The organism is Streptomyces sp. NPDC015532 (genome assembly GCF_043078065.1).
Classification (GTDB): Bacteria; Actinomycetota; Actinomycetes; order Streptomycetales; family Streptomycetaceae; genus Streptomyces.
Genome location: NZ_JBIBSY010000007.1, coordinates 1 through 57,671, shown reverse-complemented (window position 1 = coordinate 57,671; position 57,671 = coordinate 1). Strand labels below are relative to the sequence as shown.

Annotated in this window: 43 protein-coding genes and 2 pseudogenes (1 of these 45 running past the window's edge); 19 read left to right on the top strand and 26 right to left on the bottom strand. The window is 71.6% G+C overall.

All coding sequences use genetic code 11. The features are described from left to right. From ACF07B_RS22210 to ACF07B_RS22190, 5 genes are all read right to left on the bottom strand, one after another. Positions 1-636 carry the 5' portion of an aspartate-semialdehyde dehydrogenase gene (locus tag ACF07B_RS22210; protein WP_392180233.1) on the bottom strand. Its footprint begins 414 nt before the window's first position, so the window shows 636 of its 1,050 coding nt (coding positions 1-636); the start codon lies at positions 634-636; its stop codon lies beyond the left edge, outside the window. A 29-nt stretch (positions 637-665) separates the two neighbouring features. After that, positions 666-1,640 carry a helix-turn-helix domain-containing protein gene (locus ACF07B_RS22205; RefSeq protein ID WP_362391786.1) on the bottom strand — a complete coding sequence of 325 codons (975 nt, stop codon included), beginning with the start codon at positions 1,638-1,640 and terminating at the stop codon, positions 666-668. 120 nt (positions 1,641-1,760) lie between these two features. Next, on the bottom strand, positions 1,761-2,240 hold the full coding sequence (locus ACF07B_RS22200; protein WP_369486154.1) for a response regulator transcription factor: 480 nt from the start codon (positions 2,238-2,240) through the stop codon (positions 1,761-1,763). An 85-nt stretch (positions 2,241-2,325) separates the two neighbouring features. Continuing rightward, positions 2,326-3,783, bottom strand: a complete 1,458-nt coding sequence (locus tag ACF07B_RS22195; protein WP_392180232.1) for an aldehyde dehydrogenase family protein — start codon at positions 3,781-3,783, stop codon at positions 2,326-2,328. Between the two features lie 45 nt (positions 3,784-3,828). Continuing rightward, on the bottom strand, positions 3,829-5,109 hold the full coding sequence (locus ACF07B_RS22190; RefSeq protein WP_392180231.1) for a hydroxyacid-oxoacid transhydrogenase: 1,281 nt from the start codon (positions 5,107-5,109) through the stop codon (positions 3,829-3,831). 397 nt (positions 5,110-5,506) lie between these two features. Here ACF07B_RS22190 and ACF07B_RS22185 point away from each other — a divergent pair, with 397 nt between their 5' ends. The 5 genes from ACF07B_RS22185 (at position 5,507) to ACF07B_RS22165 (ending at position 11,846) form a co-directional block, all read left to right on the top strand. Beyond that, positions 5,507-6,802, top strand: coding sequence for an ATP-grasp domain-containing protein (locus ACF07B_RS22185; protein ID WP_392180230.1), 1,296 nt, complete (start codon positions 5,507-5,509; stop codon positions 6,800-6,802). Position 6,803: 1 nt separating this feature from the next. Further along, the gene (locus ACF07B_RS22180; RefSeq protein ID WP_392180229.1) at positions 6,804-8,066 is read left to right on the top strand and encodes an ATP-grasp domain-containing protein; all 1,263 of its coding nucleotides are present in this window, start codon (positions 6,804-6,806) and stop codon (positions 8,064-8,066) included. Continuing rightward, positions 8,063-9,385 carry an MFS transporter gene (locus ACF07B_RS22175; RefSeq protein WP_392180228.1) on the top strand — a complete coding sequence of 441 codons (1,323 nt, stop codon included), beginning with the start codon at positions 8,063-8,065 and terminating at the stop codon, positions 9,383-9,385. The genes ACF07B_RS22180 and ACF07B_RS22175 overlap by 4 nt, the downstream gene beginning before the upstream one ends. A gap of 89 nt (positions 9,386-9,474) precedes the next feature. After that, complete coding sequence (locus ACF07B_RS22170; protein ID WP_392180227.1) at positions 9,475-10,833, top strand: dipeptidase; 1,359 nt, start codon at positions 9,475-9,477, stop codon at positions 10,831-10,833. Further along, complete coding sequence (locus tag ACF07B_RS22165; protein ID WP_392180226.1) at positions 10,830-11,846, top strand: methyltransferase domain-containing protein; 1,017 nt, start codon at positions 10,830-10,832, stop codon at positions 11,844-11,846. The genes ACF07B_RS22170 and ACF07B_RS22165 overlap by 4 nt, the downstream gene beginning before the upstream one ends. Before the next feature lie 267 nt (positions 11,847-12,113). Here ACF07B_RS22165 and ACF07B_RS22160 read toward each other — a convergent pair whose 3' ends face one another. The 5 genes from ACF07B_RS22160 to ACF07B_RS22140 form a co-directional block, all read right to left on the bottom strand. Beyond that, a complete protein-coding gene (locus ACF07B_RS22160) occupies positions 12,114-13,223 on the bottom strand; it encodes a M14 family metallopeptidase (RefSeq protein WP_392180225.1) in 1,110 nt (369 codons plus the stop codon). 103 nt (positions 13,224-13,326) lie between these two features. Then, positions 13,327-14,094 carry a hypothetical protein gene (locus ACF07B_RS22155; RefSeq protein ID WP_392180224.1) on the bottom strand — a complete coding sequence of 256 codons (768 nt, stop codon included), beginning with the start codon at positions 14,092-14,094 and terminating at the stop codon, positions 13,327-13,329. Positions 14,095-14,106: 12 nt separating this feature from the next. Beyond that, complete coding sequence (locus ACF07B_RS22150) at positions 14,107-14,835, bottom strand: hypothetical protein (RefSeq protein ID WP_384233358.1); 729 nt, start codon at positions 14,833-14,835, stop codon at positions 14,107-14,109. 21 nt (positions 14,836-14,856) lie between these two features. Then, entirely contained in the window at positions 14,857-15,945 is a 1,089-nt protein-coding gene (locus tag ACF07B_RS22145) for a hypothetical protein (protein ID WP_392180223.1), read from the bottom strand. 193 nt (positions 15,946-16,138) lie between these two features. After that, the gene (locus ACF07B_RS22140; protein WP_369486280.1) at positions 16,139-17,224 is read right to left on the bottom strand and encodes a hypothetical protein; all 1,086 of its coding nucleotides are present in this window, start codon (positions 17,222-17,224) and stop codon (positions 16,139-16,141) included. Positions 17,225-17,654: 430 nt separating this feature from the next. Between ACF07B_RS22140 and ACF07B_RS22135 the strand changes: the two genes are divergently transcribed. Together ACF07B_RS22135 and ACF07B_RS22130 are read left to right on the top strand one after the other, a co-directional pair. Further along, positions 17,655-18,212: a glycoside hydrolase family 25 protein gene (locus ACF07B_RS22135; RefSeq protein ID WP_392180222.1), complete on the top strand. Its 558-nt coding sequence runs from the start codon at positions 17,655-17,657 to the stop codon at positions 18,210-18,212. A 191-nt stretch (positions 18,213-18,403) separates the two neighbouring features. Beyond that, on the top strand, positions 18,404-19,576 hold the full coding sequence (locus ACF07B_RS22130) for a N(5)-(carboxyethyl)ornithine synthase (protein WP_392180221.1): 1,173 nt from the start codon (positions 18,404-18,406) through the stop codon (positions 19,574-19,576). Positions 19,577-19,601: 25 nt separating this feature from the next. Here ACF07B_RS22130 and ACF07B_RS22125 read toward each other — a convergent pair whose 3' ends face one another. The 3 genes from ACF07B_RS22125 to ACF07B_RS22115 form a co-directional block, all read right to left on the bottom strand. Next, entirely contained in the window at positions 19,602-20,264 is a 663-nt protein-coding gene (locus ACF07B_RS22125) for an NADPH-dependent F420 reductase (protein ID WP_392180220.1), read from the bottom strand. A gap of 201 nt (positions 20,265-20,465) precedes the next feature. After that, entirely contained in the window at positions 20,466-20,678 is a 213-nt protein-coding gene (locus ACF07B_RS22120) for an EF-hand domain-containing protein (protein ID WP_362391819.1), read from the bottom strand. 60 nt (positions 20,679-20,738) lie between these two features. Further along, positions 20,739-21,653 carry a MerR family transcriptional regulator gene (locus ACF07B_RS22115; RefSeq protein WP_392180219.1) on the bottom strand — a complete coding sequence of 305 codons (915 nt, stop codon included), beginning with the start codon at positions 21,651-21,653 and terminating at the stop codon, positions 20,739-20,741. Between the two features lie 54 nt (positions 21,654-21,707). Between ACF07B_RS22115 and ACF07B_RS22110 the strand changes: the two are divergent. Next, positions 21,708-22,344, top strand: a pseudogene (locus ACF07B_RS22110) (GNAT family N-acetyltransferase). Between the two features lie 4 nt (positions 22,345-22,348). Here the strand turns inward: ACF07B_RS22110 and ACF07B_RS22105 are convergent. The 6 genes from ACF07B_RS22105 to ACF07B_RS22080 form a co-directional block, all read right to left on the bottom strand. Then, positions 22,349-23,548, bottom strand: a complete 1,200-nt coding sequence (locus ACF07B_RS22105) for a YncE family protein (RefSeq protein ID WP_392180218.1) — start codon at positions 23,546-23,548, stop codon at positions 22,349-22,351. Further along, entirely contained in the window at positions 23,548-24,387 is an 840-nt protein-coding gene (locus ACF07B_RS22100; RefSeq protein ID WP_392180217.1) for a polysaccharide deacetylase family protein, read from the bottom strand. The genes ACF07B_RS22105 and ACF07B_RS22100 overlap by 1 nt, the downstream gene beginning before the upstream one ends. 293 nt (positions 24,388-24,680) lie before the next feature. Then, complete coding sequence (locus ACF07B_RS22095; protein ID WP_392180361.1) at positions 24,681-25,289, bottom strand: ATP-binding protein; 609 nt, start codon at positions 25,287-25,289, stop codon at positions 24,681-24,683. Between the two features lie 238 nt (positions 25,290-25,527). Beyond that, the gene (locus ACF07B_RS22090; protein ID WP_369485102.1) at positions 25,528-26,295 is read right to left on the bottom strand and encodes an enoyl-CoA hydratase/isomerase family protein; all 768 of its coding nucleotides are present in this window, start codon (positions 26,293-26,295) and stop codon (positions 25,528-25,530) included. An 89-nt stretch (positions 26,296-26,384) separates the two neighbouring features. After that, positions 26,385-27,635, bottom strand: a complete 1,251-nt coding sequence (locus tag ACF07B_RS22085) for an Ig-like domain-containing protein (RefSeq protein ID WP_392180216.1) — start codon at positions 27,633-27,635, stop codon at positions 26,385-26,387. A 182-nt stretch (positions 27,636-27,817) separates the two neighbouring features. Then, positions 27,818-29,047 (bottom strand): Ig-like domain-containing protein, encoded by a 1,230-nt coding sequence (locus tag ACF07B_RS22080; RefSeq protein ID WP_392180215.1) that lies wholly within the window; start codon positions 29,045-29,047, stop codon positions 27,818-27,820. 151 nt (positions 29,048-29,198) lie between these two features. On the opposite strand from ACF07B_RS22080, the gene glgX reads away from it, so the two are divergent. Continuing rightward, complete coding sequence (gene glgX / locus ACF07B_RS22075; protein ID WP_392180214.1) at positions 29,199-31,538, top strand: glycogen debranching protein GlgX; 2,340 nt, start codon at positions 29,199-29,201, stop codon at positions 31,536-31,538. Positions 31,539-31,601: 63 nt separating this feature from the next. Here glgX and ACF07B_RS22070 read toward each other — a convergent pair. The 4 genes and pseudogenes from ACF07B_RS22070 to ACF07B_RS22055 all read right to left on the bottom strand — a co-directional run bounded on the left by ACF07B_RS22070 (position 31,602) and on the right by ACF07B_RS22055 (position 35,154). After that, positions 31,602-32,240 (bottom strand): annotated as a pseudogene (locus ACF07B_RS22070) (response regulator). Next, positions 32,230-33,495, bottom strand: coding sequence for an ATP-binding protein (locus ACF07B_RS22065; protein ID WP_392180213.1), 1,266 nt, complete (start codon positions 33,493-33,495; stop codon positions 32,230-32,232). Before ACF07B_RS22065 ends, ACF07B_RS22070 begins: the two are co-directional and overlap by 11 nt. 25 nt (positions 33,496-33,520) lie before the next feature. After that, a complete protein-coding gene (locus ACF07B_RS22060) occupies positions 33,521-34,255 on the bottom strand; it encodes an ABC transporter permease (protein ID WP_392180212.1) in 735 nt (244 codons plus the stop codon). Continuing rightward, positions 34,252-35,154, bottom strand: a complete 903-nt coding sequence (locus tag ACF07B_RS22055) for an ATP-binding cassette domain-containing protein (RefSeq protein WP_384233346.1) — start codon at positions 35,152-35,154, stop codon at positions 34,252-34,254. The genes ACF07B_RS22060 and ACF07B_RS22055 overlap by 4 nt, the downstream gene beginning before the upstream one ends. Positions 35,155-35,358: 204 nt before the next feature. On the opposite strand from ACF07B_RS22055, the gene ACF07B_RS22050 reads away from it, so the two are divergent. The 4 genes from ACF07B_RS22050 (at position 35,359) to ACF07B_RS22035 (ending at position 42,923) form a co-directional block, all read left to right on the top strand. Continuing rightward, a complete protein-coding gene (locus ACF07B_RS22050; protein WP_392180211.1) occupies positions 35,359-37,170 on the top strand; it encodes an ABC transporter ATP-binding protein in 1,812 nt (603 codons plus the stop codon). Continuing rightward, on the top strand, positions 37,167-39,335 hold the full coding sequence (locus ACF07B_RS22045) for an ATP-binding cassette domain-containing protein (protein ID WP_392180210.1): 2,169 nt from the start codon (positions 37,167-37,169) through the stop codon (positions 39,333-39,335). The genes ACF07B_RS22050 and ACF07B_RS22045 overlap by 4 nt, the downstream gene beginning before the upstream one ends. Before the next feature lie 61 nt (positions 39,336-39,396). Continuing rightward, positions 39,397-41,169: an ABC transporter transmembrane domain-containing protein gene (locus tag ACF07B_RS22040; RefSeq protein WP_392180209.1), complete on the top strand. Its 1,773-nt coding sequence runs from the start codon at positions 39,397-39,399 to the stop codon at positions 41,167-41,169. Then, the gene (locus ACF07B_RS22035; RefSeq protein WP_392180208.1) at positions 41,166-42,923 is read left to right on the top strand and encodes an ABC transporter ATP-binding protein; all 1,758 of its coding nucleotides are present in this window, start codon (positions 41,166-41,168) and stop codon (positions 42,921-42,923) included. Before ACF07B_RS22040 ends, ACF07B_RS22035 begins: the two co-directional genes overlap by 4 nt. A gap of 178 nt (positions 42,924-43,101) precedes the next feature. On the opposite strand, the gene ACF07B_RS22030 is transcribed toward ACF07B_RS22035, so the two are convergent. Beyond that, entirely contained in the window at positions 43,102-43,515 is a 414-nt protein-coding gene (locus tag ACF07B_RS22030) for a hypothetical protein (protein ID WP_392180207.1), read from the bottom strand. Between the two features lie 89 nt (positions 43,516-43,604). Next, positions 43,605-44,408 carry a TNT domain-containing protein gene (locus ACF07B_RS22025; RefSeq protein WP_392180206.1) on the bottom strand — a complete coding sequence of 268 codons (804 nt, stop codon included), beginning with the start codon at positions 44,406-44,408 and terminating at the stop codon, positions 43,605-43,607. A gap of 555 nt (positions 44,409-44,963) precedes the next feature. Here ACF07B_RS22025 and ACF07B_RS22020 point away from each other — a divergent pair. From ACF07B_RS22020 to ACF07B_RS22010, 3 genes are all read left to right on the top strand, one after another. Continuing rightward, complete coding sequence (locus ACF07B_RS22020; RefSeq protein ID WP_392180205.1) at positions 44,964-47,009, top strand: M4 family metallopeptidase; 2,046 nt, start codon at positions 44,964-44,966, stop codon at positions 47,007-47,009. 307 nt (positions 47,010-47,316) lie between these two features. After that, a complete protein-coding gene (locus ACF07B_RS22015; RefSeq protein WP_392180204.1) occupies positions 47,317-48,978 on the top strand; it encodes a M4 family metallopeptidase in 1,662 nt (553 codons plus the stop codon). A gap of 70 nt (positions 48,979-49,048) precedes the next feature. Continuing rightward, positions 49,049-49,549 (top strand): DUF1990 family protein, encoded by a 501-nt coding sequence (locus ACF07B_RS22010; protein ID WP_392180203.1) that lies wholly within the window; start codon positions 49,049-49,051, stop codon positions 49,547-49,549. 121 nt (positions 49,550-49,670) lie between these two features. Here the strand turns inward: ACF07B_RS22010 and ACF07B_RS22005 are convergent, their stop codons facing one another. Further along, positions 49,671-52,289, bottom strand: coding sequence for a glycosyltransferase family 1 protein (locus ACF07B_RS22005; protein ID WP_369485131.1), 2,619 nt, complete (start codon positions 52,287-52,289; stop codon positions 49,671-49,673). A gap of 327 nt (positions 52,290-52,616) precedes the next feature. Between ACF07B_RS22005 and ACF07B_RS22000 the strand changes: the two genes are divergently transcribed. From ACF07B_RS22000 to ACF07B_RS21990, 3 genes are all read left to right on the top strand, one after another. Further along, a complete protein-coding gene (locus ACF07B_RS22000; RefSeq protein WP_392180202.1) occupies positions 52,617-53,843 on the top strand; it encodes a S8 family peptidase in 1,227 nt (408 codons plus the stop codon). A gap of 221 nt (positions 53,844-54,064) precedes the next feature. Next, complete coding sequence (locus ACF07B_RS21995; RefSeq protein WP_392180201.1) at positions 54,065-56,626, top strand: maltotransferase domain-containing protein; 2,562 nt, start codon at positions 54,065-54,067, stop codon at positions 56,624-56,626. Further along, positions 56,623-57,671, top strand: a 1,049-nt coding sequence (locus ACF07B_RS21990) for an alpha-amylase family glycosyl hydrolase (protein WP_392180200.1), incomplete at its 3' end; no start/stop codon positions are given. The genes ACF07B_RS21995 and ACF07B_RS21990, both read left to right, overlap by 4 nt.

Below are 57,671 nucleotides of genomic sequence, written 5' to 3'. Positions count from 1 at the left end.
GTCCTCGTCCTGGAGCCCGATCTCGGGCACGAGATTGAAGGGCAGCGGCTGCCCGAACCGCCCGCCGGGGGCGCCCTGCGCACGGGGGTCGTCGAGAACGGCCCTGGACCCCTCCGCCAGTTCCGCGAGGCCGCGCACACCACCGCCGGACGCCGCCTGGTAGGTCGCCACCACGACGCTCTCCAGACCGGCCAGCTCGTGCACCGGGTGCAGCGCGCGCACCAGTTGGATGGTCGAGCAGTTGGGGTTGGCCACGAGGTTGGACGCCGGACGGTCGTCGAGCGCGCCTGGGTTGACCTGGGGCACCACGAGCGGGACGTCCGCCCGCATCCGGAACGCCGAGCTGTTGTCGACGACCAGTACGCCGGCCGACGCCAGCCGCTCCGCCTCCCGGGCGCTCACCTCCGCGCCCGCGGAGAAGACGGCGACGTCCAGGCCCCGGGGGTCGAGCTCGTCGAGGGTGACCATGTCCGCCAGGGGCAGGGACAGTCCCAGTTCACCGCCCAGGTCCCGGCCGACGCTGCGCGCCGATCCCACGGGGACCACCCGTTCCACGGGCACGATCCCGCCGTCGAGCAGGGCCAGGCACTCACGGCCCACCGCTCCGGTGGCACCCACTACCGCGATGCGCAGCATTCCCGTCCTCCTGTCGCCCCGCCCGGGGCTCAGTACGTGGTCGTGTCCGGTAATCGGCCCCGGAAGGTCCGCCGGTACGCGTTGGGAGTGGTGCTGAGGAAGTGCACGAACTGGTAGCGCAGGGCGGCCGCGTTGGCGAATCCCGTACGGGTCGCCACGGCCTCCATCGTCTCGTCGGTGTTCTCCAGCAGCCGCTGGGCGCTCAGCACCCGCTGGGCCAGCAGCCACCGGTAGGGCGTGGTCCCGGTCTCCGCCCGGAAGCGGCGGGCGAACGTGCGCGGCGACATGCAGGCCCGCGCGGAGAGCTGCTCGACGCTGATCTCCTGGTCCAGGTTCCGCTCGGCCCAGGTCAGCACCTCGCGCACCCCGTCCTCCCCGTACTGCGCCACCGGCCGTTCGATGTACTGGGCCTGGCCGCCCTCGCGGTGCGGGGGCACCACCATGCGCCGGGCGATGGCGTTGGCGACATCGCTGCCCTGGAGCTTGCGCACGAGGTGGAGGCAGGCGTCGATCCCCGCGGAGGTGCCGGCCGAGGTGAGGATCGGGTCCTCGTCGACGTACAGCACTCCCGGTTCGACCCGGGCCTTGGGACAGCGCTCGGCGAGCGCCTCGGCGTACCGCCAGTGCGTGGTGCAGCGGCGTCCGTCGAGCAGCCCCGCGGCACCCAGGACGAAGGCGCCGACGCAGACGCTGACCACCCGGGCCCCCCGGGCCACCGCCTGGCGCAGGGCCTCCAGCAGGGCGGGCGGGAACTCCCGGGTGTGGAAGTCGTCGCCCACCGGGATGGCGATGAGGTCGGCCTCCTCCAGCCGGTCGAGGCCGTAGGGCGTGCTGATGGTGAATCCGGGCACCGCCCGGACCGACGGGGATTCCGCGGCGACGAGCGCGAAGTCGTAGGCGGGCAGCCCCTCTTCACGGCGGTCGATCCCGAATACCTCACAGACGACACCCAGTTCGAAGGGATGGACGTTCTCGAGCAGGACCGCGGCTACGTTCTTCAGCATGTTTTCCAATGTGGCAGTAATACATGGTGTTCTGACAGTCCCTCCGCTGTCGCGTGGCCGGATCAGCCCTCATACTCACGGCAGGGACCCGGAAGGCGGTGGGGATTCACACACCCGCACTCATGGGTGAGACACATCGTCGACGGGCTGGCCGATGGACACGATCCCGCTGCGGATACCCATGACGACGGCTTGCGTCCGATCGGACGCGCCGACCTTCAGGAAGACCGCGGACAGATGGTTCTTCACCGTCTTCTCGGATATGCCGAGCGCCTTGGCCACACGCCGATTCGAATTCCCCTGGGAGATGAGCACCAGAATCTGACGCTCGCGGGCCGTCAGCACGGCGAGGGCCTGCCGTGCCGCGAGCGCCTCCCCGGAGGGCGGCGGGGCGGGCAGGGCCGTACGACGGCCGTCGGCCCGCAGGTCCTCGATCAGCTGTTCCTGGGCCACAAGGGCGTCCTGGGCCTCGCCCAGGGCCTTGTGCACCTTGGCGACGCCTTCCGCCAAGGCCGTCACGGGCTGGGCCGGTGCCCCGCAGACCGCGCAGCACTGCCGAGTCCTCAGTTCCTCGACCGACCCGCGCACAACAGGCGACATCAGATGAACTCCCTCCACCGAGGTGAATTGACCGAACCGCTCTTCTCCGTAGGGCCGAGGACGTGCGGAAAACCGGGGCACCGAGTCAGGAAGGAAGCCGCGCGTGGATCGCCACCGTCTTGCACCGCGTGTATTCACGCAGCGCCTCCAGTCCCTTCTCCACTCCGATTCCCGAGCGCCGATAGCCGCCGAACGGCAGCTCGACTCCCCCGGCCGCGCTGTAGTTGTTCACGAACACCTGCCCCACCCGGAGCCGCTGGGCGAGCCAGTGGGCACGGGTCACGTCGGACGTCCACACCCCGGCGGCCAGCCCGTACGTGGTGTGTTCCGCGAGGGCGACCGCCTCCTCCGGCGAGTCGAAGACCGATACGCACAGCACCGGTCCGAATATCTCCTCGTTGAACACCCGGTGTTCCGGGGTGACGTGATCGAGGATGGTGGGCTCCACGTAGAAGCCCCCGGCGTACGTCTCCCCTGCGGGGACACCACCGCCCGTGCGCAGAACGGCGTCACGCCGGCCCTCGGCCAGATGACCGAGCACCCGGGCGCGCTGTTTCGCGGAGATGAGCGGTCCCATGTCGGGATCGGCCGCTCCCGGCCCGATGGTCAGGGCGCGGAACCGTTCGACGAGCGCGTCCACCAGGTCGTCGTGAACGGACCGGTGGACGAGCAGCCGGCTGCCGGCCGAGCAGTTCTGCCCCGCGTGCTCGGTGATCGACTCCACGATCTGCGGCACCGCGCGGGCGGCGTCGAAGTCGGGAAACACGAGGTGCGGGGACTTCCCGCCGAGCTCCAGGGTGACCGGCACGATGGTGCGCGCCGCCGCGGCCATCACGGCCTCGCCGACCTCCCGCGAGCCGGTGAAGGCCAGGCGGTCCAGGCCGGGATGGGCGGCGAGCGCGGCGCCCGCCTCGGGACCGAGGCCCGGCACGACGTTCAGGGCACCGGCGGGGAGTCCCGCCTCCTCGACGATGGCGGCCAGCCGCAGAGAGGTCAGCGGCGCGTCCTCGGCAGGTTTGAGGACACAGCAGTTTCCGGTCACGAGGGCGGGCGCCAGGGTCCTGGCCGCGATCTGGAGCGGGTAGTTCCAGGGGATGATGTGCCCGCACACTCCGTAGGGCTCGCGCAGGGTGAAGGCCGGCCGGTCCGGCTGGTGCTGGATGGTCTCGCCGCCGAGTCCCTCCACGGCGTTGGCGTAGAAGTCGAAGTAGCGGGCGGCGATGTCGGCGTCGGCCAGCGACTGGCGCAGCGGCTTGCCGGTGTCGAGCGTCTCCAGCGCGGCGAGTTCCTCGCGCCTCGCGCGCAGGACCTCGGCGATGCGGTGGCAGACCCGGGAGCGCTCCACCGGCGTGGTGAACCGCCACACCGTCTCGTGGGTGTGCCGGGCCGCCTCCACGGCCGCTTCGACCTCGGCCGGGCCGCAGCGGGCGACGCGCGCGACGATGCCGGCGTCCGAGGGATCGAGGACGTCGATCCACCGGTCCGTGGGAACCTGCTTCCCCGCGATGACGGCCGGGTGTTCCGGTATCGATGCATCACTCACGGGTGCATCCAGCTCCTTGGCGTGGGGGCGCGCTTCTGCGGTGGGTCAGAGGGTCATCGAACCGGCGATGACCCTCTCCAGATCACGTGCGGCGACGTCACGCGGGCAGCACACCAGCAGCCGCTGCTGCTTGAGCGCGCCCTCGACGAGTGCGGGGAGGTCCTTCGCGGAGTAGCCGAACTCCCGCAGCCCGGTGGGTCCTCCGGTGTCCGCCACGATGCTCAGCAGCGTGGCCGGAAGCACGTCCGAACCGTTCGCCTCCGTCACCCCGTTGAGGTTGGCGCCGAGCAACTCGGCCGCGCGCAGATGACGTTCGGGTGAGGTCGGGTAGGTGAACTCGAAGGCCGCGGCCGCGGTGGAGACGACGGCCGCCCCGTGCGGCACCATGGCGTGGTCGACCTCGTAGCCGTCCGGCCGGTAGTCGCGCACCAGCCCCGCCACGGGGTAGGCGCAGGCGTGCGGGATGTGGGTTCCCGCGTTGCCGAATCCCATTCCCGCGAAGCTCGCCGCCCGGCTCATGCCCGTACGGGCCTCCAGGTCGTCGGAGTTGAGCACGGCACGCCGCAGACAGCGGCCGACCAGTTCCAGTGCCTGTTCCGCCCACACGTCGCTGATCGGGTTGGCGCCGATGTACAGCGGCCGGTCCGCGGGCGTGGGGTACGGGGGCCGCCGGTCGTAGGCCCGGGCGGTGTACGACTCGCAGGCGTGCGTCAGGACGTCGTAGCCGGAGGAGGCGGTGACGGCCGGGGGCAGCGTCAGGGTGTTCGACGGGTCGACGAGCGCCAGGGTCGGCATCAGCCGCAGGTCGCTGATACCCGTCTTCACGTTCAGGTCCGTGACGCCGAGGGCGACCATGGCGGTGCACTCGCTGCCGCTGCCGGCCGTGGTGGGCACGGCCACCAGGGGTTTCAGCGGACCGGGAACCGGGGCTCCGGCGCCGATCGGGGCGTTCAGGTAGTCGCGTACCGGGCGTCCGGGGTGGCTGAGCAGCAGGTTCAGCATCTTGGCGGTGTCGATGGAGCTGCCGCCGCCGAGACCGACGTAGCCGTCCACCCGGAGGGATTCCAGCTCACGGGCCGCCTCGGTGACGCTCTCGTCGGTGGGTTCCACCCGGGCCCGGTCGAACAGCGTGACCGCGATCCCCTCCTGCTCGATCTGCTTGGCCACACGGGCGGGCAGGCCCAGGCCCGCCAGGACGGGATCGGTGACCAGCAGTACCGACGCGACGCCGGCCCTGCGCAGTTCGTGTCCGAGCTCCCCGGTGGCGCCGACACCGAATTTCAGTGGTGGAGCCTGCCAGGTGACTAATCGTTCATGCTCCGGCATCCGGCCGCCCCACCCGAGCGATTCCACAGTCCGTCCCCGCCTTCATCGACTTGCCTCGGAATTCGACCGAGAAAATGACATGACGAACGGCGACGCCCACCCGGACGTCTCGGCCGACTCGGCGAATCGACGTCACCTTCACGCTGAATTTCGACCAGGCGTGGGCCACAGTAGCCAGTCGGCCTGGGTCCCGCCATAGGTCCCTTGCCCTATGACAGAAACGGCTCAATCACTACCACTGGCGCATTTCGGAAGCCACCGGATCAACACCCCAGCTCCGTCCCCGGTACCCGTCGGGACCCCTGTTCACCCCAGGGCCGCCCGCTGGCAGGAAATCGTGGTTGCGTGTCAGTTCCGCCACTGTCGCCGGAAGCGTCCCGGCCAGCAGAGTTGGGGCATGAAGTCCACTGGGCGGCGGTACGTGATCGTCGTAGACGGCTACCACATCAGGGACGGGGACGACCGGGGCTTCGCCAGCGCCTTCCGGGCCCGGGGCGTGACGCCGGTCACCGTCATGAGCACCCCACAGCCACTGGCGAAATTCGTCAAGAAGAACATCTGGTACCCCGACGACTTCGAAGCCGTGCATTATTACGACGGCGACTTCGAGGCCATCGTAAAGCTTGTCGAATCCTACGACCCGGTGGCCGTCGTCACCGGCAACGAGAGCGGTGTCGAATTCGCCGCCCGGCTCGTCGAACGCGTCATGCCGCGGTTCCAGAACGTTCCCGGCAGCGCCAAATGCCAGCGCCACAAAGGGGACATGGCACGCGCCCTGGAAGACGCCGGAGTGCCCGGGCCGCGCACCCTGTCGACCGCCGACCCCGCCGAGGCCGCCGCCTGGATCGAGGCCAACGGGCTGACCGGCCGGCCCATCGTCCTGAAGCCGCCGCACAGCGCCGGCACCGACAACGTGCACCTCGTGCCCGCCGGCGGCGAGTGGCTCGGCCACTTCCACCACATCCTCGGCCAGGTCAACGGGTTCGAACTGCGCAACGACACCGTCGTCGTGCAGGAGTTCCTGGAGGGACCCGAGTACATCGTCGACCTGTACTCGGTGGACGGGCGGCACGGCCTGGTCGACACCTGTGTCTACGCCAAGCACGACCGGGGCCCCCGCATCGGCATCTACGACGTCGCCGACTTCCTGGCCCCCGACCACCCCGACGTGGCGGTCCTCGCCCCCTACGTGATGCGCGCCGCCGACGCCGTCGGCATCCGCAACGGCTCCACCCACGCGGAAGCGATCATGACGCCGGACGGTCCCCGTCTGGTGGAGCTGGCCGCCCGCTACTCCGGCAGCTGCATGATGATCTCCGGCTCCCTGGCCACCGGCGACAACCAGATCGAGCGCACCGTACGGCACGTCCTCGACGGAGAGTTCGTACCGTCGTTCGAACTCGTCAAAGAGGTCCGCACCCTCTGGCTCTGCTCGGACCTGGCCGGCCCGGTGCGGAACATGGAGATCCTTCAAGCGATCGCCGACCTGCCCACCACACACTCCCTGTCGATCCCGCCCGAGGGCCGGGACATGCCGCTCACCAACGACGTGACCACCAGCCTGGGCTGGGTCATCCAGGGTGCCGACGACTGGGACGCCATCGAGAAGGACTCGGCCCGCATCCGTGAGCTGGAACGGGCGTGGAACGCGGCCCGTGCCCGGGACGCGGCCGGCGAAGGAGGGACCGCCTGACATGCCGGGCCAGCCGTTCGGTGCCCACGTACCGCATCTCCTGCTCATCTGCCCCCGCCACGACATCCTCGGCAAGTTCGTCGGCCTGCCGGTCGCCCTCACCGTGGTCCACCGCCCCGGCGGGGACCGGGAACTGGAGGCCGCACTCGCCCTCGCGGTGGTCGACGCCGACTTCACCGACCCGCAGGCTCTGCTCGCCGTCGCCCGCGAGGTGCACACCCGGCGTCCCGTGGACGCGGTGCTCGGGCTCACCGAGCTCTCGCTGCGCCCGGCGAGCGCGGTGGCCGAGGCGCTGGGCGCGCGCGGCAACTCGCCCGCCACGCTCGCCCTGACCCAGGACAAGGCCGCCATGCGCGCGCATCTGCGGGACTCCGGGCTGGGCACGGTGGCCCACCGGGTGTGCTCCACCGTCGAGGAGGCCCGCGCCCTGCTCCGCGCGTGTCCGGCCGGGGTGATCCTCAAACCGGTCGAGGGCAACGGCGGAACGGGCGTCCATCTCGTGCGCACGGAAGCGGAACTGGCCGGGGCCTGGGCCTGGACCAGCGGCGCCCGGACCGGTTTCGCCTGGCCGCAGGGCGCGTCCGCGTCCACCGTGCTGGCCGAGGAGTTCCTCACCGGCGAGGAGTTCAGCGTCGAGTCGCTGTCGGCCGCCGGGCGTCACCAGGTCCTCGCGGTCACCCGGAAGCACACCTCGGGCGCTCCGTACTTCGTGGAGACCGGCCACGACCTGCCCGCACAGCTGCCGCCCGACCGGCACCGGACGATCGTCGACGCGGTTCTGAACGCCCTGGACGCCGTCGGCTACGCCTGGGGCCCCTGCCACACCGAGGTGATGCTCGCCGAGGACGGCGAGCGCGCCACCGTCATCGAGATCAACGCCCGGCAGGGCGGCGACCAGATCTGGGAGCTGGTCCACCACGTCACCGGCATCGACATGCTTCAGGGCGCCGTCCTCGCCCTCGCCCACGGCGTCCTGCCGGGGCCGGCCACGGGCCACGCGGGCGGCGCCTCGATCCGGTATCTCACCCCCCGGCCCGGCCGGGTCACCGAGGTGACGGGTGTGGCCGGGGCCCTGGCCATGGACGGCGTCATCCGCGTCGGCGAACTCCCCTCGGTGGGCACGGACCTGGCACCGCTCGGCGACTCCTGGAACCGGTCCGGGCATGTCGTCGCCGCGGGCCCCGACCCCAAGGCCGCCGCCGACGCGGCCGACGCGGCGGCCGCCCGGATCGTCGTCCGCACCGACGAGGCGGAGGCGCGGTGACCCCCGAGAAGGGAGACGGGGTGACGCTCGCCGGGAACGCCGCGCCGCGGGCCGAGCACACTCCGGGCACCCGGCCCGGCCGGTTCCTCGCGGGGCGGGGTCCGGCGTACATCGTCATCCTCGGCCGTTTCACCACCAACATCGGCTTCTTCATGGTCGTGCCGTTCCTCGCGGTGCACCTGACCAGGGACGAGGGACTGAGCAGCTTCCAGACCGGTCTGCTCTTCGCCGTCATGGAATTCACCCGGCGCGGGCTCGGCATCCCGTCCGGCTGGGTCAGCGACCGCTTCGGCGCCGCCCGGATCCTGACCCTGGGGCTCGCCGTCGAGGCGGGCGCGTACGTCGTGTTCACCCTGGCGGGCGGCAGCTTCGCCGTCTGGGCAGCGGCCGTCGCCCTGCTCGGCATCGGCGGCTCCCTGAACAACAACGGCGCCCGCAGCGTCCTGGCCTCCAGCAAGTCCGGCGGGGTCGCGGCCAACCTCAGCCGCTACTACGTGTCCATCAACGGGGCCGCCCTGATCGGCCCGCTGATCGGCACCGCGCTGATGGCGGCCGGCGCGATGAAGGCCGGGTTCCTCATCGCGGCCGCGCTGCACCTGGGGTTCGCCGTGACCTCCGCGGTGCTGCTGCGCGGGCTGCACGCCACGAACGCGGCGCCCATCAGGCCCGCCGCCATGGCCGAGGCGTTGCGCGACCGCTCGTTGATGATCTTCTGCTCGCTCGCGGTCGGCGGCTGGTTCCTCATCACCCAGTACCGGGTCGCCCTGCCGTTGACCGTCGTCCACCAGAAGCTCTCCTCCGACCTGGTCGGCCCGCTCACCGCGGGCAACGCCGTCGTGGTGATGCTGACCGTGTGGCTGCTCGGCTCACGTATCGAGAAGCGCTCCACGATCGGCCGCCTCGACCTGTTCGCGGCGTCCGGAGTCCTGCTCGGCGGCGGCTGGCTGCTGTGCTCGGTCGACGGGATCAGCCCGGTCGTCGCCGCCGTCATCGTCACCTCGATCGGCGAGTCGCTGTTCTGCGGCGTAGTCGACGCGGTCGTCGCGGGCCTCGCGACCGAGGGCAGGACCGGCCTGTATCTGGGCTACTCCACGATGGCCTGGGGCGTCGGCGGCATGCTGGGCGGCTTCGTCGGCGGCGGCTTCGACCTGGCCGCCGGCCACGGCGCGCTGTCGCTGTTCTGGCTGGTGCTGGCCCTCGTGGGGATCGGCTACGGGGCGGGCACCCGCGTGGTGCGCCGCTCGCTCGCCGACGCCGTGGACCGGCGCCGGACCGCGGACGAACCCGCGCCGGACGGCACGCCGTCCCCGTCCGGCTGAGCGGCCCCGCCCGCCCGGGTCAGCGCGCCCGGGGCGGTCGTGCACGACGACCCGGAACACACCCGAACACCGACCGAGAAGGAGACCGCATGCCGCCCGAAACGTTGCGCGCACAGGTGCGCGAACTGATGGACCGGGCTCAGGAGGACCTGCGGGACCTGGTCGCGCACCGGTCCGTCGCCGACCCCCGGCAGTATCCGGTGGAGGAGTGCGAGAGTGCCGCCGGCCTGGTCGCGCGGCTGTTCACCGGGGCGGGCGTCCCCGACATGCGGCTGCTGGACACTCCGGACGGCAGCAAGGCGGTGTTCGGCCATCTGCCGGCCGCCCCCGGCTTCCCCACCGTCCTCCTCTACAGCCACTACGACGTCCAGCCGCCGCTCGACGAGCCCGCCTGGACCACTCCGGTCTGGACCCTGACCGAGCGCGCCGACGGCCGCTGGTACGGGCGCGGGGCAGCCGACTGCAAGGGCAACATCGTCATGCAGCTCACCGCGCTGCGGGCGCTCGGCGACCTGACCCGCCTCGGCGTCGGCATCAAGGTCATCTCGGAGGGCGCCGAGGAGCAGAGCACCGGCGGACTCTCCACCCTGATCCGCGAGAATCCCAAGCTCCTGTACGCCGACACCGTGCTGGTGTGCGACACCGGCAACTCCGAGGCGGGGGTGCCCACCGCCACCACCGACCTGCGGGGCGTCGTGCACGCCACCGTCAGCGTCCGCTCACTGGCCGGGCCGGTGCACTCGGGCTCCTTCGGCGGCCCCGCCCCCGACCCGCTCAACGCGCTGATCGCGATGCTCGCCACCCTGCACGACGCCGACGGCAACACCACCGTGAACGGCCTCGACAACAGCGGGCGCTGGCAGGGCGCGGAGTATCCCGCCGAGCGCTACCGCCAGGACATCGGGGTGCGCGACGGCGTCCGTCTGGTGGGCGACGGCAGCGTGGCGGACATGCTGTGGGCCAGGCCCGCCCTGACCGTCGTCGGCATCGACTGCCCGCCGGTGGTCGGTTCGGCGCCCGCCGTGCTCGGCGAGGTCACCGCCAAGCTCAACCTGCGCATCCCTTACGGAACCGAACCGGACGCCGCCTGGGAGGCGCTCAGGGCGCACCTGGCGCAGGCGGCCCCCTGGGACGTCGAGGTGGAGACCGTCCGGCTGTCCTCCAGCCGCCCCTTCCGGGCCGGCACCGACGGCCCGGCCTACGCGGCGCTGGCCGAGGCGATGCGGGAGGCGTTCGGACGGGAACTGACGACGGCGGGGCAGGGCGGCTCGATCCCCACCTGCGACGCGCTGCGGGAGACGTTCCCGGACGCGGAGATCGCGCTGATCGGCGTCGAGGAGCCCCAGTGCCTCATCCACGCGCCCGACGAGAGCGTGGACCCCGGGGAGATCGAACGCATGGCGCTCGCCCTCGCGCTCTTCCTGGAGTCCGCGGGAGTCCGGCCGTGACCGAACTGACGGGATGCCAGGTCACGTTCGGCGAGGCGGACATGGCGGATCACCTGAACCGGCTCGGTGCGGCCGCGCCCGATCTGCACGCGTGCGTCGACCCGGCACGGGCCCTGGCCTGGGCCCGCCTGGCCGGGACCGGCGACTTCAGGGACGACTTCGGCGAGGACGGGGCCGGCGGCAGAGGCTCCTCCTACATCCGCGCGCAGGCCCGCAACCTCACCGCGCGCGCCCAGGGCATCCAGCACCTGCTCTCCCTGGTGCCGGCCCGGACCGACGGCCGGCCCGCCGTCGTCGTGGACGTGCTCGGCGGCGACGGCCTGGTCCGCAGGGTCGCGCACGCCCGGGGCCTGACCGGCCTGTCCGTGCTGACGTGCGACGCCTCGCCCTACATGGTGCGCGCCGCCTGGACGGAGGACTGTCCGGCGCTGGTGCAGCGCGCCGACCGGCTGCTCATGCGCGACGGCAGTGTCGACGCGGTCCTCGTCGCCTACGGGTCGCACCACATCGCCGCCGACGACCGCGCCGAACTCGTCCACGAGGCGTACCGGGTGCTGCGGCCCGGGGGCGTCCTGCTGCTCCACGACTTCCTCGTCGGGTCCCCGATGGACACCTGGTTCCGGGACGTGGTCGACCCGTACTCGCGGACCGGCCACGCCTTCGATCACTTCACCCGGGAGGAGATGTGGGGCTACCTGACGAAGGCGGGCTTCGCGTCGGGTGAGGTGACCGCGATGGCCGATCCCTATGTGGCGACCGCGGTCACGGCCCGGGAGGCCGAACTGGAGCTGGGACGCTATCTGCTGGACATGTACGGCCTCGCCGGGATCGAGCGGAGACACCCGGCGGACGCAGCTCGCCACACCGTCGAGCGGGCCAAGACGGTCTTCCGCGACCGGCGCGAGGACGGGTCCCTGGAGACGTTCTCGGTCACGTACGACACCTCCGCCCGCTCCTGGACGTGCACCGTGCCGAGAACGGCCGTGCTCGCGATCGGCCGCAAGGCCATCTGAAGCGGACGCCGCAATCCGGGCCGGCCCGGGTACACACCCAGCCCCGGGCGCCCGGCGCGGGTACGCACCCGGCCGCAGGGCACGGGTGCACGCCCGGCCCGCCGGCGCGGGCGCGTGCCCCCGTTCCCGGCGCGGTTCGGCGGGGGCGGGGGCTTCCGGGACGACGGATGCCGTGGGCGACCGCCTCGGGGCGGTTGTCCACGGCATCGGCGGGCACGGTTCCGGCCGGGTCGGAACCGGCCGGACCGGCCTTCGACGGGTGCCGGGTCAGCCGGGCTCGCCCGGCTTGGCGTCGGCGAGGCCGGTGAGGGCCTGGTCGAAGACCTCGCGCGCCCGCTGGAGGACCTGCTCGCGCCAACGGGCGTCCTCCGCCGGGCAGAAGGCGTCCCGGATCAGTCCCTTGAGGTCGGAGCGGACCGCGTCGGCCGGCGGACGGTGCCGGTGGAGCCAGGCGTCGGCGCACAGCGCCAGCAGCACCTCGGGGCCCGGCCGGGTGCCGAACTCCAGGGTGATCGCGGTCAGCCGGCCGGCGGCACCGAGGCCGTCGGCCACCGCGGTCGCCGTGTTGCCCACGATCGGCGTGGAGGAGGACGTGCCCTCCTCGGAGGCGGTGAGGGCGTCGCCGTACCACCGGCGGGCCCGCTGGTGCGCGTCCGCGTCACGGCCGCCGCGGAAGATGGGCTCGCCGACCCCGCGCTCGCCCAGTCCGGTGTGCAGGTCGATGTAGCCGACGTGGCCGGCGCCGGCGATCTGCTCGGCCACCACCGTCTCGAACACCCGCCGGGACCAGGCCGGGGTCCGTCCGCCGTAGAACAGCCCGTCGGGGTGGCGGTACTGGCCGTGGGTCACGGCCTCCTGGAGACGCCGCGGACCGAGCCGGTCGCGGAGCGCGGTGAGGTCCGCGACCAGTTCGCCGGGCACGAAGGCGGTGGCGTCCGCCGGCACCAGCGTGCCGTGCACGGCGTCGTAGGCGTCGTTGTGCGGCGGGGCGCCGTGGTCGACGAAGTTCCGGTTGAGGTCGACGTTGTCCTCGTTGACGCGCCTCAGGTAGGCGAAGCCGTAGGGGTTGAGGGAATGGACGAGCAGGACGCCGGTGCCGGGTCCCGCGGCGGCCTTCGCGACGCCTTCGCCCAGCAGGATGCCGGTCTGGCAGGCCGAGCCGCAGAACCCCTCGATGCCATGGGTCCCGGACACCGTCACCAGGAGCTTCGCCGGATCCGGCGGCCCCAGATAGGCGGTGTCCACACAGAGTTCGCCGCCGTCGGGCCCGAGATGCCCCGGCAGGGTGAAGGTCCTCAGCCGCGCGCCCGCCTCCTCGGCGGCTCCCAGGAAGCCCGCGCGGGCCCGGGAGTAGTCGAGGGGAAATGTGTCCGCCATGCCTGCCTCGCGTTCCTGGAGTGCCTGACCTGCCTGGACTTCCCGAAGCGGTGCCCCGGCCCGGGCCGCGCCCGGGGGCACGGGCCCGGCCCGCCGGCGGGGCTCAGCTCCGCCCGGAGGGCAACCGCACCCCCAGGGCCGTGAGGATCGCGTGCGCCCCCGCCCGCGTGGGCACGTGCAGCAGGCACAGCACCCGGTCCCCCGGCTCGGTGTGCTCGGCGAAGTACCGGTTGGCCTCGGGCACATGGCTCAGCGGCCGTTCCCGGTAGAGGTCGAGCGGACGGCCGATGCCCCGGACGACCCCGCGCGCCGGGTCGAACGCGGCCCGGGGGGCGAGCGCCGCGGCCACCTCGGCCGCCAGGGCCTCCTGGCTGTCGTCCTTGCCCGCGAGGTCCGGGTACATGCTGATGTCCGGATGGCCGCTGAACGCCGCCATCGCGCAGTGCACCACCGGGTTGTACGTCTTGAGCGCGATCACCTCGGGGAACGGACCGCCCTCGGCGAGCAGCCGGGCGAAGTGCAGCGCCCAGCTCTCCTTGAAGACCGTGCCGCCCCGGTACGCGTCCCCCACGAACTGGATCATGATGTGCAGACAGGGCCGCCCCGACGGGATCTCGGCCCAGCGGGAGGTGAGCAGCGAGACGACCCGGTCGCGTTCGCGGTCCACCCCCACGACGACGTGGTCGGCGTCGGTCAGCATCTCGCGGCGGAGGGTGAAGAGCTGCCGGGTGTGGAGTCCCGGCATCGCGAGGACCAGACCGTCCACGATCCATTTCTCGGTCTCGGTCGGCAGCTCCCGGCCGGGCGCCAGGGCCAGTACCTCGACCCCGGGTCGCCCGCCGGGCCGCGTGGCCCGTTCGTCGTCGCCCACCGCCGCCCCCGCTCAGACCTCGGACGCGGTGGGCAGCGGGATCTGGGCGTCGCTCTTGCCGAGCACGGTGAGCTGGTGCAGTTCCACGAAGTAGAGCTTCCACAGCCAGTAGACGTTGTGGAGGTGCTCGACGACCTTGCGCTCGTCGGCCTCCGAGTGGACCAGCGTGGACAGCACACGCCACACGAAGTCGTCGTGGTCGTCGTCGAGATCCGTGTTGACGTGGGCGCGGGCGCCCTTGACGTTCTCCTCGCCGAGGACGTCGCCCAGGTTGTCCAGCCAGTCGGGCTGGGTGCGCGTGGTGACGTACTCCACGAAGTACACGCTGGTGATCAGCGCCATGGGGCTGTCCTCGAACTCCATGCCGAACTGGAGGTATCCGGTGAGCAGTTTGGTGGAGAGCAGGGGTTCCGTGGAGTAGATCTGGTCCTTGGTGACGCCGACCTTGGCGAGGTCGGCGGCGAACAGCCGGTCGTGCAGCATCTCGTCGTCGGTGTAGTGCGCCCACGCCTTGGCCTGGACCGGGTCGACCTTGGTGAAGTACTTGATGGCCAGCGCGTCGACGGTGCGCTTGCGGCGCAGCCGCAGGATCGTCTCGATGTTGTGCCGCTTGTAGTAGTCGAGGTTCAGGTCGGAGGCGCTCTTCTGGTGCTGGGCGTAGGGGACCGTCTCGTAGAAGTCCTTGATGAAGGTGTCGAGGACCGCGTCGACCTTCTTGCGGAGTTCGGTGTTGATCGTCATGGCGTGCTTCCCTCCTTGGGGTCAGTGGCAGCCGCAACTCGCGCTGGAGACGCGCTGCATCCGGCCGCGGCGTACCGCTTTGCGGGCGCCGAGGACGGCGGTGCCGTCCGATGTCACCAGTGAGCTGCGGGGGCAGAGGAAGGCCAGGGCGAAGCGCGTGGCCGGCGTGATCCCCAGTCCGAGGTTCACGACACCGCCGGTGGCGCCGTACACCTCGTTCGGGCCGCAGTTCGCCGGGATGATCTGCGTGCTGGTGTTGATCCCGAAGCCGAGTTCCCAGATGACGCGGTAGCGCGGATCGTCGGTGAGCAGCTTCTCCAGCGCCACGGCGGCCGAGGTCGCCCCCGGCGTCTGCGGGGTGACGCTCTCGATGCTTCCGGCGGCGACCCGCAGCGTGACGGGGCTGGAGACGAGCGGCGAGAGCGCTTCGAACAGCCGCTGCTGGTCGGCGCCGTCGGCCGGGTCCCGGTGGCGGTGGACGATCGGCCAGCCGCGCAGGGTCAGGTCTCCGTGGAGACCGAGCAGCCGCGCTTCCGGTTCGAAGGTGGTGATCTCGGCGGCGGTGACGCTCAGCTTGCCCGAAGGGAAGATCTGCTGGTCGCCCTCCTCCAGGACACCCGCCTGCTGGTTCCAGACGCAGTCGCCGACGGTGTGGTCGAACTCGGCCTCGGTGCCGGAGACGTCGTCGACGATCGTCAGCCGGTCGCTGTCGCCCACCCGGTCGAAGAACTCCTCGGCCGCCCGGGCGTGCTGGGTGACGTCGGTACGGGCGGCGGTGCGCAGGAGGGAGCCGATCTGTTCGCCGGTCAGCGGCGTGGACCCGGCCGGCAGCACGGCCAGTCTCCGCCCGCCCAGTTCCCGCGGGGTCGGCGAGTCGAGGAACTGCCCGGGGCAGACCGCCAGCACCCGCGCGTCCTCGGGGACGCTCCGCTCGATCAGCTCGCCCAGGCGTGTGCCGGAAGGAAGCGTCAGCCGGAGCACGCGGGAATATCCGCCCCCGGAATCCAGGGAGAAGAGCTCGCCGTACTGTTCGCTCGTGATCAGACAGAATGTCCCGGCCGGCCGGCCGAACTGGTCGAAGTCGCTCGTCGTGAGTTCAAGCGGTGGCACGGGGAACTCCCTGGTAAGGAAAAAGGGGAACCCCGCGACGGGGCATCATGGATACCCCGCCGCGGGTCGGTACTCAGCCCAGCAGCGTGCCCAGGTAGTTGCGGTTCTTCTGCACCTTGATCTTCTTCATGGGGAGTCACCTCCTGTTGGGTTGATTTCCTTGCATTCACCCCGTCCGGGCGGTCACGACCCTCTAGGCGAGGGGCGCGACCCTCTCCACGGTGGGGTGGTCCGGGTGGCCGATCACCGCGACTCCATTGCTGGTCAGCACGCGGGTGTCGGGAGAGATGATGTCCAGGTGGTACTGGGTGTACGGAGTGAGTCCCAGACCGAAGTGCAGACAGCCTTCCGTACCGCCGTACACCTCGTTCATGGCGTGGTTTCCGGGCAGGATGTCGTGCGAGGTGTTGAGCGCGTGGCCGATCTCCCAGACGATCCGGTACCGGGAGTCCACCGCGAACATCTGCTCCAGCATCGCCACGGCCGGCGCCGCTCCCGCGTCCAGTGCCCGAAGGCGGGTGATCCTGCCGTCCTCGACGGTGGCCTTGATCGCGTTGTCGTGCATCGCCCAGAGCTGGGAGTGGATGCGGGCCTGGTCGGTCCGGGAGAAGGAGGGGGTGCCGTTGTGCAGGATCGGGTAGCCGCGCAGCGTGATCTCGCCCTCCAGCGGCAGCTTCAGCGCCTCGTCGAACTCCCTGATCTCGACGGGCAGCACACTGATCTCGCCGGACGGGACGATCTGCTGGTCGCCCCAGTCCAGCGGGCCGGCCTGCTGGTTCCACACGAGGCCCTCGCGCAGATGGTCGAGGGTGGCGCGGGTGCCGTGCACGGGGTCGACGTACACGAGCTGCTCGGAGTCCTCGGCGAGTTCGAAGAAGGTGTCGCAGAACGCCGCCTGCTCGGCCGCCGAGGTCCGTTCCATCACCCCGAGGAAGTGCCGGATCTCGTCGAGGGTGGTCGGCGTCGAATTGCACGCCATGCCCATGATCTTCCGCTGCCCGACCAGATCGGGGTCCGGTGACTCGAAGAACCTGTGGGGCGAGACCACGAGTATGTGCGCGGGTTCCGGGATCCTCTTTTCGAGAATCTCCTCGAACCGGTCTCCGGAATCCATCGTGATGGTGAGGAATTCCCGGTACGGCGCCGTCTCGACGACTTCGATCCGGTCCACCAGCTCGGAATTCGTGATCAGACAGAAGGTGCTTCCGGTGGCCTCACCGAATTGGCTGAAGCGGCCGGGATCAATGGCTATCTGCGCGGACACGATCACTCCCGTCATGACCTTTGAACGTTTTCTCGCCGTGGCCTCCAATGTGACGGCTGACGGGGTCCACGGGCTATAGGACGATGGTCCCTGCCCGTTTTTTCGCGGCTGGTACTTCCGCCTGTGTCGCCCCGTGGGCGCGTGCTGTATTTTCTTCGGCCCTGATTCCCGCCGGCGGGTGCCCGGGTCCGGTTCCCGGGCGCAGCGGCGGACGAACACCCCGGCCCCCGGGGGCCGGTGGGGGTGCGTCGGTCACGCGTGCGAGCGTGGAGGGTTCGAAGTGGGGTACCTCCAAAGACAGTTGTCCCGTACGGACTGTCCCCGTGACAACGGCGGCCGCCCCCCTCCGGCCGTCCCCCCGGACAGCGGCAGTTGTTCGCCACCGACACCCGGGGACCGCCTCGCGCGGCTCGTCCCCCTCCCCCCATGCACGGAGGCTCCACCCATGCTGCGAGGCATCGACGTCAGCGCCTACCAGTCGTCCACGTACGGCACCGCCGGCCTCTCCTTCGTCTTCGTCAAGGCGACGGAGGGCCGCTCGTACGTCAATCCGAAACTCACCGCGCAGGTGAGGACCGCCCGCGACGCGGACTGCGTCGTGGGCCTGTACCACTTCCTGTGGCCCGGCAACATCACCGCCCAGGCCTCCTACTTCGTGAGCAAGGCCCCCGAGAGGGCGGGCGACCTGCTCGCCGTCGACTGGGAGACCACCGGCGAGGGCACCCACGCGAGCAACGCGGAGAAGGACCGTTTCATCCGCAAGGTGAAGGAGCTCCGCCCGGACAACCGTGTGGTGCTCTACACGAACCGGAACTTCTGGCTGAACATCGACACCACCTCGTACGCCGGTGACGGTCTGTGGATCGCCGACTACGTGACCGCGGGCGAACCCCGCATCCAGGCGAAGTGGCGCTTCCACCAGTACACCTCCGAGCCCGTGGACCGGAACGTCGCGGACTTCGGCAGCAAGGCCGCCCTGCGCGCGTGGGCGGACGGCGCCTAGGAACGGCCCCGGAGGTCATCGGTTCTCCGCCGCCCGCCGGGCCCGGATCAGCGACGGGCGGGCGGCGTCCGGGACCGGAGTACGGTTGCCTTACCGAGCGCACCTCGCACGTCGCCATCCATCGCGGCGTCGCCCTCGGGGAACGGCAAGGCCGGAGCGCATCGCGTCCGGCAGGAAAAGAGCCGCCCCACATGAGCCTGATGAGTCTCGGAGTGCTCGCCTCCTCCCGCAAGGAGAACGAGTTCCGCCTGCCCCTGCACCCTCGCCACCTCGACCGGATCGCCCCGGACGTCCGCGAGAAGATCTTCCTCGAACACGGCTACGGCCAACGGTTCGGCGTCGCCGACGACGCGCTGCGGCCTCTCGTGGCCGGACTGCGCTCCCGCGAGGAACTCATCGCCGAGTGCGACATAATGCTGCTGCCCAAGCCCCTGCACGAGGACATCGCCGAGCTGCGCGAGGGCCAGGTGCTGTGGGGATGGCCGCACTGCGTGCAGGACGAGAAGATGACGCAGATCGGCATCGACCGGCGGCTGACGCTGATCGCCTGGGAGGCCATGAACCACTGGACCTCCACGGGCGCCTTCAGCGTCCATGTGTTCCACAAGAACAACGAGCTCGCGGGCTACTGCTCGGTGCTGCACGCCCTCCAGCTCGGCGGGCTGACCGGCAGCTACGGACGCCGTCTGCGCGCGGCGGTCATCAGTTTCGGTGCCACGGCGCGGGGAGCGGTCACGGGCCTGGGCGCCATGGGGGTCTCCGACGTCACGGTGCTCACGCAGCGCGCCGCCGCGGCGGTGGCCTCACCGATGCCCTCGGTCGTGATGAGCCACTTCGAGGAGCGGCCGGGCACCACGTCGGGCCTGCAGGCCTCCACTCCGGCCGGGCCCGTGCCGCTGGCGGAGTACCTGGCCGGGTTCGACATCATCGTCAACTGCGTCCTCCAGGACACCGACGCGCCGCTGATGTTCGTCACCGAGGAGGAGCTCGCCCTGTTCCGGCCGGGCACGTTCTTCATCGACGTCGCCTGCGACGAGGGCATGGGCTTCGGCTGGGCCCGCCCGACCACCTTCGGCGATCCCATGCCCACCGTGGGAGCGGGCTGCCATTACTACGCGGTGGATCACAGCCCGTCCCACCTGTGGAACTCCGCCACCTGGGAGATCAGCGAGGCGCTCCTTCCCTACCTGCGCAAGGTCATGAGCGGCCCCACCGCATGGGACGCCGACATCACGGTCGGCAAGGCCATCGAGATCCGTGACGGCGTCGTCCAGAATCCGAAGATCCTGTCCTTCCAGCACCGGTCCGCCGTCTACCCGCACGCTCCGAAGGTCCCGGCGGACGCGCTGGGCCAGGCGGTCTAGCGAGCGGGCGTGGCGGGCCCGCCCCTCACCCGCGGAAGTCCGCCGGGCGCTCCGGGGGCGCCTCCGCCAGCGCCTTCGTCACCGCGTCACGGCCTTCCTGGAGGCCGTAGACGGGGGTGCCGGGCTGCTGGCGCCAGGAGTCGTCCAGTCCGCCGGCGTCGACCGTGTCGAAGCCGATCTCGTCGATGAGGTCGCGTACGCGCCGCTTCGCGGCCGCGTCGTCACCGGCCACCGGGAGTGCCATGCGGTCGGGGGCACCGGCCGGACGGGCCCGGTCCAGGATGTCCTGCGCGTAGGTGCCGTTGAACGCCTTGACGACCGTGTGGCCGATCTGCCGGGCGGTCCAGCGGCTCTCGGTGAGGCCGTCGTCCTCGATCCCGGCGATCCTGCCGTCGCGCTGCTGCGGGTAGTAGTTGCCGGTGTCGATGACGGCGACGTCCTCGGCGGCTCCGTCCAGGACGCCGTCCGGCAGGTTCGGTACGGCCTTGAGCGGGATCGTGACGATCACGACGTCCGCGCCCTGTGCCGCCTTATCGACCGTGACGGGGGTCGCCCCGGTCTCCTCGGCGAGCGCGCCGAGCGTCTGGGGACCGCGGGAGTTGGCGACGGAGACGTCGTGCCCGGCCGCGGTGAGCCGCCGGGTGAGGTTGCCGCCGATGTTGCCCGCGCCGATGATGCCGATCTTCATGAGACAGACCCTTCCGGGGTTGAGGCTCCTGATGCGCACGGCAACCCCGGGAACGGATCAGCTATTCCGGGACATACGAGATCCGGCTGTCCGGAGGCGCCCGGCCGGCCGGAACGGGACGCCGGGGCGACCGGGCCGGCGGGTGCCTTCACGCCGAAGGGGCGCCCGCCGGGAGTCCGGCGGGCGCCCCTTCGGACGGCGTCACTTGCTCAGGTGGGTCCAGAACTCGTCGAACGAGAGGACCTTGTCGCTGTTGAGGTCGCGGCTGGCGATGACGGCCTCCGCCACGGACTCGGTGACGTTCCAGTCGCCGCCCTGGGCGAGAGCGGTCTTGAACTCGGCTGCGGTGATGAACCCGTCACCGTCCGTATCGATCCGCTCGAACTGCTTGCGTGCTTCCTCGATGTCGGCCACCGATCCGCCCCTTCGTCGTGCATCACTGCGTGCGTTACTGCCTTGTGTACGGAGGTCAGATTAACGGTCCGGATGGGCGCGCAGTGCCGCGAGTACCCAGGCGAACTCCTCACGGTGCGCCGACAGCGGGTCCATGCCGCGGACCAGCGAGGCCAGCTCCCGGAAACGGGCCATCTCGGCGTGGGCCGCGGATTCCATCCGAACGAGGACGGCGGCCCGGTCCGCGTCGCCGAGAAGCCGGCCGAGCACCGCGTCCGCCTCCGGCGAACCGGGCTCGACACCCTGCCCCAGCGCCTCGCCCGCGAGCTGCACCAGCCGGCTCATGAACCACAGGGACGTACCCGCCGGCACCTCCGGGCCCCGGTCCGCCGCGTTGAACTCGATCATCTCGCGCATCCGCGCCCGGAAGCCCGGGTCCTGGATCATCTCGGCCAGCTCCACCCAGGCGTCCACCTGCGCGGGTGTCGGGTCGTCCGGCAGATCACCGACGCCGAACCGCAGCCGGGTACGGACGTCGGGGTCCGCGGTGTCCAGTCCCCCGAAGGTCTCCTCCATGAAGTCGTCGATGATCCGCCCGCGTTCGGCGGCGGACAGCCGCGCCAGTTTGTTCATGAGTGTCGTCTCCTGTGCGCTCGAACCACGTCGTGCCACGGTCGACAGCACCGCCCGGGTCACCTTCAGGGAACGGATCCGGGCGTCCAGCGCCACCACATGGGCCGCCGCGACCTCCGCGACCGTCCGCTCACCGGCCAGCACCCTGCGCACGTCGTCCAGACCGAGACCCAGCTCGCGCAGGGTGCGGATCAGCTCCAGGCGGGCGACGCAGGAGGCGTCGTAGAGCCGGTAGCCGCCCGCGGAGCGGGTCACGGGGGCGAGCACACCCTCGTCGGACCAGTAGCGGATGGTGCGCACGGTCAGGCCGGTGGCGCGGGCGAGCTCGCCGATGGTGAGAAGGCCGGTGCCGTCGTCGATCATGTCTGGGAGTCTGGGCCTTCCAGTGGGTGGAGACTCAAGCGGTGGGGGACGGTCATGCCCGGCAGTCTGCGCGACATCCTGGACGCCGCGGCCCGTGGAGTCTTCCCGCCGCCCGACGGCGCCACCACGGTCGTACGCCCTCGCTCCCCCCGCGACACCGGCGTCCTCGCCTTCACCGCGCACTCGGTCGTCTTCACCGACGAGGACGAGGGCTGGGTGCGCGCCGCGCTGGGGGGCCCTGGACTGCGACCCGCTCGCGGCCGCCATGAACCCGCGGTTCCTCGCCGCGCTCATGGAGCGGACGGGCCGGTCGAACGACACGGTGGACGTGCTCTGGGTCGCCACCCCGCTCCCCGGCCCGGCGTCCCTCGCGCTCACGGAGACCGACGGCCCGGCACACCCCCGGGTCACGGGCGCCCGCGTGCGGCGCGACGGCGTGCGGGCGTGGGCCGCGGACGGCGGGATCCTCGTCCTCGGGCGAGGGGTCGCGGGACGTCTTGAGGTCGCCGTGGAGGTGGACGAGGGTGTACGGCACCGGGGGCTGGGCCGGGCGCTGGCGTCGGCGGCGCGGCACCTGGCGGGCGGACCGGTCTGGGCCCAGGTGGCCGCGGGGAACGCCCGCAGTGCGCGGGCGTTCCAGGCGGCGGGCTACCGGCCGGTGGGCTCGGAGGCTCTGCTCCTGCCCCGCTGAGCGGTCAGCGGAAGATGCCGGTGTGGCCGAGCGAGTACCGGCCGGGCTGGGGGTAGACGGCCAGGCCGTGCGGGCCGCTGCCGACGGGGATACGGGCGATCTGGTCGCCGGTGCGGGTGTCGATGGCGTACACCTCCGCGTTGTACCGGCCGGAGAGCCACAGGACCTTGCCGTCAGCCGAGACGCCGCCCATGTCGGGGCTGCCGCCGTCGGGCAGGTGCCACTTCTTCGTGAGCCGGTTCCGCGTGAAGTCGAAGATGGAGATGGTGCCTTCGCCGCGGTTGGAGATGTACATCTCGCGCGAGTCCCGGCTGACGTACAGCCCGTGGGCACCCTTGCCCGTGTGCAGCAGGGTCGGCTCGGTGAACTTGTCGCCGTCGAGGATCCACACGCCGTCGGCCATCATGTCGGCGATGTAGAACTTCTTGCCGTCCGGGGAGATCTTCACGTCCTGCGGCATCGCCCCGTGGAACGGCAGCCTCTGCTTGCCGATCACCTTCATCCGCTCGGTGTCGACCTTCAGGAGTTCGCCGCTGAACTCGCAGGAGACGATGAAGTAGCGGCCGTCCGGGGAGAAGTCGGCGTGGTTGACGCCGTAGCAGCTGACCGGCTCCGCCTTGACGGTGTTCATGGTGTGCGCGTCGCGGAAGACGAGTTCGCGGTCGAGGGAGGCCATCACGATCGCGTACTTGCCGTCGGGCGTGAAGTAGAGGTTGTACGGGTCGTGCACGTCGACCGGCTTGCCCGCCCTGCCGGTCTTCGGGTCGATGGGGGTGAGGGTGTTGCCCCGGTCGTTGTTGACCCACAGCGTCTTCAGGTCCCAGGACGGGACGACGTGCTGGGGCTGGACACCGACCGGGATCGTCTCGATGACCTTGTACGTCTTCGGATCGATGACCGTGACCGTGTTGGAGTTGGTGTTGGGCACGTAGACGCGGGACGGGAAGTCCCTGACCACCGGGGAGAGCCGGTTCGGACGGTCGGCGGCGTAGACGTCCGCGGGGTCCAGCAAGGGGGGCATGCCGGGCAGCCCCTGGACAACCGGCCTTTTCACCGGGGCGGGCCGGACGGCCGCCTTGGTGGTGCTGTGCGTCCGCTGGGCGTGGTCCTGGGTGGAACCGCCGCAGCCCGCGAGGAGGGCCAGCGCGGTGAGGGCGGCGCCGGCGATCAGCACGCGGCGCGGGGAGGAGGGTGGCGTCAGCATCAGCTCAGCAGCTCCGTGGTGGTGACCGCGACGAGGCCGCGGCGGTCGAGTTCGTGCAGAAGGCCGGGGAGGGCGGCGACCGTGCCGGCGTATCCGAAGTGCAGGCTCACGACGGAGCCGGGCCGGACCTCGGCCAGTACCTTGCGGGTGACGGCGGTGGCTCCCGGCGAGGTGTAGTCGAGGGAGTCGACGTCGTAGGAGAGCGTGTGCGGGTAGCCCGCGTCGCGGGCGAGACGTTGGACCAGGGGGGAGGCCCGGGGGCTGCGGGAGGGCCGGAACCAGGTGCCGATCGAGCCGGTGAGCCGTCTGAGGCGGTCCGCGCAGCCCCGGATCTCCGCCGCCGCCTCCGTCTCCGTCATCGCGTTGATGTCGAGATGGCTCAGCGTGTGGTTGCCGAGGTCGTGACCGCCGTCGAGGATCCGGCGGGCGATGTCCGGGTGCTCGTCCAGCCAGGTGCCGACCGCGAGGACGGTGACCCGGGCGCCCGCCTTCTCCGCTTCGCCGAGAACCGCCTTCGCCACGGCGGGGTCGCCCTGGCCGTGGAAGGTCAGGGCCACTCTGGACGGGTGGGTGCGGGAGCCGTGGGTGATCTCGGCGGGCCGGCCGGGGTAGCGGCGGGGGGCGGGGGCGAGCGCGGAGGCTCCGCGGGTCGCCGTGGCGGGGGGTGCGCTGGGCGCGGCCGGAGGGGTCGTGAGGTGGTGGGGCCGGCTGGTTCGCGGGGCGGAACAGCCGGCGGTCGCTCCGGCGGCGAGGGTTCCTGCGGTGAGCGCGAGTCCCGTGAGCAGGGCAGCGCGCCGGGGCGGGGCGGGGGCTGCGTGGTCTTCGGCGGGCGTGGTCACCTGACCATTTAAGGGTGAATCGGCCGAAAAACCGGCGATTGGTCCGACTGGGTGGTGGTGCGGGTCGCTTCGCGGCGCGCGGATACGGGCCGTACGGGGCCACGGGAGCCGCGAGCGCGGCGGCGCCCTCTGTTTTTGGATCAATCGGCCGGGTCTGCGATAGTCACCGGTGCGACCTCCACCCATTGACCCGGGCCATGGTTGTCGCCGGTGGCGCGGTTCACACCCCAATTCGTTCCGCGCCGCCCCGCAAGCCCCGGCTGCCACGCGGCCGGGGCTTATGCGTGGAGCGGTCAGCGGTCGGCGACGCGCATTTCGAACCAGGTGGTCTTGCCGCGGGGCAGCAGGTCGACGCCCCAGCGGTCGGAGAGTTTGTCGACGAGGAAGAGCCCCCGGCCGCTCAGGTCCAGTTCCTGGACCGGCATGAGACAGGGAAGGCCGCGGGAGGGGTCACGGACCTCGATGCGGATCCAGCCGCGGCGGCGGCGCGTACGGAGTCCGAAGACGCGGGCGCCGGTGTGCCGTACGGCGTTGCCCACGAGTTCGGAGACGAGTAAGACCGCGTCCTCGGCCATCTTCGGGGACAGGCCCCAGTGCCTGAGGACCACGATCTGGGCGAGCCGTCGCGCGGTGGCCGCGGACTCCGGGCGGGACGGCAGCAGCACCTCCGACTCCGCCGGATTGCCGAACAACTCCAGTGCCTTGAGCGCTCGTTCGTCCTCGACCGCAGGCGTCCAGCGCGCCGCGGTCGCACTTCCGTGCCGCCGCGGCTGTTCCATACCCTCCAGCCCCGCCATGCCCCCATCATGGCCGTCCGGCGACCGCTCCGGGGCCGTTCCGAAGGAATAGGCCCCCCGGAACGCGACATTCCACACTATTCGATGGGCATATGCCACAGGCAGTTCGGAGGCACCGAGAGCCCGTCCGACCTGCCGGAACAGGCCGGTCCGGGGCAATCACCGCCGCCCCTCGACAAGGTGGGCTTAAGGCTGTCTTAAGCCAGGGATAAAGCGCCCCATCGAGGGACCCGGGGTATGACACCGCGTCAACCGCGAGGGGGCCGGCGGTGATGAGGAGGGCGCGATCGGCCGCGCCGGCCCGGAGGCGGACGCCGTCTCCCGGACCGGCGCGGCGGACGGGTCAGAGGAACTTCGCCTTGCCGGGACCCTCTTCCACGAAGCTGCGCATGCCCCGCTCGCGGTCCTCCGTCGCGAACAGGCCCGCGAACCAGTTCCGCTCGATGGCCAGCCCGGTCTCGATGTCCGTCTCCAGACCCGCGTCGATGGACTCCTTCGCGGCGCGCAGCGCGATGGCCGGGCCCTGCGCGAGCCGGGCGGCCCAGGCGTGCGCCTCGGTGTAGACGTCGGCTGCGGGGACGATCCGGTCGACCAGGCCGAGCGCGAGGGCCTCGTCGGCCTTGACCATGCGGCCGGTGAAGATGAGGTCCTTGGCCTTGGAGGGGCCGATGAGCCGGGAGAGCCGCTGGGTGCCGCCGGCACCGGGGATCAGGCCGAGCAGGATCTCCGGCTGGCCCAGCTTGGCGTTGTCCCCGGCGATGCGGTAATCGGCGCACAGGGCCAGTTCGCAGCCGCCGCCGAGCGCGTATCCGGTGACGGCGGCGACGACGGGCTTGGGGATGCGGGCGACGGCGGTGAAGGAGTCCTGCAGGGCCCGGGACCGCACGACCATCGCGGCGTGGTCCATGGCCTGCATCTCCTTGATGTCCGCGCCCGCCGCGAACACCTTCTCCCCGCCGTACAGCACCACGGCGCGGACGTCCGGCCGGATCGTGGCCTCCTCGGCCAGTTCCTTGAGCCGGTCCTGCGTCGCCACGTCCAGGGCGTTCATGGGAGGGCGGTCCAGGCGGATGGTGCCCACGCCTTCGGCCACTTCGAGATGCACAGTCATGGAAGCAGGTTAGTGGCCGTTAACGGCAACGGGCCGGGTGTGCTGAGTCACAGCACACCCGGCCCGCCGCGGACCGTCGCGAAGACCGGTTACTCGGTCCAGTCCGACCAGGACATGTTCCAGCCGTTGAGGCCGTTGTCCGGGGCGACCGTCTTGTCGTTGGAGTGCTTCACGACGACCACGTCGCCGATCATCGAGTTGTCGAAGAACCAGGCCGACGGCACCTTGCCGTCGTAGCCGCCGCGCACGTCGCGCAGACCGACGCAGCCGTGGCTGGCGTTGTAGTTGCCGAAGGCGCCGCCACCCCAGTAGTTGCCGTGGATGAAGGTTCCCGAGTTGGTCAGGCGCTGGGCATGCGGCACGTCCTTGATGTCGTACTCGCCGCCGTAGCCGACCGTCTCGCCGTTCATGCGGGTCACCTTGAGGCGCTCGCTGATGACCATCTGGCCGTTCCAGGTGTCGTAACCCGGCTTGCCTGTCGTGATCGGGATGGTCCTGAGGACCTTGCCGTCACGCTTGACGACCATCTTGTGGGTCTTGGCGTCGACCGTGCTGACCTGGCTGCGGCCGATCGTGAACTTCACGGTCCTGGCCTGCTTGCCGTAGACACCCGGGCGGCCCTCGACACCGTCGAGGTTGAAGTGGACGGTGACCTTCGTGCCGGCCGCCCAGTAGTTCTCGGGGCGGAAGTCGAGACGGTCGTTGCCGAACCAGTGGCCCTCGACGTCGACCGCGGGCTCGGTCGTGAAGGTGATGGCCTTCTTGACGTCGTCCGGGTGCGTGATGCCCCGGGTGAAGTGGATCGAGAAGGGCATCCCGACGCCCACCTTGGAACCGTCCTCCGGCTGGTAGATGCCGACGAACGTGTTCTTCGGGGTCAGCGTGGTGAACGCGGCCTCCTCGGCCGCCTCACGGCCTGCGGAGTCCTTGGCGACCGCGTGGACCTTGTACTTGGTGGCCCCGGCGAGGTGGGTCGAGGGCGTCCAGGTGGCGCCCCCGTCCGTGATGCTGCCCTCGACGGCGTTGCCCTTGGTGTCCTCGACCTCGACCTCGGTCAGCTTGCCCTTGGCCGCGGTCACCTTGAGGGCGCCGCTGGTCTTCACGTCGGCGGCGCCGTCCTTCGGAGCGATGGTCACCACGGCCTGCGAGACCTTGGTGTCCGCCGTTCCGCTGGAGCCCTTGCCCTTGCCGTCGCCCGAGCCGGCCTCGCTGTCCGAACTCCCGCCCCCGCCGCAGGCGGTCACGGCGAGCAGCAGAACTCCCAGCAGCAGCGCCAGGATTCCCTTGCTCCCACGTTTCCGCGCGCCAACCGACGCCCCCGATATCGGTCGCCCGTTCAAAATTGTCTCTCCCCTCGCACGGCCTGTGAGCAGGCCCGCACTCCAGCGCGTCCCACGCGCGTATCGCGCTAATTAATCACACGACCAGGAGCGATGGATCCCCGGGGAGGTCACCGTTCAGTCCCAACTTCGGCCGTGCGGGGCGCGGCTGGAGCCCGTTGCGCGCATACCCGTATATCGGGTTACTTCACCGCCCCACCCGTTTTCCACTCCTTCCAGCCCATGTTCCAGCCACCGAGTCCGTTGTCGGGGGCCACCTTCTTGTCCTTGCTGTGGACGACCTCGACGACGTCCCCGATGAGGCTGCGGTCGAAGAACCAGCCCGCCGGGGTGTCGGAACCGCCGCCCTTCACATCCCGCAGCCCCACGCAGCCGTGACTCACGTTGGTGTTGCCGAAGGCGTCCGGTGCCCAGTAGTTGCCGTGCAGGAAGGTTCCGGAGTCGGTCAGGCGCATCGCGTGCGGAACGTCGGGGATGTCGTACTCACCGCCGAAGCCGACGGTCCGGCTGTTCATCCGGGTCACCTCGAGCATCTCGGTGACGACCATCTTCCCGTTGTACGTCGTCGTCTTCGGCGCACCGGCCGTGATCGGCACGGTGGCGAGGAGGTCGCCGTCACGGCGTACCTCCATGGTGTGCGCGCGGGCGTCGACGAGGGACGTCTGGTCGCGGCCGACGGTGAACGAGAAGGTCCTGGACTGGAGTCCGTACACGCCGGATGCCCCTTCGACGTCGCGCAGCCGCAGCGTCACGGTGACCTTCGTGCCCGGCTTCCAGTACCGCTCGGGACGGAAGTCGACGCGGCCGCCGCCGAACCAGTGCGCGCGGATCTCGACCGCCGGCCGCGCCTCGACGCGGATGGCGCGCTCGACGGCGGCCCGGTTCTCGATCTCCCGGTTGAACTCGAGGGAGACGATCATCCCGGTGCCGACGACGGAGCGGTCCTCCGGGGTGACGTACCCGATGAACCGCTCGTCGGGGACGGCCGTGGTGAACGTGGTGTGGCGGGCCGAGCGGTGCCCGCCGCCGTCCAGGGCCACCGCGTCCACGGTGTACTTGGCGGCGAGGGCGAGCCTCCCGTCGTCCGGTCTCCAGGACAGGCCGTCGTCGCTGATGTGCCCCGGTACGGGTGACTCCCGGGCGTCCTGGGACTTGACCACCTTCACGGACTCCAGGCGCCCGCCGGGCACCCGTACCAGTAGTGGCTCCCGCGGCCGTACGCCTTTGGAGTTGTCGTCGGGCGAGATGTGGATGACGTCCTTCGGCGACCGCGGTTTGCCGAACGCCTCCCCGATCCCGTCCGAGATCCCGCCGGAGGTGCAGCCGGAGGCTCCGGCCAGCAGACCGGCCCAGGTCAGTACGGCGGCCAGCGCGGCCCCTGCGCGCCGCGCGCGCGTGTGTACGTGCTTCACAAGGGACCCAACGACGCCGCCCCTCCCGGGAAACGTGAGTGCGAGCCACGCTCTGGGCAGAACAGTGGGGAGGACGACGCGCCAAGGAGCCGCGGCCGGGACGCCGTGCACCCTTTTCCGTGCCGTTCCATGAGCCGTGGGAGGCTGACCGGTGTCGAGCGCACCCGAGCAGGAGGCGGTCCACGAGGGACGCGCCGCGGGCGGCGGGCTGCCCGCGCAGACCGTCACGGACCCGGCGGAGCAGCCCGCCGCCGCACCGCCCGCCGTCGTGCCGGCGCCCGCGGACCCGGTGGTGGAGCCGGCCGCTCCCGCGCTGAACGGCTCACGGCGCCCCGCGGCGCCTCCCGTCGCCGCGTGGCCGGGTGCCCCGACCCCGCTCGGAGCACGCTTCCGGGTCGGCCCCGACGGCACCACGGGCACCAACTTCGCCCTGTGGGCGGGCGGCGCGGAGGCCGTCGACCTGTGCCTCTTCGACGACGAGGGCGCCGAGACCCGCGTCCCGCTCACCGAACTCACCCACGAGATCTGGCACGGTTTCGTCCCCGGAGTGCTCCCCGGCCGCTGCTACGGCTTTCGGGTGCACGGCCGCTGGGACCCGTGGACGGGCGCCCGCTGGAACCCGGCGAAGCTGCTTCTGGACCCGTACGCCCGTGCCGTGGACGGCGACTTCACCCTGCCGCCCGAGGTGTACGGACACGTCCGCGACTGGCCCCAGCAGCAGGTCGCCGACACCGTGCGCGACGACCGCGACTCGGCGCCCCTCGTCCCCAAGGGCGTCGTCGTCCAGGACGACGACGACTGGTCGGACGACCACCGCCCCAAGACGCCCTGGGCGGACTCGGTCATCTACGAACTGCACGTGCGCGGATTCACCCGTCTGCACCCGGGGATCCCCGAGGACCTGCGCGGCACCTACGCGGGGCTGGCGCACCCGGCCGCCATCGAGCACCTGGTGAATCTCGGGGTGACCGCGGTGGAGCTGCTGCCGGTGCACCAGTTCGCGCACGAGGACCACCTGCTGCGCCGGGGCCTGAAGAACTACTGGGGCTACAACTCGATCGGCTACTTCGCCCCGCACGCCGGCTACGCCGCCTCCGGCACGAGGGGCGAGCAGGTCGGCGAGTTCAAGCGGATGGTGCGCGCGCTGCACGCGGCGGGGATCGAGGTCATCCTCGACGTCGTCTACAACCACACCGCGGAGGCCGGCGAACTGGGCCCGATGCTGTCGCTGCGCGGCATCGACAACCGGGGGTACTACCGGCTCCAGTCCGACGCCCGCCGCTACGCGGACTACACGGGCTGCGGCAACACCCTGCACGTCGTGCAGCCGCAGGTGCTGCGGCTGATCACCGACTCGCTGCGGTACTGGGTCACCGAGATGGGCGTCGACGGCTTCCGCTTCGACCTGGCGGCCGCGCTCGCCCGGTCCATGCACGACGTCGACATGCTGTCGCCGTTCCTCGCCGTCATCGCCCAGGATCCGGTGCTGCGCCGGGTCAAACTGATCGCCGAGCCGTGGGACGTGGGCTCCGGCGGCTATCAGGTGGGCGCCTTCCCGCCCCTGTGGACGGAGTGGAACGACCGTTACCGCAACGCCGTACGGGACTTCTGGCGCGGGGCGCTGCCCGACGTACGCGATCTCGGCTACCGCCTGTCGGGGTCGAGCGACCTGTACGCCTGGGGCGGCCGGCGTCCGTACGCCTCCGTCAACTTCGTGACCGCGCACGACGGTTTCACCCTGCGCGACCTCGTGTCGTACGAGCGCAAGCACAACGAGGCGAACGGCGAGGGCAACCGGGACGGCACCGACGACAACCGGGCCTGGAACGGCGGGGCGGAGGGCGAGAGCGCGGACGACGGCCTGCGGGCCCTGCGACGGCGTCAGCTGAGGAACCTGCTGACGACGCTGCTGCTGTCTACGGGGGTGCCGATGCTGGTCGCCGGGGACGAGTTCGGGCGCACCCAGCGGGGCAACAACAATGCCTACTGCCAGGACAACGAGATCAGCTGGGTCGACTGGTCGCTGCTGGACGACCCCGGCTGGCGGGCGCTGTTCGAGCTGACGTCCCGCCTGATCGCGCTGCGCCACGCGCATCCCGTGCTGCGCCGCCGGGCCTTCTTCTCCGGGCGGGCGCACTCGGCCGACGGCTTGCGGGATCTGGCCTGGTTCACCGCGCGGGGCACCGAGATGACGGAACGGGACTGGTACGCGCCCGCCGCGACCCTCGGCATGTATCTGTCCGGCCGGGACATCCCCGGACGGGACGCGCGGGGCGCCCCGGTCGTCGACGACAGCTTCCTCGCCGTGCTGCACGCCGGGGACCGGCCGGCCTCCTTCGACCTGCCGGGGGCGCCCTGGGCCGCGGCGTACGAGGTGGTCGTGGACACCTCGCGCGAGGATCAGGCGGCGGCGGCGCCCGCGCTCACGCACCGGGCGGGCACGGCGATCACGGTGCCGGCGCGGTCCGTGCTGCTGCTCCGGGTCCACTGAAGGCGCGGCCCCTCCGGGGGGCCGGGCCGGGGGCGTCCTCCCGGGGGCCGGGACGCGGCCCGGTCAGCCGAGGATGCCTCGCTCGTACACGGTCGCCACCGCCGCCGCACGGTCCTTGGCACCCAACTTGCCTTACACGTGGGTGAGATGGGTCTTCACGGTCGCCTCGCTGATGAACAGTTCGCGGGCGATCCCGCGGTTCGAGGTGCCCTTGGCCACCAGGGCCAGCACCTCGCGTTCGCGGGCCGAGAGGGACTCGGCCGAGGCGGGCGCGCGTACGGCCGAGACGAGACGGGAGGCGACGGCCGGTGACAGGACGGTCCGGCCCTCGGCCGCGGCCCGGACGGCCGTGAACAGGTCGTCGCGGGGCGCGTCCTTGAGCAGATAGCCGGTGGCACCCGCCTCGATCGCGGGCAGGGTGTCGGAGTCGGTGTCGTAGGTGGTGAGGACGAGGACCCGGGCGCGGGAGCGGCGCCGGGTGAGCTCGGCGATGGCGTCCACTCCCCCGCCGCCCGGCATCCGCAGGTCCATCAGGATCACGTCCGGGTCGAGGACGGCGGCCCGCTCGACCGCCTCGGCCCCGTTCACCGCTTCGCCGAGGACCGTGAATCCGGGCGCGGACTCGAACATGCCGCGCAGCCCGTCGCGCACGACGGGATGGTCGTCGACGATCAGCAGCGAGATACGGGTGTCATCGGTCATGGCGTACCAACGGTACGCGAGCGGACAGCGCCGTGCCGTGGCCCGGTTCGGACTCCACGGCGAGGTGGCCGGCGATGCGTTCGGCGCGGGCGCGCATGCCGTCGAGGCCGAATCCTCCGCTGCCGGTGCGAGCGGGGACGGCGATCGGGTCGAAGCCGCGGCCGTCGTCGCGCACGTCGAGGGTGACCTCGTCGCCCATGAAGCTCAGCGTCACTTCGACGCGGGTGGCCGCCGCGTGCCGTGCGGCGTTGGAGAGAGCCTCCTGGGCGATGCGCAGGAGGGTCGCCGCGACCTCGTCGTGGAGCTCCTCGCTGGTGCCGGTGACGGTGAACCCGGCGCGTACGCCCGTGCGTTCGCCCCACTCGGCGACCGTCTTCCTGAGCGCCTGGGGCAGTCCGTCGTCCGCCAGGGCCACCGGGGCCAGGTTGTGCACCGAGCGGCGGGCCTCGCCGAGGCTGTGGCGGGCGAGCGCCGAGGCCCGTTCGAGATGGACGCGGGCGGCGGCCGGGCCGGGGGTGTTCGCCGCGACCTGGAGCTGGGCGATGATCCCGGTCAGGCCCTGGGCGATGGTGTCGTGGATCTCGGCGGCCAGCCGGCGGCGCTCCTCGGCCACCCCGGCCTCCCGGGCCTGGACGAGGAGTTGGGCGTGCAGGGCGACGTTCTCGTCGAGGGCCCGCTGGAGCGCCGCGTTGGTGCGTTCGAGTTCCGCGATGGTCGCGGCCCGTTCGCGGGAGCGCCGCTCCTCCTGCTCGGTGAGGTGGGCCACCACCGTCTGGAGACCGGAGTTGGCGACCAGGAGCGCGCCGAACGCGGCCCACTGGGCCGCACTCCGCGGCGGCAGGCCTCCGCACTGCGCGCCCGCCACGGTGATCGCGCCGGCGAAGAGCCCGAGCCTTCGCCACATGCCCGGGATCAGTTCGTCGGCGTCCATGTATCCGGCGGAGGCGTAGAACGCGAAGAACCCGCTGCTCAGGGTGAGCGTGAAGGCGATGGCCCAGCGGAGGACGTAGTACGCCGTCCCGGCCCGGGACGGGACCCTGCCGCGCGCGGGGCGGCGGGAGCGGGTGCCGTGCCACCACAGCTGGAGCGCGATGGCGGCGGCGACCAGACCCGTGTCCGTCTCCCACTCGACGCGGCCGTCCACCTGGCCGGTGCTGACGAGCGCGAGGACGACACTGATGCCGAGCAGACCGAACGGCCCCCAGGTGTGCAGTTGCTCCAGACGTCGCTCGATCTGGCCGTCCCCCGCGTCCATGTCCCCAGTCTGCACCGGCCCGCGCCTACTCCCACCGGAACCAGCGGGAGGCGGCCGCCGTGAGCAGCACGGTCCAGACGGCCATCACCCCCAGGTGCGTCCAGCCCGGCGGGTTCCCCGCCGCCGCCTGGTTCAGGGCCTGCGCGGCGGCGCCGAACGGTGTGCAGCCGACGATCCGGGCGAGGGTGTCCGGCATGGACTGCACCGGGAGCCACACGCCCGCGCAGAACATCATCGGGAAGAACACGGCCGATCCGACGGCCCCCGCGATCTTCGTCGTCCGGGACAGCGCGGAGACCACCGCGCCCAGCGCCAGCGCGGCCAGGACCGCCAGGAGCAGGGCGAGGAGATAGCCGTACGGCTGCCGGGGAAGCGGTACGGCGAAGGCGAGCCGGCCGACGGTGAGGGCGCACAGGGCGGAGAGCAGGGCCGCCGCGCCGTGGACGAGCATCTGCGCCGACAGCAGGGCGGACGGCCGTACCGGCGTGGTGGACATCCGGCGCAGGATGCCGCGTTCGCGGTAGCCGGTGAGGTTCTGCGGCATCGTCTGCAGACCGCCGACGATCATGCCGAGCAGCACGGTGATCGGGACGTAGACGTCGACGGTGCGCAGGCCGCCCAGCTCGGGGCGGTGGTGACGGAGCGCCGGGACGGAGCCGAGGATCACCAGGAGCAGGGTGGGGAACAGCAGGATCCAGAAGACGGCGCCCGGTTCACGGCGGAAGAGCCGCAACTCGGCGCGCAGGACGGCGGTGTTCATGCGGTGGCCTCCGTGAGGTCCAGGAACGCGTCGTCCAAGGTGGCGTCGGTGACGCGTAGTTGGCGGGCGGTGACGCGATGCCGGGCGAGCAGGGTGATGACCGCGTTCACGGTCTCGTCGGTGCCGGACAGCGTGATGCGGCCGTCCTTGTGCGCGACGGACGCGAGCGCGGGGAGCGCCGCGATGTCACCGTCGTCCAGCGGGGCGGACGGGGTGAAGCTGATGACGGTGGAACCCGCGGAGCGGCGGATCAGACCGGCCGGGGTGTCCAGGGCGGCCACGCGCCCCTGGTCGATGACCGCGATCCGGTCGCACAGCCGCTGTGCCTCCTCCATGAAATGCGTGACCAGCAGGACGGTGACGCCCTGGGCTCGGACGTCCTCGACGAGCTCCCAGGTGTCGCGGCGGGCCCGCGGGTCGAGCCCGGTGGTCAGCTCGTCGAGCACGACCACGCGCGGGCCGCCGATGAGCGCGAGCGCGATGAACAGGCGCTGCTTCTGGCCGCCGGAGAGCTTGCCGAAGGCGGTGCCGAACCGGCCGGTCAGGCCGAGGCGTTCGGCGAGCGGGCGCCAGTCGGCGGGATGCGGGTAGAACGCGGAGTACAGCTCCAGGGCCTCGCGCACGGTGAGTTTCGGCTGGAGTCCGCTCTCCTGGAGCTGGACCCCGAGGACACGGCTCGTGGCCTCGGGGTCCGCGCGGGGATCGAGACCGGCGACGCGGACGCGGCCGGCGTCGGGGACCCGCAGCCCCGCGACGCATTCGACGGTGGTGGTCTTGCCGGCGCCGTTCGGGCCGAGGATCCCGAAGATCTCGCCCTCCTCGACGCCGAAGGACACATCGTCGACGACGGCCCGGCCGTCGTAGGACTTGCGCAGCCCGCTCACTTCGATGACCGACATGTTCCGAGAGTCCCAGCGGGGCCCCGCCGTCACATCGGCCATCGCGCTCGGACCGTCATCAGCCGATCGGTTGAGTCGGCGGTACGACTTCTCGGGCGCCGCCCCCGCCGTGATCCCGTGTCCGCCCCGGACCCGCTTCGAACGATTCAGGTGCGCCGAAAACTCGGTGGGCACTGTCAGTGGTGAAACGTAGGCTCGCTGATGATGACCACATCCGATGCAGCCGCCCCGGACCACCCCGACCGTTCGACCGTACGCAGCCTGCTGCGCCTGTGGCCGTATGTACGCCCGGTGCGGGCGCGGCTGTTCTGCGCGGCGTTCGTCGCGGTGGTCGCGTCCTGTCTGGCGCTGGTGTTCCCGCTGATCCTGAAGTGGATGGTGGACGGTCCGGTCACCGGGCACGATCCGGCGGGCGTCTGGCTCGGGGCGTTGTATTTGCTGCTGCTCGGTATCGCCGAGGCCGTCCTGTTCGGGTTGCGCCGGTGGCTGGTGGCCCGCCCGCTGGCCGGTGTCGAGGCGGCCATGCGGGCCGATCTGTACCGGCATCTGCAGCGTCTGCCGGTCGCCTTCCACGACCGCTGGGCCTCGGGCCAGCTGCTCTCCCGGGCGACCACCGATCTGATGCTGGTCCGCATGTTCCTGGCGTTCCCGCTCACCTTCCTGCTGGTGAACGCGGTGACGATCCTCTCGGGCATCGCCATCATGCTGGCCCAGCAGTGGACCCTCGGGCTGGTGCTCCTCGCCCCCGCCGTCCCCGTCATGATCGTCTGCTGGTTGTTCGAGCGGCGCTACTCGGAGGTGGCGCGGCGGGCGCAGGACCAGGTCGGCGACCTGACGACGGTGGTCGAGGAGAGTGTGCTCGGCATCCGGATCATCAAGGGGTTCGGGCGCCACCGCAGCCAGGCACGCGCGTTCCGCGAGCTGTCCCGGACACTGCGCGGCACGGAGCTGGCCAAGGCCCGGCTGCTCGCCTCCATCTGGGGCGTCATCGTCACCCTGCCCGAGTTCGCCATCGGCGCCGCCCTCGTCCTCGGCACAATCCAGGTCGCCGACGGCCGGCTCTCCGCCGGCACGCTGGTCGCGTTCCTGTCGACCGCGCTCGCCCTGCGCTGGCCCGTCGACTCGATCGGCTTCCTCCTCGCGATGAGCCAGGAGGCCGCGACGGCCACGGAGCGGTACTTCGAGGTCATGCACGCGACGCCGGAGTCGGACGGCACGACCGCTGTCGCCGTCGCGGCCACCGTGCCCGCGGCCCGGAAGAGCGACGGCGAGGGCGGACTGCGGTTCCACGGCGTCGAGTTCCGCTATCCCGACGCCCCCGCGGACGCGCCCCCGGTGCTGGCCCGCATCGACCTGCACGTCCGCCCCGGCGAGAGCATGGCGCTCGTCGGCGCCACCGGCACCGGCAAGACCACCCTCACCGCGCTCGTCCCCCGCCTGCACGAGGTGACCTCCGGCCGGATCACCCTGGACGGCCGGGACATCACCGGGATGCCCCGCGAGGAACTTCGCGAACTCGTCGCTGTCGCCTTCGAGGAACCCACCCTCTTCTCGGCCACGGTCGGCGAGAACGTCCTGATGGGCGCCTCCGGGACCGCCGGCCGCGCGGAGCTGGACCGGGCCCTGTCCGTCGCGCAGGCCGACTTCGCGCACGCGCTGCCGCAGGGCACGGGGACACAGGTCGGCGAACAGGGCCTCAGCCTGTCCGGCGGCCAGCGGCAGCGGCTCGCGCTGGCCCGCGCGGTGGTCGGCCGCCCCCGCTTCCTCGTGCTCGACGACCCGCTGTCGGCGCTGGACGTGCACACCGAGGCGGCGGTCGAGGCCGCGCTGCGCCGGGTGCTGGCGGAGACGACCGCGCTGATCGTGGCGCACCGCCCGTCCACGGTCCTGCTGGCCGACCGGGTGGCCCTGATCTCCGACGGGCGGATCGCGGCGGTCGGCACCCACCACGAACTGCTGCGCACCCATGCCGAATACGCCCACCTGATGTCGGGTGCAGAGGAGGACGGCCGATGACGGCGGCGCCCACGACCACCGCACCGGACAGGGACCCGGACGAGGAACCGGACGGAGGAACCGGAGCGGGCCCCGGCGACGGAACGGCCGGCGGCCGCGGCGGCGGACCGGACGCGCACCGGGACGACGCAACCGGAACCGCTACCGACACCGGACCGCACGACGGACCGGACGCGGGCCGGGACGGCGGAAGCGGCACCAGCACCGGCACCGACGCCGGACCGCACGACGGACCGCACGACGGACCGCACGACGGACCGGACGCGGGCCGGGACGACGGCACCAGCACCGGCACCGGACCGCACGACGGGCCAAAGGACGGGCCGCCCGGTCGGCGGCGAAAGGGCCGGGCGGCCCCGAAACCCGAGCCGTACGAGGACCCCTTCGACCACGACACCCTGCCCACTCCGCCGGGCGCCACCGCGACGCTACTGCGCTCGCTGCTCGCCCCGCTCCGCGCCCGGGTCGTCGTGACCACCGTTCTGCTGCTGCTCCAGCAGGCCGCCGTGCAGGTGGGCCCGCTGCTGGTGGCGTACGCCATCGACCGTGCCGTACCGGCCTTCCGGCAGGACGACCACGGGCCGCTGATCGCCGTGGGCGTCGCCTACCTGCTGTGCTCAGCGGCCTCCGGCGGCCTTCAGTACGCCTTCATCATCGCCTCGGCCCGGGTCAACCAGGACGTGCTGCTCGATCTGCGCGGCCGGATCTTCCGGCACGCCCAGGCGCTCAGCATCGACTTCCACGAGCGCTACACCTCGGGACGGCTGATCTCCCGCTCCACGACGGACGTCGAGTCGCTGCGCGAACTGCTCAGCGAGGGGCTCCAGGAACTCGTCACCGTCATCCTGTCCTTCGTCTACATCTCCGCGATGCTGCTCTGGCTGGACGTCGGTCTCGGCACGGTCGCGGTGGTCTCCTTCGTGCCGCTGTACCTCCTCATCCGCCGCTACCGTCGCCGCGCGGGCCGGATCTTCGCCGTCCGTTCGACGACGATCGCCGCGGTGATCGTGAAGTTCGCGGAGACGATGAACGGCATCCGGCCGGTGCGCGCGTTCCGCCGGGAGGCCGCCAACGAGGCCGAGTTCGGGGTGCTCAACCGGCGGCACGAGAGGACGAACGGCGACGCCCTGCTGGAGATGGCCCGCTATGTCGTGGGCTCCCGGCTCGTCGCCAACACGGCGGTCGCGGGCATCGTGCTGTGGGGCGCCCACCGGGTGGCGTCGGGCTCGCTGGCGCTCGGTGTGCTCGCCGCGGCGGTCCTGTACCTGCGCCGGCTCTACGACCCCATCGACCGCCTCGGCATGTTCCTGAACTCCTACCAGTCCGCCGCGGCCTCGCTGGAGAAGATCGCCGGTCTGCTGGCCCAGACGCCGTCCGTGCCGGAGCCGTCCGTGCCCCGGCAGCTCCCCGCCCTCGCCTCCGAACACCCCGGCCGCGAGGTCGTGTTCGACGAGGTGCGCTTCGCGTACCGCACCGGCGGGGAGGTCCTGCCCTCCTTCTCGCTCACGCTGCCCGCCGGACAGACGGTGGCCGTGGTCGGCTCGACCGGCGCCGGCAAATCGACGCTGGCCAAGCTCCTGGCCCGGTTCTACGACCCCACCGAGGGCCGGGTCCTGCTCGACGGCGTCGATCTGCGCGAGCTGCCGGTGCCCGAACTGCGGCGCGGAGTGGTGATGGTGACCCAGGAGGCGTTCCTGTTCTCGGGCACGGTCGCCGAGAACATCGCGATCGGCCGCCCCGAGGCGTCCCGCGAGGAGATCGAGCAGGCGGCGAAGGCGATCGGCGCGCACGACTTCATCAACGCCCTGCCCGACGGCTACGACACGGACGTACGCAAGCGCGGCGGCCGTATCTCCGCGGGCCAGCGTCAACTCGTCGCCTTCGCACGGGCTTTGCTCGCCGACCCGGCCGTCCTGATCCTCGACGAGGCGACCAGCTCGCTGGACATCCCGGGCGAACGGGCCGTGCAGCGGGCCATGTCGACGGTCCTGCGGGGGCGTACGGCGGTGGTCATCGCGCACCGGCTGTCGACGGTGGCGATCGCCGACCGGGTGCTGGTGATGGAGCACGGGCGGATCGTCGAGGACGGCCCACCCGCCGAACTCGTCGCGGGCACGGGCCGGTTCGCGAACCTGCACCGGGCCTGGCGCGACAGCCTCGTCTAGCGCGGACGGGCGGGATCGCGGACGGGCGGAAGAGAGCGGACGAAGGGGCGGACGAAGCGCGATGATCGACACGTACGCGGCGCCGGGGACACCGGACCGCCGGGGCGGCTGGTGGTTCCTGTGGTGGCTGGTCACCCGGCAGGCACACCGGTCGGTCACCGGCGCGCTGGTCTCCACCGCGTGGATGGGACTCCTGGCGCTGACGCCGTATCTGCTCTCCCGGGCGATCGACGACGGACTGGAGCCGGGCGACGGAACGGCGCTGGCGGGCTGGACGGCCGCCGTGCTCGTCACCGGGACGTTCAACGCCGGTCTGGGAGTCGTACGCCACCGCACGATGACCAAGGTCCGCATGGACGCCAACTTCCGCACGGTCAAGCTCGTGGTCGAGCACGCGGCCCGGCTCGGCGCGGCCCTGTCGCGGCAGATCGGCACGGGCGAGATCGTCACGGTCGGCGTGCGCGACGTGGACACGATCGGCACGTCGCTGACCGTGGTCGGGCCCGGTCTGGCCGCGGTCGTCACCTACGGTGTCGTGGCCGCGCTGCTGCTGCCTGTCTCGGTGCAGCTGTCGGCGGTGCTCCTGCTCGGGGTTCCGCTGACGGCCGCGCTCGTCGGGCCGTTGACGCTGCGCCTCCAGGGGACCGAGACGGGGTACCGGGAACGGCAGGCCGTCCTGACCGCGCGCATCGGTGATCTCGCGGGCGGTCTGCGCGTCCTGAACGGCCTCGGCGGCAAGGGGCTGTTCGCGGACGCGTTCCGCCGCGACGCGCGAAAGCTGCGCGAACAGGGGTACCGGGTCGGCGCGGTGACGAGCTGGATCCAGGCGCTCGGCGTGGGGCTGCCGTCCGTCCTGCTGGCCGCGGTGACCTGGCTCGCGGCCCGGCTGGCCGCCCAGGGAGACATCACCATCGGCCAGTTGGTGTCGGTGTACGGCTATGTCGCGGTCCTCGTCCTGCCGGTGTACTTCTTCATCGACTGCGGCTACGAACTCTCCCGGGGCGTGGTCGCCGCCCGGCGCGTCGTCAGGTTCCTTTCCCTGGAGCCCGCCGCCTCTCCCCCGGACGCGCTCGACGCCCCGGAGTTCCCGGCCGCTCTGCACGATCCGGAGTCCGGGGTACGGGTGGTCCCGGGACGGCTGACCGTGCTGGCCGGAGGCCGCCCCGAACAGTCCGCGGCCGTGGTCGACCGGCTCGGCCGGTACGCCGCCTCGGACGTGACCTGGGGTGGCGTACGGCTCGATCAGGTCGCGCTGCCCCAGGTGCGCGAAAGGATCCTGGTCGCCGAACACGAGGCCGACCTGTTCGCGGGCGTCCTGCGCGACCTGGTCCGAGGACGCCGGGAAGCCGACGAGGAGGCCGTCGACCGAGCCGTGCGCGCGGCCGCCGCCGACGACATCGTCCTCGGGCTGCCGGGCGGCCTCGACGCGGCCGTCGACGCGCAGGGCCGGAACCTGTCCGGCGGGCAGCGTCAACGGGTCCGGCTCGTGCGCGCGCTTCTCGCGGATCCCGAGGTGCTGCTCGCCCTCGAACCGACCTCGGCGCTCGACGCCCACACCGAGGCCAAGGTCGCCGCCCGGCTGCGCGCCGCCCGCTCGGGCCGTACGACCCTGGTGACCAGCACGTCACCGCTCGTCCTGGACCACGCGGACACCGTCTGCTTCCTCGTCGACGGCAAGGCGGCGGCCACCGGCACCCACCGCGAACTCCTGCGGACCCAACCGGGATACCGGTCGCTGGTGGCCCGCGACACCGAGCCGGACGAGGACGCGGGGACGGGCGGCGAGGGGGACGTGGGTCCGATGGCGGACGTGGACGAGGAGGTCGTGCTGTGACGGGCAGGCTGCCGGTGGCGGGGCGCGCCGAGGTGCGGCGGGCGGCGACACGGCTGATCCGGGCGGACGGGCGGATGTTCGCCGCCGTCCTCGCTCTCAACGCGCTGGCCGCCGGGGCCGGACTGGTCGGCCCCTGGCTGCTCGGCCGGATGATCGACGACGTACGCGGCGGCGCCGGTGTGGAGGCGGTGGACGGGCCGGCGCTCGTCATCCTCGTGGCCGCGCTGGTCCAGCTGCTGCTGTCGCGCTGGGCCGGGTACGTGGGTTACCGCTTCGGAGAGCGGACCCTCGCGCGGGTGCGGGAAGAGTTCGTGGAACGGACGCTGACGCTGCCCGCGTCGGTCGTGGAACGGGCGGGCACCGGCGATCTGACGGCGCGCGGCACCGCCGACGTCACGCTGGTGGGCAACGCCCTGCGCGACACCGGACCCCAGTTGCTGATCTCCGGCGCGCAGGCGCTGTTCGTCCTCGTCGCCGTCTTCGCCATCGACCCGCTGCTCGGCGCCTGCGGGGTGCTGGGGCTGGCCGGTATCGGGTTCGCGCTGCGCTGGTACCTGCGCCGGGCGCGCGCCGCCTACCTCGCCCAGGGCGCGGCCACCTCGGAGGTCGCCGAGATCCTCGCGGCCACCGCGTCCGGCGCCCGCACGGTGGAGGCGTTCGGGCTGCGCGAGACCCGGATCCGGGCGAGCCAGGACGCGCTGGAGGTCTCCCGGGTGACGCGGATGCGGACACTGTTCCTGCGCAACGTGTTCTTCCCGGCGGTGGACGTCTCGTACATCGTGCCGGTCGTCGCCGTCCTCCTGGTGGGCGGCGCGCTGCACGCCCGGGGCACGCTGAGCCTCGGCACCGTGGTCGCCGCGACGCTCTATCTGCACCGGCTGGCCGAACCGCTCGACCAGATCCTGAACCAGGTCGAGCAACTCCAGAGCAGCGGTGCCTCGTTCGCCCGCGTGGAGGGTCTCGCCGGGGCGCCCCGCTCCGTGCCGGCCGGCTCGCCCGTACCGGTGGACGACCAGATCGACGTCACCGGCGTGCGGTACGCGTACGACGGCGGCGGCGAGGTGCTGCGCGGGGTCGATCTGACGGTGCGGCCCGGGGAACGGCTGGCCGTCGTGGGCCCCTCGGGCGCCGGGAAGACCACGCTGAGCAGACTGCTGGCGGGGGTCGACGCTCCGGGCAGCGGGACGGTGACCGTCGGGCGGGTGCCGGTCGTGGACCTCGACCCGGAGCAGCTGCGCCGGCACGTCGTCCTCGTCACCCAGGAGCACCATGTGTTCCTCGGCACGGTCCGCGACAACCTGCTCATCGCCGAACCGGGCGCCGGAGACGCCGAGTTGTGGGCGGCGCTCGCGGCCGTCGGCGCCGACGACTGGGCCGGGGAGCTCCCGGACGGGCTGGACACCGAACTGGGGCCGGAGGCCCTGCGCGTCGACGGCTCCCGGGCCCAGCAGCTGGCACTGGCCCGGGTGGTGCTCGCCGACCCGCACACCCTGATCCTCGACGAGGCCACCGCGCTCCTCGATCCGACGACCGCCCGGCACACGGAGCGTGCGCTGGCCACGGTGCTGGAGGGCCGGACGGTCATCGCGATCGCCCACCGGCTGCACACCGCCCATGACGCCGACCGGGTGGCGGTGATGGAGGACGGCCGGCTGACCGAACTGGGCACGCACGACGAACTGGTGGCGGCCGAGGGGCCGTACGCGGCCCTGTGGCACTCGTGGCACGGGGACGGTGACCCCACGCCCGGCTGAACCCGCGCCCGCGCCGGTCCGTCCCGTGCTGATCCGCCCCGCGCCGGTCCGTCCCGCGCTCCCTCCCTTGCCGGTCCGTCCCGTGCTCCCTCCCGTGCCGGTCACCCCACGGCGGACGGGCCGGCGCGCGTCGGGGTCTGTCCGGCGGTTCCCGCCTGGTCCCCGGCGCCCGGCACCCCTACGCGGGGCCGTCTCCTTCCACGGGCTCTCCGGGATGCTCCCGGCCGGGCTGCTCGGCCGCCCGGCGGCACAGCTCGGCGAGGGCCGCTTCGAGGTCGTCCTCGGCCTGTCGCCGCAGGGCCTCGGGGTCGGGCTCCGGGCCGGCGGGGTCTCCGGGGACCGTGTCCGTGGCGGTCGGTTCCCCGCCGAGGAGGCGGTCGTGGATCCACCGGCAGGCCTCGCCCTCGTCGGTGAACCGCTCAAAGACCTGGCGGGTGCCCCGCTCGTGGACGCCCACGCTCCAGTCCCCGTCGTGACCGTCGAGGAAGTAGCGGTCGGCCGCGCGGTGGCGGCCGGGGCAGTCCGCGATCTCGTAGGACGCGGCGGGGACCCCGGCCTCTTCGAGGGCCCGGCACAGCGCGAACCGGTCCATGCGCTCGGCCTTCCGCCCGGGCGGAGCCGGCCCGGTCGTCGCCGGGACCGGCTTCCGCGCGCGTTCGTGTGCCACCGTGAGGGGACGGGTCAGTCGTTGGTGCGCACCAGCGTGCCGTTGCTCACCAGGTCCGCCACCGTGGTGCGGGGGATGTCCGGGCAGAACCGGCTCGACGTCACGTACTGCGTGCCGAGGCCGGGCTGCTCGAACCCAGGGGCGGTCTTGCCCGCGCAGACGGTCACGTCCTTGGCCAGCCGGTAGGTGTGGTAGTTGTACGGGTACCGCGGGTCCATGGCGTTGAGGCTCGACGGCGGGATGGAACGCTTGCCGTACTTGGTGCCCTGCGGGGCCAGGAAGCGGCCCGCCTCACCGCCGAAGCGGTCGAGCCTCAGGCCTGCGTGGAGCACCAGCGGGGTGGCGAGCACCGTCCCGTTCCGGTGGGTGTAGCCGTCGTCCGGCGGGTAACGCCAGTCGCCCTGGCCGGAGTCGGCGGTGGGGTCCCACCACTTGTCGAGGAACCTCACGGCGGTGAGACGGCCGAGGCGCTGGTACCGGTCGAGGATGTTCCCCAGCGCGCCCCGGGTCGGCAGTTGACGGGGGCCCAGCCGCCAGTCACCGCAGAAGAAGAAGCGTTGCAGACTCGGCGGGATGGGATCCGGCACGAGCCCCCGGCACACGCGCGAGGGGGCGGAAACGCCGTGCCCGTCGGCCGGCTTCACGTGCCCGGGGGCCGGCTTCGGCTCCGGGGTGGCGGACAGGGTGTGAACGGCGCCGGCGGTGCGGCTGTCGCCGGGCGGGGCGGCAGCCGCGGACGGGACGGAGGCGCCGAGCATGAGAGAGCCGGTCAGGCCTCCCAGCGCCGCCAGGCTCGCACACCAATGTGACCTTCTCACCAAACCTCCTGCGGGTGTACCTGTCCGGATCGCACCCTCTCGCCCGGTGAGGGCGCGGATACGGACCGGAATGTCGGGATCACTCAAACCGCAGGGGCGGGAGGCGGACGAGCGGACGTGCCGGAAAGCCCCCGAAAGGGTCTGGGCTTCATTCCGTTGCTGACGGCGGTCCGGTCATCTGGCGGTACGCGCCGCCCGGCCGGTGCCCACGCCGGGGCATCTCGAAGTGTTGGCCGAATCACCGTCACACCGTCGCGCCGTCGCCGTCACACCGAGACGAACACCCGACGGCCAGTCCGTATACCGAACATGACTAACCGGACAACGAACGGTTTCCGGCCATTTTGGTGACGCGGTCCTGACAGAAAGGGTTATCTCCTGCCACTCTTCCCTCGGCGACTTCACAGCAACCTCACAGCAACAACCGCTGTGTTGAGCCGTACGACCACCCCATGCACCTGGTTCCGCGTAACGCCCAGTTCTGCCCGGACGGGCCACTCCATCGTCCGGTCTCCCCTGGCCGCGCGACCCGCGGCCATGCAGAAGGAGTCAGTGTTGAGCAGCAGTTCTCCCCACAGACGCACCTCCCACATCACCAAGCGCCGCGTCGCCGGTGTCGCCCTCGTCGGCGTCACCGCCCTGCTGGCCGCCGCCGTCCAGTCGGGCGCCGCGAGCGCCGCCCCCGAGCAGGCCCCCCGGGCCGGCCGGGTCAACCCGGGCGCCGTCGCCATGAAGCTCACCGCGTCACAGCGCGCCGAGCTGATACGCGACGCCGACGCGGCCAAGACCACGACCGCCCGGGACCTGGGTCTCGGCTCCGGCGAGAAGCTCGTCGCCCGTGACGTCATGAAGGACGTCGACGGCACGGTCCACACCCGCTACGAGCGGACGTACGACGGACTGCCGGTCCTCGGCGGCGACCTGGTCGTCGACACCTCCAAGTCCGGGAAGACCGGGCACGTCTACAAGGCGACGAAGGCGTCCCTGAAGGTCGCCACCCTCAAGCCCACGGTCGCCGCCGGAACGGCGGAGAAGCAGGCGCTGTCCGCCGCCAAGGACGCCGGTTCGAAGAGCACCGCCGCCGACCGCGCGCCCCGCAAGGTGATCTGGGCGGCGAGCGGCAGGCCGACCCTCGCCTACGAGACCGTCGTCGGCGGCCTCCAGGACGACGGCACCCCCAACGAGCTGCACGTCATCACCGACGCGGCCACCGGCAAGAAGCTCTACGAGTACCAGGGCATCGAGACCGGCGTCGGCAACACCCAGTACAGCGGCCAGGTGACCCTGACGACCACGCAGTCGGGCTCCAACTACACGCTCACCGACGGCGCGCGCGGCGGCCACAAGACGTACAACCTGAACCACGGGACGTCGGGCACCGGCACCCTCTTCTCGCAGACGAGCGACACCTGGGGCAACGGCACCACGTCGAACGCCGCCACGGCCGGCGCCGACGCGCACTACGGCGCCGCCGAGACGTGGGACTTCTACAAGAACACGTTCGGCCGCAGCGGCATCAAGAACAACGGCGTCGGCGCCTACTCCCGCGTGCACTACGGCAATTCGTACGTGAACGCGTTCTGGGACGACGGCTGCTTCTGCATGACCTACGGCGACGGGTCCGGGAACGCCGACCCGCTGACCGCGCTGGACGTCGCGGGCCACGAGATGAGCCACGGCGTCACCTCCAACACCGCGGGCCTCAACTACTCGGGCGAGTCCGGTGGTCTGAACGAGGCGACGTCCGACATCTTCGGCACCGGCGTGGAGTTCTACGCCAACAACACGACCGACGTGGGCGACTACCTCATCGGCGAGAAGATCGACATCAACGGCGACGGCACCCCGCTGCGCTACATGGACAAGCCGAGCAAGGACGGCGGCTCCAAGGACTCCTGGTACTCGGGTGTCGGCAACGTCGACGTGCACTACTCGTCGGGTGTCGCCAACCACTTCTTCTACCTGCTGAGCGAGGGCAGCGGCGCCAAGGTCATCAACGGCGTCAGCTACAACTCGCCCACCTCCGACGGGCTTCCGGTCACCGGCATCGGCCGCGACAAGGCGCTGGCGATCTGGTACCGCGCGCTCACCACCAAGTTCACCTCGACCACCAACTACGCGGCGGCCCGTACCGGCACGCTCGCGGCGACGGGCGAGCTGTACGGCACGACGAGCGCCGAGTACACCGCGGTACAGAACGCCTGGGCGGCCGTGAACGTCGGGACGCGTCCCGGCGGTGGCGGCGGCGGTGGTACGTCGTTCGAGAACACGGCCGACGTATCGATTCCGGACAACGGGGCCGCGGTCACCTCCTCGGTCACGGTCAGCGGCCGTACCGGCAACGCCCCGTCCAACCTCGCGGTGGCCGTGGACATCGTGCACACCTGGCGCGGTGACCTGGTGATCGATCTGGTCGCCCCCGACGGCTCGACGTACCGCCTGAAGAACTTCAGTTCGTCCGACTCGGCGGACAACGTGAACACGACCTACACGGTCAACGCGTCCTCCGAAGTCGCCAACGGCACCTGGAAACTGAAGGTCCAGGACCAGGCGGCGCAGGACACCGGCTACATCAACAGCTGGAAGCTCACCTTCCCGTAGACCGCGGCGGAAGTCCGCACGCGAGCAGCGCGCCAGGGCGCCGCCCCGGAGGTTCGACTCCCCGGGGCGGCGCCCTCCTTTGCCCGCCCGGAGGTTTGCGTTGACCCGCCCTTGACGGCGCCCGGTCCGGCGCCGGAGAACCCGACTGTTCACCCGATCGTCGAATTTCGGCCAAGGTCCGAATGGGCTCCTGACATGTACGCGCCTGGGATGGCACGCTTCACCCGCACGGCTCACCCGCACCGCAACTTCCCAACCGTTTCTTCGGCCCCCACGCCGTCGGACGCCCCCACTTGAAGGAGTTTGCGTGACCCCCCTCTACGCGCGTCACAAGCGCACCTCTCTGGCCATCGCCACCGCTGTCGCCGCCGGAGCCCTGCTCGCCACCGGTCTGACCACCGGTGCCGCCGCCCAGACGGCGGCTCTCCCCACCGGCAAGACCACCCCCCTCGCCGGCTCGCCCGTCCTGCTCTCCGCATCCGCACGCACCACGCTCATCCAGAAGGCCGACGCCGCCAAGGTGGAGACGGCCCAGCGCATAGGCCTCGGCGCCAAGGAGAAGCTGGTCGTCAGAGACGTCGTCAAGGACGTCGACGGCACGGTTCACACCCGCTACGAGCGCACGTACAACGGACTTCCGGTCCTCGGCGGCGACCTCGTCGTCCACGAGAAGGCCGGCAAGAGCGAGAGCGTGACGAAGGCGACGAAGACGGCCATCAAGGTCGCCTCGCTCAAGCCGCTCGTCACCACCGCCAAGGCCGAGAAGCAGGCGCTGACCGCCGCCAGGGACGCCGGCTCCGCCAAGACCGCCGCCGACCAGGCCCCCCGCAAGGTGATCTGGGCCGCCACCGGCAAGCCGACCCTCGCCTACGAGACCGTCGTCGGCGGCCTCCAGGACGACGGCACCCCCAACGAGCTGCACGTCATCACCGACGCGGCCACCGGCAAGAAGCTCTACGAGTACCAGGGCATCGAGACCGGCACCGGCAAGACCCTCTACTCGGGCACGGTGACCCTCAACTCGACCCTGTCGGGCTCGACGTACAGCCTGACCGACTCCACCCGCGGCAGCCACAAGACGTACAACAAGTCGCACACCACGTCCTCCTCCGCGGGCACGCTGTTCACCGACGCGGACGACGTCTGGGGCACCGGCGCGGCCTCCAGCTCCACCACGGACCAGACCGCGGCCGCCGACGCCGCCTACGGCGCCCAGGTGACCTGGGACTTCTACAAGAACACCTTCGGGCGCAGCGGCATCAAGAACAACGGCGTGGGAGCGTACTCGCGCGTCCACTACGGCAACGCGTACGTCAACGCGTTCTGGGACGACAGCTGCTTCTGCATGACCTACGGCGACGGCACCAGCAACACGCACCCGCTGACCTCGCTCGACGTCGCCGGCCACGAGATGAGCCACGGCGTCACCGCCAACACCGCCGGCCTGAACTACTCGGGCGAGTCCGGCGGCCTCAACGAGGCCACCTCGGACATCTTCGGCACCGGTGTCGAGTTCTACGCGGCGAACTCCTCCGACGTGGGCGACTACCTCATCGGCGAGAAGATCAACATCAACGGTGACGGCACCCCACTGCGCTACATGGACAAGCCCAGCAAGGACGGCGGCTCCGCGGACTACTGGTCGTCCTCGGTCGGCAGCAAGGACGTCCACTACTCGTCCGGCGTCGCGAACCACTTCTTCTACCTCCTCTCGGAGGGCAGCGGTTCGAAGACGATCAACGGCGTCAGCTACAGCTCCCCGACCTACAGCGGCACGACGGTCACCGGCATCGGCCGGGCCAAGGCCCTGCAGATCTGGTACAAGGCGCTGACGACCTACATGACGTCGTCGACGAACTACAAGGGCGCCCGTACGGCCACCCTGTCGGCGGCGTCCGCGCTGTACGGCTCCAGCAGCACCGAGTACGCGACGGTGGCGGCGGCCTGGACCGCGGTCAACGTCAGCTAGTACGAACGTAATCGAACTGAGGCGGGACCCCGCACGGAACCGTGCCGGGTGCCGCCCTACTCTTGCCCCCATGCCCTACACGTACGAGGACGTGGGCGCGACCCGCGAGGACCGCTGCCCCCCGGGCTTCCACCGACTGCACGTCCGCTCCCGCATAGGCGAGGGCGAGGCCGTCTTCCGGCGGGCGTCCGAAGCCCTGATGACCTGGGAACTGCACCGGGCCATGGGAATCCGCATGGTCACCGAGGCCGGCAAGGCCGCGCCGGGCGTCGACGTCACGGTCGGCATCGGCCTGATCAAGGCCCCCTGCCGCGTGGTCTGGACCGCCGAGGAATACCGGCGCACAGCCTGGGCCTACGGAACCCTTTCCGGCCATCCCGAGTGCGGCGAGGAGGCCTTCGTCGTCTCCCGCACCGGCGACGGCACCGTCTGGCTGACGATCACGGCCTTCAGCCGCGCGGCCAAGTGGTACGCCCGCGCCGGCGGAGCCGCGACACGCGCCCTCCAACGCGCCTACGCCCAACGCTGCGGCACGGTACTGCGACGGTTGTGCGCGGGGCTGGACAGCTGAGCCCCCGCCGGCACCGGACCGGCGGGCCCGGGAACAGGCCGCGCCCCCGGACGGACCGGCACGGCGGGGGTGGGCCGTGGCGCACGGCCCACCCCTGACACGCCGGTCACCCGTCCGCGCCTCACCGCATCAGCAGGCCCGCGCCCTCCGCTGTTCCCTCTGAGGGCATCGCCACCAGGCCCAGTTCCGCGCCGGAGGCCAGGAGGCGGTGGGACGGCAGGATGCGGACCGTGTAGCCGAAGGAGCCCGTGCGGTCGAGGGACAGCGGGCCCTCGTACGCCCAGCGGCCCTCCAGGTCGGGGCCGCCGGCCGGTTTCAGCGGGACACAGACCGCGTCCGCGATGCGGTCGTCGGTGTCGACGCGGCCCGCCACCGCCTGGACCTCCACGTCGTCGGGGGCGAGGTCGCCGAGGCCGACGCGGACGCGCAGCGACAACGTGGTGCCCAGTTCGGCGGTCGTGGTGGCCGAGGACGCCTCGACGTGATCGACGGTGATCCGCGGCCAGGCGGCGCGGACCCTCGCCTTCCAGGCGGCCAGCTCGCCGGCCGTCTCGGCGGTGAGCGAACGGTGGGCCTGGGCCGCGGGCAGGTACAGGCGCTCCACGTACTCGCGCACCATCCGGCCCGCCAGGACCTTCGGACCCAGGTGGGTCAGCGTCCGGCGGACCATCTCGATCCACCGGTCGGGCAGGCCCTCCTGACCGCGCTCGTAGAAGCGGGGGGCCACCCGCTGCTCCAGGAGGTCGTACAGGGCCCCGGCCTCCAGCTCGTCCCGCCGGTCGTCGTCGGTCGCCGTGCCGTCCGCGGTCGGGATCGCCCAGCCGAAGTCGGGCTGGAACCACTCGTCCCACCAGCCGTCCAGGACGGAGAGGTTGAGACAGCCGTTGAGCGCGGCCTTCATCCCGCTCGTGCCGCACGCCTCCAGCGGGCGCAGCGGGTTGTTGAGCCAGATGTCGCAGCCCGGGTAGAGCTTCTGCGCCATCGCCATGCCGTAGTCGGGCAGGAACACGATCCGGTGGCGCACCCGGGGGTCGTCCGCGAACCGGACCAGTTCCTGGATCAGCCGCTTCCCGCCGTCGTCCGCCGGGTGCGCCTTGCCCGCGACGACGATCTGGACCGGCCGCTCGGAGTGCAGCATCAGGTCCATGAGCCGGTCGCGGTCGCGCAGCATGAGGGTCAGCCGTTTGTACGAGGGGACCCGGCGCGCGAAGCCGATGGTGAGGACGTCGGGGTCGAGCACGCCGTCGATCCAGCCGAGTTCGGCCGTACCGGCGCCGCGCTGGCGCCAGGACGCCCGCAGCCGGTCCCGTACCTCCAGCACGAGCTGTTCCCGCAGCACCCTGCGCAGGTCCCAGATCTCCTGGTCGGCGATCTCGGCCACCGCGTCCCAGCGGTCGGTGCCGCCGACGGTCAGCGCGTCCTCGGTGCGCTGCGCCCCGACCTGCCGGGCGCCGAGGCGGAAGACCTCGGGCGCCACCCAGGTCGGCGCGTGGACGCCGTTGGTGACCGAGGTGATCGGCACCTCCTCGGGGTCGAAGCCCGGCCAGAGCCCGGAGAACATCTCCCGGCTGACCTGGCCGTGCAGCAGGGAGACCCCGTTCGCCCGCTGGCCCAGGCGCAGGCCCATCACGGCCATGTTGAAGAGGTTCGGCTCGCCACCGGGATAGGTCTCCATGCCGAGGGCGAGGATGCGCTGGACGTCGATGCGCGGGAGTTCGGCGTCGGGGCCGAAGTGGCGGGCGACCGCCTCCCGGTCGAAGCGGTCGATGCCGGCGGGCACCGGGGTGTGGGTGGTGAACACCGTGCCGGCCCGGACCGCCTCCAGCGCGGACGCGAAGTCCAGCCCCTCGTCGGCGAGTTCGGCGATCCGCTCCAGACCGAGGAACCCGGCGTGCCCCTCGTTGGTGTGGAACACCTCGGGCTGCGGGTGCCCGGTCAGGCGGCAGTACGTCCTGACCGCCCGCACCCCTCCTATACCCAGCAGCATCTCCTGGAGCAGCCGGTGTTCGCTGCCGCCGCCGTAGAGCCGGTCGGTGACCCCGCGTTCGTGGACGCCGTTCTCCTCGACGTCCGAGTCGAGCATGAGCAGCGGGACGCGGCCGACCTGGGCCAGCCAGATCCGGGCGCGCAGCGCGCGGCCCCCGGGCAGCGCGAGGGACACCAGGGCGGGCGTGCCGTCCTCCTCGCTCAGGGGCACCAGGGGCAGTTCGTTGGGGTCGAGGACCGGATAGTGCTCCTGCTGCCAGCCCTCGCGGGACAGGGACTGGCGGAAGTAGCCGTGCCGGTAGAGCAGACCCACGCCGATCAGCGGGGCGCCCAGGTCGCTGGCGGCCTTGAGATGGTCGCCCGCGAGGATGCCGAGGCCCCCGGAGTACTGCGGCAGGGCGGCGGTGACACCGAACTCGGGCGAGAAGTAGGCGATGGCGGCGGGCAGGTCGGAGGTCTGCGTCTGATACCAGCGGTCGCCGCTCACGTACTCGCGCAGGTCGTCGCGGACCGCGGCGAGACGGCGCAGGAAGCGGCTGTCCTCCGTGAGCTCGGCGAGCCGTGCGGCCGGAACGCTGCCGAGCAGTCGTACGGGGTCGCCGCCGCACGCGGCCCAGCGCTCGGGGTCGACGGACTGGAAGAGGTCGCGGGTCTCGGCGTGCCAGGACCAGCGGAGGTTGCGGGCCAGGTCAACGAGCGGGTGAAGGGCTTCGGGGAGAACGGGTCGGACGGTGAATCTGCGGATCGCCTTCACGAATTCCACCTTCACGGAGGACGTACGCGGCTAAGGGACGCACGGCGTTGTGCGGCCTTCGTCACCCCCGACGTTAGCGGTGAGGGTGCCTTCGCGACACGGCGCATCGCGGCACGCCCCCCGATCGGGGCCGACCGTGTGACATCGGCGTGAAATCGACGCAACCTTCACGGACACCTCACGGAAGGCATGGCCGATTTTGCCCGCATGGGCGGCCTTGTGGTGCTTCGCGCCGCACGAGAGGCTCACCGGGTGACGTACGGCCGGACCGTCCCGAGCGGCCGGACCCGGCCTCGGTACGTCGAGTTGAGGAGGGGAACTCAGGTCATGGCACGGACGAGGAAGTGGCGTCTGCGCTGGGCGGCGGGTCTCACCGCGGTCACGACGGCCGCGGTGCTTTCGGCCAACGCCCCGCCCGCGCAGGCGGCTGTCGCGGGGCGGATACCCGGCGCGGGGGAGCCCGGATCCGTCAGCGGCAGCTACATCGTGACGCTCAAGGGGGGTACGCGGGCTCCGTCGTCGGCCGAGGCGGCCCTCGCGGGCCGGTACGGAGCGAGAATCAGCCACATCTACGGCGCGGCTCTCAACGGCTTCGCGGTGCGGGCCGACGCGAGACGGGCCCGGCGGCTCGCCGCTGATCCCCGCGTGGCCTCCGTCGTCCAGGACACCCGGGTGACGTTCGACGGGGTCCGGGTGGCCGGTGGGGCACCCGGCCGTGGCCGGCGGAACCCCCCGCCATGGGGACTGGACCGGATCGACCAGCCGAACCGGCCGCTCGACGGGCGGTACGCGGTACCCCGGACGGCGGGTTCGGGGGTGACCGTCTACGTCATCGACACCGGCGTCCGCATCACCCACCGGGACTTCGGGGGCCGGGCGAGCTACGGCTGGGACTTCGTCGACGACGACAGGACGGCGCAGGACGGCAACGGCCACGGCACCCATGTCGCCGGAACGGTCGCCGGAACCGTATACGGCGTGGCCAAGAGGGCCAGGGTCGTCGCCGTCCGCGTCCTCGACGACAGGGGAGCCGGTTCCACCGCCCAGGTGATCGCGGGCATCGACTGGGTCACCCGGCACGCGAGGAAGCCGGCCGTGGCCAATCTCAGCCTGGGCGGGTACGCCAACGCACAGCTCGACGCGGCGGTCCGCAAGTCCATCGCCTCCGGCGTGACGTACACGGTCGCGGCGGGCAACTCCGGGATGCCGGCGGCGCTCTTCTCCCCGGCCCGGGTCGCCGGGGCGCTCACGGTCGGCGCGACCGGCCGGACCGACGCCCGGGCCGGCTTCTCGAACACCGGATCCGCGCTCGACCTCTTCGCACCGGGGGTGGACATCACGTCGACTTCGTACACCGGCGACACGGCCAGAGCAACGTGCTCCGGAACGTCGATGGCGAGCCCGCACGCCGCCGGCTCGGCCGCGCTGTATCTGGCGGACCATCCGCGGGCCGCGCCCGCGCAGGTGGTGAAGGCGCTGGTGAGACGGGCGGCCCCGGGAAGGGTGTCGGGCGCGGGACCGGGTTCGCCGAACAGGCTCCTGCGCGTCGGCTGAGCCGGGTGGGACGCTGGTACAACCAGGGTGATTCGGCCACACCGCACCGGCCTCGCCTGCCCGGGACGAGGCCGGTCTTGTGTGTAGACATACGCGTGAGTAGTTAACAAAGTGCCGGAATGCCCACCCGCATAGGGTGGGAAGGCTCCTCCGGTACGCCCGCAGGCCCCACCTCCCCACACCCCATCCGCCCACCCACGTTGACGCGGACAGGAGCGGTCATGCCCGCCACGCACCACACGTCGCCACCCCCGACAGCCACCCCCGAAACCCCCCGAACACGCGCGGCCGAGGACGGGCCCCGTACACCCGCCGCACCCACCACACCCGAGAAACCGCCGGCCGCCGGCGCGTCCGCCCCCGGCGCGCGCCCCACGAACGCCGACTTCACCGACGGCGCCGTCGCCCCGGACACCGGCACCTCCGCCGGGGCTCCCGCCACCGCCCCGAAGACGTCGTCCCCCGACGCGTCCGCTCCGGGAACGGCCGCCCGCCGCGGCACCTCCCCCAAACCCAAGACGGCCAAGTCGGCTCCCAAGACGGCCAAGTCCGCTCCCAAGGCCGCCAAGACGGCCGTTCCGAAAGCGGCCAAGTCCACCGCTCCGAAGACCGGGAAGGCCGCGTCGAAGGACGTCAAGACCGATCCGAAGGAGGTCAGGACCACGTCGAGGGAGGTCAAGGCCGCCTCGAAGGAGGTCAAGGCCGCCGTCCCCGCCACTCGTACCCCCGAAGCGCCCGACGCCCTCCTCGCCCCGGCCGTCACGCCGGCGACGGCCGTCGGACGCATCCCCGTCCTCGATGTCCGCCCGGTCGTGCAGCACGGGCGCCGTCCGGCCAAGGCGGTGGTGGGCGAGGAGTTCGAGGTGTCGGCCACGGTCTTCCGCGAGGGCCATGACGCCGTCGCCGCGAATGTCGTCCTGCGCGGCCCGGACGGCCGTCCCGGGCCGTGGACGCCGATGCGCGAACTGGCCCCCGGCACCGACCGCTGGGGTGCCCGGGTGAGCGCCGGCACGGAGGGCCGCTGGACGTACACCGTGGAGGCGTGGGGGGACCCGGTCACCACCTGGCGGCATCACGCGGGGATCAAGATCCCGGCCGGGCTGGACACCGAGCTGATGCTGGAGGAGGGCGCCCTGCTGTACGAGCGGGCGGTCGCCGCCCTGCCGAAGGGGACCAAGGGCAGGAAGAGCAGGGACACGCTCCTCGGGGCCGTGGACGCGCTGCGCGACACCGGTCGTTCCGTGTCCTCCCGTCTCGCCGCCGCGCTCACCCCGCAGGTGGACGCCGTCCTCGCGGAGCACCCGCTGCGCGATCTGGTGACGTCGTCCGAGCCGTTGCCGCTGCTGGTGGAGCGGGAGCGGGCGTTGTACGGGGCGTGGTACGAGTTCTTCCCTCGGTCCGAGGGCGGGCAGGTCGATCCGCCGGTGCACGGCACGTTCCGTACGGCGGCCGAACGGCTGCCCGCGATCGCGGAGATGGGCTTCGACGTCGTCTACCTCCCGCCGATCCACCCGATCGGCACGACCCATCGCAAGGGTCCCGACAACACGCTGTCCGCGGGCCCGGAGGATGTCGGGGTGCCCTGGGCCATCGGTTCCCCCGAGGGCGGCCACGACGCCGTCCACCCGGAGCTGGGCACCCTGGAGGACTTCGACGCCTTCGTCCGCCGGGCCGGCTCGCTGGGCCTGGAGATCGCGCTCGACTTCGCCCTGCAGTGCTCCCCGGACCACCCGTGGGTGGAGAAGCACCCGGAGTGGTTCCACCACCGCCCCGACAACACCATCGCCTACGCGGAGAACCCGCCCAAGAAGTACCAGGACATCTACCCGGTCGCCTTCGACGCGGACATGCCCGGCCTGGTCGCCGAGACCGTGCGGGTCCTGCGGCACTGGATGGAGCACGGCGTACGGATCTTCCGCGTCGACAACCCGCACACCAAACCCGTCGTGTTCTGGGAGCAGGTGATCGCGGACATCAACGCGACCGACCCCGACGTGATCTTCCTGGCCGAGGCCTTCACCCGCCCCGCGATGATGCGGACCCTGGCCGAGGTGGGCTTCCAGCAGTCCTACACCTACTTCACCTGGCGCAACACCAAGCAGGAGCTGACGGAGTACCTCACCGAACTCTCCGGCGACTCGGCCGCCCGCATGCGGCCCAACCTCTTCGTCAACACCCCCGACATCCTGCACGAGTTCCTTCAGACCGGCGGCCGCCCCGCGTTCGCGCTGCGCGCCGTCCTCGCCGCCACCCTCTCCCCCACCTGGGGCATCTACAGCGGCTACGAACTCTGCGAGAACACCCCCCTGCGCCACGGCAGCGAGGAATACCTGCACTCCGAGAAATACCAGCTCCGCCCACGCGACTGGCAAGCCGCCGAACGCGACGGTCTGAGCATCGCGCCGCTGGTGAGAAAGCTCAACGCGGTCAGGCGGCGCAGTCCCGCGCTGCGCCGGCTGCGTGACCTGCACTTCCACCACGCCGACCAGGAGGCGGTGATCGCCTACTCGAGGTCCGTCACGGACGCCCGCGGTTCGAACACGGTTGTGGTGGTGGTCAACCTCGACCCCCACCACACCCAGGAGGCCACGGTCTCGTTGGACATGCCGCAACTCGGCCTGGATTGGCACGAGTCGGTGCCGGTGCGCGACGAGCTCACCGGCGAGACCTACAACTGGGGCAGGACCAACTATGTGCGCCTGGAGCCGGGTGACCGGCCGGCACACATCCTCACCGTCCTGCGACCGTCCTCACCGTTGATCGGAGGGTCACCCACCACATGATCGTCAATGAGCCCGTCCCGGATACATTCGAGGACACCCCGGCCAAGGACCGCGATCCCGAGTGGTTCAAACGCGCCGTCTTCTACGAGGTCCTGGTGCGTTCGTTCCAGGACAGCAACGGCGACGGCGTCGGCGACCTCAAGGGCCTGACCGCCAGACTCGACTACCTGCAATGGCTGGGCGTCGACTGCCTGTGGCTGCCCCCGTTCTTCAAGTCCCCCCTGCGCGACGGCGGCTACGACGTCTCCGACTACACCGCCGTCCTGCCCGAGTTCGGCGACCTCGCCGACTTCGTCGAGTTCGTCGACGCCGCCCACCAGCGCGGCATGCGCGTCATCATCGACTTCGTCATGAACCACACCAGCGACCAGCACCCGTGGTTCCAGGAGTCCCGCGCCCACCCCGACGGGCCCTACGGCGACTACTACGTCTGGGCCGACGACGACAAGCAGTACCAGGACGCCCGCATCATCTTCGTCGACACCGAAGCCTCCAACTGGACCTTCGACCCCGTCCGCAAGCAGTACTACTGGCACCGCTTCTTCTCCCACCAGCCCGACCTCAACTACGAGAACCCGGCCGTGCAGGAGGAGATCATCTCCGCGCTGCGGTTCTGGCTCGACCTGGGGATCGACGGGTTCCGGCTCGACGCGGTGCCGTATCTGTACCAGGTCGAGGGAACCAACTGCGAAAACCTTCCTGCGACCCACGAGTTCCTCAAGCGGGTGCGCAAGGAGATCGACACGCACTATCCGGACACGGTGCTGCTGGCCGAGGCGAACCAGTGGCCCGAGGACGTCGTCGACTACTTCGGCGACTTCCCCTCCGGCGGCGACGAGTGCCACATGGCCTTCCACTTCCCCGTCATGCCCCGCATCTTCATGGCCGTCCGCCGCGAGTCCCGCTACCCCGTCTCCGAGATCCTCGCCAAGACCCCCGCCATCCCCGGCAACTGCCAATGGGGCATCTTCCTGCGCAACCACGACGAGCTCACCCTCGAAATGGTCACCGACGAAGAACGCGACTACATGTACGCCGAATACGC

Excerpts from the sequence above, each read along its gene's own strand:
- ACF07B_RS22190 (WP_392180231.1), bottom strand. The coding sequence starts at position 5,109 with ATGCCGGAGCATGAACGATTAGTCACCTGGCAGGCTCCACCACTGAAA.
- ACF07B_RS22050 (WP_392180211.1), top strand. The coding sequence starts at position 35,359 with ATGACCACATCCGATGCAGCCGCCCCGGACCACCCCGACCGTTCGACC.
- ACF07B_RS22045 (WP_392180210.1), top strand. The coding sequence starts at position 37,167 with ATGACGGCGGCGCCCACGACCACCGCACCGGACAGGGACCCGGACGAG.
- ACF07B_RS22030 (WP_392180207.1), bottom strand. The coding sequence starts at position 43,515 with ATGGACCGGTTCGCGCTGTGCCGGGCCCTCGAAGAGGCCGGGGTCCCC.
- ACF07B_RS22105 (WP_392180218.1), bottom strand. The coding sequence starts at position 23,548 with ATGCTGACGCCACCCTCCTCCCCGCGCCGCGTGCTGATCGCCGGCGCC.
- ACF07B_RS22000 (WP_392180202.1), top strand. The coding sequence starts at position 52,617 with ATGGCACGGACGAGGAAGTGGCGTCTGCGCTGGGCGGCGGGTCTCACC.
- ACF07B_RS22065 (WP_392180213.1), bottom strand. The coding sequence starts at position 33,495 with ATGGACGCGGGGGACGGCCAGATCGAGCGACGTCTGGAGCAACTGCAC.
- ACF07B_RS21995 (WP_392180201.1), top strand. The coding sequence starts at position 54,065 with ATGCCCGCCACGCACCACACGTCGCCACCCCCGACAGCCACCCCCGAA.
- ACF07B_RS22150 (WP_384233358.1), bottom strand. The coding sequence starts at position 14,835 with ATGACGATCAACACCGAACTCCGCAAGAAGGTCGACGCGGTCCTCGAC.
- ACF07B_RS22115 (WP_392180219.1), bottom strand. The coding sequence starts at position 21,653 with ATGATCGACGACGGCACCGGCCTTCTCACCATCGGCGAGCTCGCCCGC.
- ACF07B_RS22200 (WP_369486154.1), bottom strand. The coding sequence starts at position 2,240 with ATGTCGCCTGTTGTGCGCGGGTCGGTCGAGGAACTGAGGACTCGGCAG.
- ACF07B_RS22135 (WP_392180222.1), top strand. The coding sequence starts at position 17,655 with ATGCTGCGAGGCATCGACGTCAGCGCCTACCAGTCGTCCACGTACGGC.
- ACF07B_RS22180 (WP_392180229.1), top strand. The coding sequence starts at position 6,804 with ATGCCGGGCCAGCCGTTCGGTGCCCACGTACCGCATCTCCTGCTCATC.
- ACF07B_RS22090 (WP_369485102.1), bottom strand. The coding sequence starts at position 26,295 with ATGACTGTGCATCTCGAAGTGGCCGAAGGCGTGGGCACCATCCGCCTG.
- ACF07B_RS22125 (WP_392180220.1), bottom strand. The coding sequence starts at position 20,264 with ATGAAGATCGGCATCATCGGCGCGGGCAACATCGGCGGCAACCTCACC.
- ACF07B_RS22205 (WP_362391786.1), bottom strand. The coding sequence starts at position 1,640 with ATGCTGAAGAACGTAGCCGCGGTCCTGCTCGAGAACGTCCATCCCTTC.
- ACF07B_RS22010 (WP_392180203.1), top strand. The coding sequence starts at position 49,049 with ATGCCCTACACGTACGAGGACGTGGGCGCGACCCGCGAGGACCGCTGC.
- ACF07B_RS22160 (WP_392180225.1), bottom strand. The coding sequence starts at position 13,223 with ATGGCGGACACATTTCCCCTCGACTACTCCCGGGCCCGCGCGGGCTTC.
- ACF07B_RS22140 (WP_369486280.1), bottom strand. The coding sequence starts at position 17,224 with ATGACGGGAGTGATCGTGTCCGCGCAGATAGCCATTGATCCCGGCCGC.
- ACF07B_RS22185 (WP_392180230.1), top strand. The coding sequence starts at position 5,507 with ATGAAGTCCACTGGGCGGCGGTACGTGATCGTCGTAGACGGCTACCAC.
- ACF07B_RS22055 (WP_384233346.1), bottom strand. The coding sequence starts at position 35,154 with ATGTCGGTCATCGAAGTGAGCGGGCTGCGCAAGTCCTACGACGGCCGG.
- ACF07B_RS22170 (WP_392180227.1), top strand. The coding sequence starts at position 9,475 with ATGCCGCCCGAAACGTTGCGCGCACAGGTGCGCGAACTGATGGACCGG.
- ACF07B_RS22040 (WP_392180209.1), top strand. The coding sequence starts at position 39,397 with ATGATCGACACGTACGCGGCGCCGGGGACACCGGACCGCCGGGGCGGC.
- ACF07B_RS22060 (WP_392180212.1), bottom strand. The coding sequence starts at position 34,255 with ATGAACACCGCCGTCCTGCGCGCCGAGTTGCGGCTCTTCCGCCGTGAA.
- ACF07B_RS22130 (WP_392180221.1), top strand. The coding sequence starts at position 18,404 with ATGAGCCTGATGAGTCTCGGAGTGCTCGCCTCCTCCCGCAAGGAGAAC.